This window comes from Gemmatimonas sp. (assembly GCF_027531815.1).
Lineage (GTDB): Bacteria > Gemmatimonadota > Gemmatimonadetes > Gemmatimonadales > Gemmatimonadaceae > Gemmatimonas.
The window spans coordinates 1-57,537 of the sequence record NZ_JAPZSK010000010.1 but is presented as its reverse complement, the minus strand read 5'-3'; the positions used below and the strand labels follow the sequence as shown (position 1 = coordinate 57,537).

The following is a 57,537-nucleotide window of genomic DNA, read 5'->3' as shown; positions in this document are numbered from 1 at the left end:
ACGGCGGCCGATGTGCCGGGCGCGCTGCTCGATACGCCGTTGGCGCGTCTGGCGCATGCCTGGGCGTTGCGCGATCTCTCGTTGCTCGGCGCCGATTCCACGGCGGGCACCCCATTGCTCGTGAGCTATCGCGACGTCCGTGAACGGGTGCGACGCATTGCGCCGGTGTTCGAGCAAAGCACCACGGTGCATGCAATCCGCGACGGGAACCGGCTGTATTGGGTGCTGCATCTGTACAGCGCGTCGGCCCGGTACCCCCTGAGTCAGCGGTGGCAGGTGGGCGACGGGGTGTATTCCTACTTCAAGTTGGCCGCTACCGCCATCGTGGATGCCGGTACCGGACGTGTGCGGCTCATGCCGGCGGAGAAGCCCGACGCGCTGGCACGCACGTGGATGACGCGACTCCCCGGACTTTTTTCGCGGCGTACCGAACTGCCGGCCTCGCTCGCCGTACAGCTGCCACCGCCAACGGATGGGGCGGAGTTGCAGGTGCGCACCTTCGCACGCTTCGGTTCCCGTCTCGAGGGACCGGTCCTTCGTCACCTGCCGGACAGCGCCTTCATCAATGGCCCCGCCGCACCGGTCATGCTGGAGCAGGAGGGCGGAGTCGTGGCGTCATGGAGTGTGCCTCTGCTCGACGCCCGGGAAGCGGTGGCTGGCGTGGTGACCGTGACGGGCGGGGCAGTGCCGGCGACCTATTGGTCGACGTCCCCACGTGCGGTGCTCTGGCCGGCGACCCTGGCGCGCATGGCGGCGGCTGTGGACAGCGTGCGTGCGCGCTCCCGCGCCGATTCTGCCGGGCCGGTCTCGAAGCCCCTGCTGTCGCGACCGGAAGCCATGGTCACCTCGCGTGGGGTGCTCTACGTGCAGGCGGCGCAGGGCGCGCGCAGCGACGGGCGATTGTCGATGGGCGAATCGGTGGTGAGCGACGGGGAGCAGATCGGTGTGGGGCCCACCCTCGCCGATGCGCTGGCCTCGCTCGGGGAGACGGTCGAACGGCCGCGCTCTGGAGGGCGCGCCGATGCCGGCGCTGCCACGCCGGATGCGGGCGCCCCGTCGCGATGGTACGACACCATGCGACAAGCCATGAAACAAGGTGATTGGAGTGCCTTCGGGGCGGCGTTCGACAGCCTCGGACGCGCGTTGGGCAGACCGCCGCAGTGATTGCGGCCGGACGCACCGCCGGCGGTTCACGGCGGTGGATCCGTCAGGACACACCGGTGGCGGGCAGGCTCGTATTGCCCTCCACCGGTGCGACCACCTAGCATTGAACCGCTGACATTCCCCAGTCCTTGGAGAGCGCGTGAACCTACACGAGTATCAGGCAAAAGAGCTGTTGCGGGCGGCCGGTGTGCCGATTCCGCCCGGCGAAGTCGCCACGACCGCCGATCAGGCGGAAGCCATCGCCACGAAGTACGGCACCGCGGTCATGGTGAAGGCCCAGGTGCATGCCGGTGGTCGCGGCAAGGCGGGTGGCGTGAAGTTCTGCCCCACCCCGGACGTGGCGAAGGAGAAGGCCACCGCCATTCTGGGCATGACGATCAAGGATCTCACGGTGGAGAAGGTGCTCGTCACCGTTGCCGCGGACATCGGGTCCGAGGCGTATGTGGGCATCATCGTCGACCGCGCCACCAAGAAGCCCGTCTTCATGGTGTCGGCCGCCGGCGGCATCGACATTGAGGAAGTGGCGGCGACCACGCCCGAGAAGATCCTCTACCACCCGGTGGACACGCGCTACGGGCTGCTGCCCTTCGAGGCCATGCGCATGGGCTTCTTCCTGTACAAGGATGTGAAGCTGGCCCGTCAGGCCGCGAAAATCATGCAGCAGCTGTACACGGCGTTCATGAACGCCGGCTGCTCGCTCGCCGAGATCAACCCGCTGGTCATGACGCCGCAGGGTGAGCTCATCGCGGTCGACGGCAAGATGGTGATCGACGACAACGAACTCGATCGTCGTCCCGAGATTGCCGCGCTGCGCGACGAAAGCAGCGAAGCGCCGAGTGAAGTGGAGGCGCGCAACGCGAACCTTACGTTCATCAAGCTTGACGGCAACGTGGGGTGCGTGGTGAACGGCGCTGGCCTCGCGATGGCCACGATGGACCTCGTGAAGTACTACGGCGGCGACCCCGCCAACTTCCTCGACATCGGCGGTTCGTCGAACCCCGAGAAGGTCGTGAACGCGCTGCGCATCATCACGTCGGATCCGAACGTGAAGTGCATCCTGTTCAACATCTTCGGCGGCATCACGCGCACCGACGACGTCGCCAACGGCATCGTGACCGCGACGAAGCAGAATCCGCTGAAGGTGCCCATTGTCATCCGTCTCACCGGCACCAACGAGGAGCTCGCGTTGCAGATCCTGAAGGAGAACGGCTTCTCGGCGTCGAGCGACATGGACTCGGCCGTGCAGCGCGCCGTGGAACTCGCCACCACGGGAGGTGCGGCGTGAGCATCTTCATCGACAAGAGCACCAAGCTGGTGGTGCAGGGCATCACGGGCCGCGACGGTTCGTTCCATGCCAAGCAGATGATCGAATACGGGACGCAGGTCGTGGCCGGCGTGACCCCGGGCAAGGGTGGCCAGACGTTCGAAGGCACCGCGCCCATTTTCGACACCGTGCACGATGCGGTGCAGGCGACCGGCGCCAACACCTCGGTGATCTACGTCCCGCCCATGTACGCGGCCGATGCGATCATGGAAGCCGCGGCGGCGGGCGTGAAGTTCATCGTCTGCATTACTGAAGGCGTGCCGGTCCTCGACATGACGAAGGTGTATCCCTTCGTGAAGGAGCATGGCGCGCGTCTGCTTGGCCCCAACTGCCCGGGGCTCATCACGCCGGGGGAAAGCAAGGTGGGGATCATCCCCGGCCGCATCTGCGCGCCCGGTCCGGTGGGTGTGGTCAGCCGCTCCGGCACGCTCACCTACGAAGTCGTGAACGCGCTCACCAAGGCTGGCATCGGCCAGAGCACGTGCGTTGGCATCGGTGGTGACCCGATCAACGGCACCAACTTCATCGACTGCCTTGCGGCGTTCGAGAAGGATCCGAAGACGAAGGCCGTCGCCATGATGGGCGAAATTGGTGGCACCGACGAACAGGAAGCCGCCGACTTCGTGAAGAACCACATGACCAAGCCGGTCGTGGGGTTCATCGCCGGTCAGACGGCCCCGCCGGGCCGCCGCATGGGTCACGCGGGCGCCATCATCTCGGGCTCGGCCGGTACGGCCGCCGAGAAGATCGACGCCTTCAAGGCCGCCGGAATGGGCGTGGCCCAGCGCCCGGTCGACTTCGTGGAGCTGATCCAGGCCCGTCTGGGGTGACGGTCTTGTGGCGGGCGCCGCTTTCTTCGGCGTCCGCTCTGGTTATCTTGCGCGCGGCGGGGGCTTTGGCTCCCGCCGCGCCGTGCTTCTGGCGCCTGTGTTCACCATTCGACCCCTCCCGGACCATGGCTGGTCGCCGCACTCTTACCATCGTCAAGCCCGACGCCTTTGCCGCCGGCAACGCGGGCAACATCATTGCGCTGCTCGAGCGTCAGGGCTTTCAGGTGAAGGCCGCTCGCGTCATGCACCTGACCACGGCGCAGGCAGGCGCCTTTTACGAAGTGCACGCGGCCCGTCCGTTTTACGGCGAACTGGTGGAGTTCATGACCAGTGGCCCGTGCATGCCCCTGATCCTCGAGAAGGACGACGCGGTGGCAGCCCTGCGCACTGCGATCGGTGCCACGGACCCGGCGGAAGCGGCGGAAGGGACGGTGCGGAAGCTGTACGCCGAATCGAAGGGGAAGAATGCCATCCACGCCTCCGACTCCGACGAGAACGCGGCGCGCGAAGCGCGGTTCTTCTTCGCCGAAGCCGACGTCATCGCCTGAAGAGGCGGGCGCCACCGGTCGGCGTGAGCCCACCGCGGTGGCTGCCAGCTAACTCCGCACGGTGGCGACACTTGTCTCCACCGGACGCGGAGCGAAAAGTAGCGCCAGCCCTTGTGTGTCGGGGGCTGGCGTTCTACGTTACACGGCTATGCTGTGCTTTGACATCCGCGGTCTGGAAGCCCGTGCAGAGGTCGTCGACGATTGGCTCGATGCCGGGGATTCCGTGTGGGAGGCAGGTGAGTCGCGTCCGGTCGATCCCGGGGTGCACGTGACAGGCCGTCTCTCCGCTGCGGGACACGGTCGTTTTTACTTCAGCGGCCATTTCGAAGGTACAGCACTCGCGGAGTGCCGGCGGTGTCTGGCCGAAGCGAGTGTATCGGTGTCCGACGACGTGCAGTTGATCTTCGCCGAGTCCGGTGTGGACGAGGCGGGGGAAGACGATGTGGTCGTGATTCCTGCAGGTGTGCGAGAACTCGATCTGCGTCCGGCGATGCGCGAGGAGTGGCTGCTGGCCGTTCCGTCATTCGCGCTGTGCCGTGACGATTGCCGCGGGCTCTGTCCGGCGTGCGGCGCTGATCGAAACGCGGGGGACTGCACCTGTCCTCCACCCTCTGATCCCCGGTGGGATGCGCTGCGCGATCTGCGCTGAGCGCCTGCCGGTCCTTACGTCTCGAAAAGTTCAGGTCAGCATCCCATGGCCGTACCGAAGCGCCGTACCTCGAAGCGGCGGAAGCGCGCCCGCAACACGCACAAGACCGCGCCCGCCATCGTGATCCAGTCGTGCCCGCAGTGCGGCACGGCGAAGCGCCCGCACCGCGTTTGCGCGGAATGCGGGTACTATGCGGGCGAGCAGCGGGTAACGGCGCAGGAAGCGTAAGCTTGGCGCGCATCGCCGTGGATGCCATGGGGGGCGACTTTGCCCCCCGGGCCCCCATCGCGGGCGCCGTGCAGGCGCTCGGCGCGCTCGCCCCCGAACACCACATCGACCTCGTCGGCCCCACCGCCGTTATCGAAGCGGAGCTCGACGCGCTCCTTGGCGGTGAGCTCGAGGGTCTGTCGCACGTCCGTGAGCGCCTTGCCATTGTCGAGGCGCCCGACGTGATCACCATGACCGACAAGCCCTCGGTCGCGTTGCGTGGCAAGACCAACAGCTCCATGGTGGTCGGCATCAAGCGCGTCGCCGAGGGGCATGCGCACGCGTTCGTCTCCGCCGGCAACACCGGGGCGCAGATGGCCGCGTCACTTGTGCTGCTCAAGCTGCACGCCGGGCTCACCCGGCCGGCCATCGGCACGATCTTCCCAACCGCCAAGGACCCTATCCTCGTGCTCGACGTTGGCGCCAATGTCGATTGCGCCGCTGAGGAGTTGGTCCAGTTTGCGCGCATTGGTACGGTCTACGCGCGTGCCCTGCTTGGGCGCAGTGAACCGGCCGTCGGCCTGCTGTCCATTGGCGAGGAGCCGGAAAAGGGCAACGTGGCGGTGAAAGAGGCCCATCAGCGCCTGCTGGGAGCCGGCCTCAACTTCCTCGGCAACGTCGAGGGGCGAGACCTGCCGCGCGGCGTCTGTGATCGCGGCCCCATCGACGTGGTCGTCTGCGATGGGTTCACCGGCAACATCCTGCTCAAGTTCTACGAGAGCATTGGCCCCATGCTCATTGGCATGGTATCCCACGTGGCCGGCCTGGACGCGCGCAAGGTGGCCGGCTCTCTCAAGCAGCTCGATGTCGATGAGTACGGCGGGGCGCCGCTGCTGGGCGTACGTGGGGTCTCGATCATTTCCCACGGCAAGAGCTCGCCCCGGGCCATCAGCAACGCCATCCTGGTGGCGTTGCGGGCGTACGAGTCGGGGATGACCGACGAGATCGGTCGCCGGCTTGCCGAGTCGATGCCGCAGGCGTCCCCCTCCGGAACTGCCTCATGAAGCGACCGTTTTCGTACATTGCCGGGACCGGGCACGCCGTGCCGGCCAAGGTGGTCACCAACGCCGATATCGCGGCGATGGGCATCGACACCAACGACGAATGGATCGTCGAGCGGACGGGCATTCGCCAGCGTCATATCTGCGAACCCAACGAGTCCCTCGCCTCGCTCTGCGCCAAGGCGTCGCAGCAGGCCATGGCCAAGGCGGGAGTAACCGCCGGCGAGATCGACGTGATCATCGTGGGGACCGCGTCGCCCGATCACTTGCTGCCGTCCCAGGCGGTCGAAGTCCAGACGGCGCTTGGCGCATCGCGCGCCGCGGCCTTCGATGTGGCCTCCGCCTGCTCGGGATGGCTGTATGGCGCCATCGTTGGTGACTCCATGATCGCGAGCGGTGCGGCCGACACGGTCCTGGTTATCGGCGCCGAGAAGTTGAGCGCGATCGTCGACTGGAGCGACCGGAACACGTGCATTCTCTTTGCTGACGGCGCAGGGGCCACCGTACTGCGCCGCGCGAAGGGGGAAAAGCGGGACAGGGGCATCCAGTCCACGTTCATGCGCTCGGATGGGGCTCTGGCCGAGCTGCTGTGGCGGCCGGCCGGTGGCGGCGCCGAACCGTACTCACCGGAAGCCGGGAGCCGCGCCTGCATCCAGATGGCGGGTCGTGAAGTCTTCAAGCATGCGGTGCGCTCCATGGCCGAGGCCACCGATCGTGCGCTCGACAGCGCGCGCATCACGGCCGCCGATGTGGACCTGCTCATTCCCCACCAGGCGAACATCCGCATCATTGAGGCAACGGCCAAGCACGCCGGCATCCCCATGGACAAGGTGTTCGTGAACGTCGATCGCTTCGGCAACACCTCCGCCGCGTCCATTCCCATTGCGCTGAACGACGCCATGGAGCAGGGGCGCATCCGGGAAGGCAGCACGGTGCTCTTTGCGGCCTTCGGTGCGGGATTCACGTGGGGCTCGGTCGTGGCCCGCTTCTAGACGCGTCAGGCGCGGACGCCTCGGCGCCGCTCCTCACTTCAGCCCTTTCGTATCGCGATGGCCATGGAATTCGTGTTCCTGCTCCCTGGACAGGGGTCGCAGAAAGTCGGCATGGGGAAGGATCTCTACGAGGCGTTCCCTGCGGCGCGTGACGCCTTTCATGCGGTCGACGATGCCGTGGGCGCGGCGCTGTCGACCCTCGCCTTCGAAGGACCCGCCGACGAGCTGACGCGAACCGTGAATGCGCAGCCCGCGCTGCTGGCGCACAGCGCGGCGGTTTGGGCCGTGGTCCGCGACGCCGTCGGTACGCGGGCCGTCGCGGCAGCGGGCCACTCCCTCGGTGAGTTCTCGGCGTATCACCTTGCGGGCACGCTCGACCTGGCGGCCGCCGCGCGCCTCGTACGGCGCCGCGGCTCGCTCATGTATGAGCAGGGCGTTGCGCGTCCCGGAGCCATGGCCGCCATTCTCGGGGTCCTGAGCATCCCCATCGATGACCTCTGCGCCCGGGCGACCGCGGAGCGCGGGCTGGTGGTGCCCGCCAACTACAACAGCGAAGAGCAGGTGGTCATCTCGGGGGAGGTGGCCGGCGTGGAGCGGGCCATGGAGCTGGCCAAGGAGTCCGGCGCCAAGCGGTGTCTTCCGCTGCCGGTCAGTGGTGCCTTCCACTCGCCGCTCATGGCCCCGGCCGTTGACGGTCTGGCTCGTGCGCTCGAGGCCGAAACGTGGCACGACCCGGTCATTCCGGTGGTCGCCAACGTCAACGCCTCGGCGGTCACCACGGCGGCCACGGCGCGTGAGCTGCTGCTGCTGCAGCTCACGGCGCCGGTGCAGTGGACCCGTGTCATGCGCACCCTGGCGGACCGGTATCCGTCCGCGCTGTTCGTGGAGGTCGGGACGGGGGCGGTACTCACCGGCCTGGCGCGTCGCATTGCGCCCGAGGTGCAGACCATGGCAGTCGGCACGGTCGCCGACGTGGAGAAGTTCGTTGCGCTCATTTCACAGAACTCCTGACAGGTCAATACGTTATGTCCACTGGTCGGAAGATTGACCTGAGCGGCCGCGTGGCGCTCGTGACGGGGTCCACCCGAGGCATCGGGCGCGCCATTGCCAGCACGCTTGCCGCCGCCGGTGCCCGGGTGGCGGTGACCGGACGCGATCTGGCGAAGGCCGAGGCGGCAGCGGCTGAGCTCGCGGCGGCCACGGGTGCCGAGGTTCGCGGCTATGCGGCTGATGTCGCCGATGTTGCCCAGGCCACGGCGCTGATCGAGGCGGTCGAACGGGACTTCGGGCAGCTCGACATTCTGGTGAACAATGCCGGGCTGACACGGGACAACCTGCTGATGCGTCTCAAGGACGACGACTGGAACGCGGTCATCGACGCGAATCTGCGCGGGGCCTTTGCCACCTGTCGGGCCGCAACGCGCGGGATGATGAAGCGGCGGTGGGGCCGGATCATCAACGTCGCCAGCGTCGTGGGGCTGATCGGCAACAAGGGGCAGACGAATTATGCGGCTAGCAAGGCAGGGCTCATCGGCCTCACCAAGTCGATCGCCAAGGAACTGGCGTCGCGGAACATCCTGGCCAACGTTGTGGCGCCCGGATTTATCGAGACGGACATGACGGCTGCCATGACCCCCGAGGCTCGGGCCGGCATGAGCGCCGGCATCCCCCTCGAACGCCTCGGCACCCCCGAGGACGTGGCGGGCATGGTACTCGTGCTCGCGTCGGACCTGACCGGCTATGTCACCGGGCAGGTATTCGTGGTGGACGGCGGCCTGGTGATGTAGTCGGGCGCATGGGTGGCTCCGTCCTGCGGGATTCTCCCGGGAGGGCCTCCCTGAGACGCCGTGCCATGGCTAAGTTCTCCATTCTCACTCCAACAACATCAGAGGAACCGTTCCCATGTCGGATAACGCGTCGAAGATCAAGGACATCATCGAGAAGGAACTCGGCGTTGAGCGCGAGAAGCTCACCCCCGAGGCGAGCTTCATCGAAGACCTCGGCGCGGACTCGCTCGACATCGTCGAACTGGTCATGGAGTTCGAGAAGGAGTTCAACATCGACATCCCCGACGAGGATGCCGAGAAGCTGCGTACCGTGGGCGACGCCATCGCGTACCTCGAGGCGAAGGTCGCGGGCTGATGCGGCGTCGGGTCGTCGTCACGGGTCTTGGGGCGATCACGCCCGTCGGCAACGACGTGGCGACGACCTGGCAGTCGCTGCTGGGCGGAGTATCGGGGGGCGCGCTCATCACCAAGTTCGATGCGTCGGACTTCAAGGTGAAGTTTGCCTGTGAGGTGAAGGGCTTCGATGTGGGGCTGTACATGGACCGCAAGGAAGCCAAGCGCGCCGACCTCTTCACCCAGTACGCCATGGCGGCGTCCGTGCAGGCCATGCGCGATGCGGGGTTAGAGGAGGGGGGCTACGTCCCCGAAGACTTCGGCGTGATCATCGGGAGCGGCATCGGTGGGCTGGCCACGATGGAGGACCAGCACTCGGTGCTCATGCAGTCGGGGAACCGGCGCATTTCGCCGTTCTTTATCCCCATGTATATCGCCGACATCGCGGCCGGTGTGGTGTCCATGCGCTTCAACGCCAAGGGCCCCAATTTCGCCACGATGTCCGCGTGTGCCACGAGCGCGCACGCCATTGGCGAGGCGTTCCGTACCATCTCCTACGGCGACGCCGACGTGATGCTGTGCGGCGGTACGGAGGCGTCGGTGTTGCCCATGGCCATCGGTGGCTTCGGCAATATGACGGCGCTCTCCGAGCGCAACGATTCGCCGGCCACCGCGTCACGTCCATTCGACGCCACGCGCGACGGCTTCGTGCTAGGGGAGGGCGCAGGCGTGGTGGTGCTCGAGGTGCTCGAGCATGCGCTCGCGCGCGGGGCGCGCATCTACGGCGAGGTGGTGGGGTACGGCGCCACCGGTGACGCGTACCACCTCACCGGCCAGCCGGAAGCGCACGAGGGGCTGCAGCGCGCCATGCGCAAGGCCATGGCCGACGGCAGGGTGCCACCCACCGAGGTGACGTACATCAATGCGCACGGCACCTCCACGCCGCTCAATGATCCGAACGAAATCCGGGCCATCAAGACGGTGTTCGGCGATCATGCGTCCGCGCTCTCCGTCAGTTCGACCAAGTCGGCCACCGGGCATATGCTCGGCGCGGCCGGTGGCGTGGAGTTCATAGCCTGCGCGCTGGCCGTGCGCGACAGTATGATTCCTCCCACGATCAACTACAGCACGCCCGATCCGGACTGCGATCTCGACATCACGCCGAACACGCCTAGGGCGCGTCCGGTGGAGGTCGCGCTCTCCAACAGCTCCGGCTTCGGCGGTCACAACGTCTCGATCGCGCTCCGACGCTGGCACGGGTAAGCCCGTCGGGGCGTATATCGAGATGACGCGCGGCGTGGTGCCGTGCCGACGCCTGGATATGTCCTGATGCCGCTCGCAGTACCGTTCGACCTCGACACGCTGCGCGATCCGGCGCTGCGCCCCATCGGCGAAAAGCTGGTGCGCGGCGAGCGCCTCACGATTGCCGACGGCCATACCCTGTACACCAGCCCCGACATCCTCGGGGTGGGGGCCATGGCCAATGCCGCCAACCGCGCGCGCCACGGCGACCGGGTGACCTTCGCGGCCAACCAGCACATCAACCCCACCAACATCTGCGTGCTGCGGAAGACGTGCGTCTTCTGTGGCTATGCGCGCCTGCCGAAAGAAGAGGGCGCCTACCGGTATTCCCTCGAGCAAGTCCTTGCGGAATCCGACCGCGCGGACGGCACGATCACGCGCGAGTTCCATATCGTCGGCGGCCTCGACATGCAGGCCGGGTTGGCGTACTACACCACGATGTTCCGCGCGCTCAAGGCGCGTCATCCGCAAGTGCACATCAAGGCGTTGACCGCCGTCGAGATTGCGCACATTGCGCGGATCGAGAAGATGGGCCGGGATGAGGTGCTCCTCGCCTTGCGCGAGGCAGGGCTCGACACGCTCCCCGGCGGCGGGGCGGAGACGTTCAGTGCAGCCGTGCGCGAGCAGATTGCCGACAAGAAGCTGGGCGGGGCCGAGTACATTGACGTGCACCGCACGGCGCATCGCCTCGGCATCCGGTCCAACTGCACGATGCTCTACGGTCACGTGGAGACGATTGACGATCGCATGCAGCACCTCGACATGTTGCGCACCCTGCAGGATGAGACCGGCGGCTTTCTCGCGTTCATCCCGCTGGCCTATCACCCCGACGACAACGAACTCGGGGTGACGCTGGGCCGGCAGGGGACCAGCACGACTGGCTTCGATGACCTTCGCAACTTGGCGGTGGGGCGTCTCTTTCTCGACAATTTCGAACACATCAAGACCCACTGGATCATGGTGGGCACCCCCGTTTCACAAATCGCGTTGCACTTCGGCGTGAACGACATCGAAGGCACCGTCGTGCGCGAGAAGATCTACCATGCCGTGGGAGCGAGCACGCCGCAGGGCATGACGCTGCCCCAGCTGCTGCAGCTCATTCGTGGCGCCGGCAAGCAGCCGGCGGAGCGGGATTCGTTCTACCGGGTCATCCGTGAGTTTGCGGTGGACGACGTGGGCGAGGACGTCACCGCTCCCGGCGACGCGCTCGTCCCCGCGGTGACCTGACGATGAGCGACACGGGGCGCGCCGCGCTGCGGGTAGGACGCATCCGGTACATCAACTGCTACCCGGTGTACGGGGCCATCGAGCGCGGCATCGTGCCACTCGATGGGACGTTGGTGGACGGGGTGCCGACGCAGCTCAACCGCCTCATGGCCACGGGTGACATCGACATCAGCGTGGTCTCGGCTGTGGAGTACGCGCGGGACGCGCACCAGTTCCTGCTGTTGCCGGAGCTGGGGATCACGAGTGACGGACCAGTCCGCAGCGTGATGCTCTTCAGCACGCGTGATGCACGCGATCTCGGTGGCCGCCGGGTGGTCGTGAGTCGCAGCAGCATGACGTCGGTGCACCTGCTCGAACTCCTGTTCGAGCATGTCTGGAAGTGCCGCCCCGAGTTCGTGCCTGGCGACGCCGAAATGGGTGACATTTCGCGTTTCGGCGACGAGGCACACGACGCGCGCCTTGTCATCGGCGACGCCGCCCTCACGTTGTTCGATGCTGCGCGTCGCGGGGGACTTTGGGCCGAGCGCTATCCGTTCATCGAGGACCTCGGGGCGGTGTGGAAGCGGTGGACGGGGCTCCCGTTCGTCTTTGCCGTCTGGGTGGCGCAGCGGCGCACTCCGGTGCACGCGGCGCTGGGGGCACACGCCTCGCTCATCGCTTCGCGCGACTGGGGACTGGCCCATCTCGACCAGCTGTCTGCCCAGGCCGCTCTGGCCAGCGGGGTGCCCGTGGAGACCTGCCGCGAGTACTTCGCCGGACTCGATTACCGTTTGTCGTATCCGCACCTCGCGGGACTCACCGAGTTCTTCCGTCGGCTCGTATTGGCGGGTCGTGTTCCTGATGGGACGTTGGCATTCCTGCCCGCTGCCTGACCGCATTCCCGCTCCATACTCGTGACCGTCATGCGTGATCTTCTCGATTTCTACACCAACGCGCCGCTGCTCGAACTGGGCCTCGAAGCCGATCGCATTCGCGAGCAGAAGCATCCGCTTGGCGTCGTGACGTACATCGTCGATCGGAACATCAACTATACGAACGTGTGTGTAGCCGATTGCGGCTTCTGCGCGTTTTATCGACGGCCGAAGCATGGGGAGGGGTATACCCTCTCATACGAGCAGATCGGCGAGAAGATCGAGGAAACGAAGGCGCTCGGCGGTGTGCAGATCCTGATTCAGGGCGGCCACAATCCGTACATCCCGTTCGAGTGGTACCTCGATCTGCTGCGCTACATCAAGATGTATCACCCGATTCACATCCACGGCTTCTCCCCGAGCGAGGTGGATTTCTTCGCCACGCGCTTCCGCATGGACGCCACCGATGTCATCCGCGAACTGAAGGCCGCGGGGCTCGACTCCATTCCCGGTGGCGGTGGCGAAATTCTCGTGCAGCGGGTGCGGGACATCGCGGCTCCCAAGAAGGCGGGTGCCGATCGCTGGCTCGAGATCATGGAACTGGCGCACAATGCCGGCATGAAGACATCGGTGACTATGATGTACGGCATTGGCGAGACGCTGGCCGAACGCATCGAGCACCTGCAGCGCGTGCGTGAACTGCAGGCGCGCACGCATGGCTTCACGGCGTTCATCACGTGGCCGTTGCAGCCGGAGAACACGCCCACGATGTCGCACATGCCCAAGACCGATGCCGTGACGTACCTGCGCACGGTTGCCATGTCCCGCATTGTGCTCGACAACATTCCCAACCTGCAGTCGAGCTGGGTTACCATGGGGATGAAGGTGGGACAGATGGCCCTGCGCTACGGCTGCAACGACTTCGGGTCGCTCATGATCGAGGAGAACGTGGTGTCGGCCGCGAACACGACGCATCGTACGACCACCGACGAGCTCGACCGGCTCATTGTCGACGCGGGCTTCACGCCGGCGCGGCGGCGGCAGGATTACTCCATCATCAGCAGCGACGACGGGGTGTCGATGGCTGCTCCCGTTGTGGCGGCCACGGCGGCGGCGTGACGACGTCGATGGGACTGCGCGTGGGGATCGGCTATGACTCCCATCGGTTCGGTGAGGGCGGGCCCATGCGACTGGGCGGCATCGACGTTCCAGCGTCCATGCACTGTGCGGGACATTCCGACGGCGATGCCGTGTGTCATGCCATCACCGATGCCGTGCTGGGCGCCGCCGGCCTGGGCGATATCGGCGAGATGTTCCCCGATACGGACGCCGCCAACAAGGGGAAGGACTCCGTCGTGATGCTCGCCGCGGCCGTCGCGCGCCTGCACCAGGCGGGATGGCGGGTGGGCAACGTGGATGTCACCGTGATCACGCAACAGCCCAAGATCGGCCCGCATCGGGCGGCGATGCGGGAACGGCTGGCCGCGGTGCTCGAGATCGAGGTGGCGGAGGTGTTCGTAAAGGGCAAGACGAACGAGGGCCTGGGCTGGATTGGTCGAGGTGAGGGATTGGCCGTCATGGCGACGGCGTCCGTCATCCGACGCGACTGATGATGTGCGGCGATCCCGCGCCGTGCACGCGCCGATCGCCCAGCCGTCCCCCCGGCACCGGGAGGCAACATGACTGAGCTCATGGCGTGGTTGACGTCGCTTCCCGAGGCCCTGTTGTACGGGGCCATCATCGCGGCGGCTTTTCTCGAGAATGTCTTTCCGCCGCTCCCTGCCGACACGGTGATTGCGCTCGGCGCGTTCGTGGCTGCGCGCGGCAACGGGACCGAATGGGGCGTGTGGCTGGCGACCATGGTGGGTAACGTGGGAGGCGCCATGCTCATGTATGGGTTGGGTCACCGCTACGGTCTCCCGTGGATGATGCGGCGCTTTCCTGCCATGGTCTCACCGTCCGCAGCCGACCGCTTTGCGGAGCGATTCCAGACGCAGGGGCTGTTCGCGGTGATGGCGAGTCGCTTCCTGCCGGGCGTGCGCGCGCTGGTGCCGCCCATGGCGGGAGCGTTGGGCATCGGCGCCGTGCGTGCCGCCATTGCCATGACACTGGCATCCGGCGTGTGGTACGGGATCGTGTGTGTCCTGGCGTTTCGGGCCGGCGCGAACGCAGATCAGTTGCTGGCGCGCATCGGGGAGCAGCAACGCCTGCTGGCGATCGGCGCCGGTGTGCTTGCCATGATGGTGGTGGCGATTGTCGCGTGGCGGATGCGCTCGTCGCGCGCGGGCGGCGGGCCCCACCAGTGACATCTCCGGCGTTGCCTGACCGTGGCGACGACTGGCGCCGTCTGCAGCAGGGGTTCGCCCTGCAGCTGTTCGAGGATGCCTTGGCGCTCGAGGCGGGGGCCTCACCCCGGACCATCGACGCGTATCGGCGCGATGTGCTGCGCTGTGCGGTGTTCATGCGCGCGCAGGGGATCACGACGGTCGGTGCCATCACCGCCGCGGCGCTCCGGGAGTTCATCTACCACCTCAAGGATCTCGGCCTGGCCGGCAGCTCGATCCGTCGCAACATCTCGGCGCTCCGCACATGGTATCGGATCCTGCTTGCCGAAGGGGTGGTCACGACCGATCCCACGGAGCGGCTCGACTCCCCTCAACGGTGGCGGACCTTGCCCGAGGTCCTGAGCGTGGAGGAAGTGACGCGACTGCTCGCGGCGCCGCAGCTCGAAGAACGTCTGGCGTTTCGTGACCGTGCCATGCTCGAACTGGCCTACGGCGCCGGACTCCGGGTGTCGGAATGGATCGGCCTGGCGGTCAAGGACGTGCTGCTTGAGGAGGGGCTCGTGCGCGTGTTCGGCAAGGGCAGCAAGGAACGCCTCGTCCCGATCGGGCGCTCGGCGATCGGCGCCGTCGCGGTCTATGTGCGCGAACTCCGGCCAGTGCTGGAGCGGGGGCAGGGGAAGGGGCTGCTGTTTCTCAACGGACGCGGCGCGCCGTTGACGCGCATGGGGGCCTGGAAAATTCTGCGCAAGTATGTGGAACAAGCGGGACTCGAGAAAGCCGTGTCCCCGCACACACTGCGCCACTCCTTTGCGACCCACCTGCTGGAGGGAGGCGCGGACCTGCGTGCGGTGCAGGAGATGCTGGGCCACGCCGACATTGCCACCACGCAGATCTACACGCACGTGGACCGCGAGTATCTTCGGAGTGTGCACAAGCAGTTCCACCCGCGCGCCTGACCTCTAGCTTCACCATGCTTCTCGTCATCGACAACTACGATTCGTTCACCTACAACCTCGTGCAGTACTTCGGCGAGCTCGGTGAGCGACTCGAAGTGCATCGCAACGACGCGCTGACCGTGGACGAGGTGGGCGCGATGGCCCCCGAGGCGATCGTGGTGTCACCGGGGCCCTGCTCACCGCGCGAGGCCGGCATTTCGGTAGACGTGATCCGCCGTTACGGCGCGCACATTCCACTGCTCGGGGTGTGTCTCGGCCATCAGGCCATCGGCGAAGCGTACGGCGGCAGCGTCGTTCGCGCGGATCGCGTGATGCATGGCAAGATGTCGCGCCTCGTGCACGACGGTACCAGGCTCTTCGCCGACATTCCGTCACCGTTTGGCGTGATGCGCTATCACTCGCTGGTCGTGGAGCGCGAATCGTTCCCGGCCGAGTTGCAGGTGACCGCCGTCGCCACCGACGACGCGGACGAGATCCACGCATTGCAGCACCGTGTGCATCCCGTGTTTGGCGTGCAGTTCCATCCCGAGTCGATTCTCACTGAACACGGGCGTACGATCCTGGTGAATTTTCTGCGCATGGCGCGCGAGTTCCGGCACACGACCGCCGGCGAGACGCGCTGACACGGAGTTCACCGAGTCAGGTGAGGGCACGGAGAAGAGCGCCAACTTGTACCGTTCTCCGCGCTCTCACCTTCCTCCGTGAACTCCGTGTTGACGCGTTTCCCAACCAGCTGCCGGACGGCGCATCAGTCGTCCGCTTTGCTTTCCTTGCGCGGCGGAATCACCAGCGACAGCAGCACGCTCCCCACCAGGACACCGGCCACCACACCCAGCGACACCCCGATGCCGATGGGGCGCACTTCACTGAGCAGCATCTTCACCCCCACGAATGCCAGCACGACCGACAAGCCGTACTTGAGCAGGTGGAACTTGCCGATGATGTTGGCGAGCACGAAATAGAGCGATCGGAGCCCGAGGATGGCGAACACGTTCGACGTGTACACGAGGAACGGGTTGCGCGTCACGCCGAAAATGGCAGGAATGGAGTCGACAGCGAACACCACGTCGGTGGTCTCCACGAGCACGAGCACGACGAAGAGGGGCGTGGCGACGCGGCGTAGCGCTCCCCCCGGCTCGATCGCCTCCCGTACGAAGAACTGCTCGCCGTGGAACTTGGTGGTGAGGGGAACGAACCGGCGCACCATCCGAATGACGGGGTTCTGCTCCGGCTCGATGTCGCTCCCCCCACCGAAGGCCATCTTGAAGCCGGTGTAGACGAGAAAGGCGCCGAACAGGTAGATGATCCAATGGAATTGCGCGAGCAGGATGGCGCCCGCGCCGATCATGGCGCCACGCATGAGCAGCGCGCCAAGAATGCCCCAGAAGAGCACCCGGTGCTGGAGTTCCTGCGGAACGCGGAAGTAGCCGAAGATCAGGATGAAGACGAACAGGTTGTCGACGGACAATGCCTGTTCCACCAGATAGCCGGCATAGAACTCGAGCATGGATTGGCGTCCCATGGACTGCCCGATCCAGAGGCCGAACCCGATCGCCAGCGACACCCAGAGGGCGCTCCAGCCGAGCGCTTCCTTGACCGAAACCGCGTGCGCCTTCCGGTTGAACACCCCGAGATCGAGGGCCAACAGGAACAGCACCATGACGTTGAAGCCGATCCACCAAGACGTGGGCATGACGGAAAGCTGGAGATGCAAATGGTGACGCGTCCGACGGGCAGGACACGTTTGCCTTGCCGAGCCGAACCGGGTATCTTAACTGGCGTGAATTTTGCTGCAACCACGCCCCAGCGCACTGGACCATGGCTGTCCTCGCGGTGATTCCGGCGCGCCTTGGCGCGACCCGGCTCCCCCGCAAACCGCTTCGCCTCCTGGGAGGCGAACCACTCGTCGTCCGGGTGCACCAGCGTGTCGAAGCCTTGCAGGTGGCGGACCGCGTGGTGGTGGCAACCGACCACCCGGACATTGCCGCCGTCTGCGCCGCCCATGGCATTCACGCAGTGATGACGCGAGCGGACCACCCGAGCGGCACGGATCGCGTGGCCGAGGTGGCGTCGCGTCCCGAGTTCTCGACCTGGCAGGTCGTGCTCAATGTACAGGGGGACGAGCCATTTGTGTCACGCGAGGCGCTCGAAGGAGCCGTCGGGATCGTCGCCAGCGGCCGCGCGCCCATCGGGACGGCAGCGGTCTCCGTGGCGGCTTCCGCACAGCAGCGTGCCGACGTGGTGAAGGTCGTGTGCACCGAGAGCGGTCGGGCCCTCTATTTTTCACGGGCACCCATTCCGTTTCTGCGTGACGCGTCTGACGAGCCGATCCTGGCGCCGCTCGTTCGCCAGCACGTGGGGGTGTACGCCTATACCCGCGAAGCGCTGCGGCAGTGGGTAACGTTGGCGCCGCATCCGCTCGAGCTCGTCGAGCGGCTGGAGCAGCTGCGGCCACTCGCGCACGATATCCCGATCGGCGTAGCACACGTGCCCTTCGCAGAGGGCGGCATCGACACCGAAGACGATTTGCTCCGCGCGAATCGGCGCTGGTCGGAGCCCACGCTCCGTGTCGCGCCATAGGGCGCGACTTTCCTGTATTTCGACCCGGTCCCCCACGGAACTCCGCTCATGTCCACTCCCATTGCGCCGACAGGCCAGACGTCCGCCCCGAAGTACATCTTCGTCACCGGTGGCGTCGTGTCCTCCCTCGGCAAGGGTATCGCAGCGGCCTCGCTCGGGCGGCTGCTCGTCGAGCGCGGTTTTCGCGTGACCATGATGAAGCTCGATCCGTATCTGAACGTCGATCCGGGTACCATGTCCCCGTTCCAGCACGGTGAGGTGTTCGTAACGGATGATGGGGCCGAGACCGATCTCGACCTCGGCCACTACGAGCGCTTCCTCGACCGACCGCTGTCGCAGGCCAACAACATCACGACGGGTCGGATCTATTCGAACGTCATCACCAAGGAGCGTCGGGGCGAGTACCTCGGCTCCACGGTGCAGGTCATTCCGCACATCACCGACGAGATCAAGAACGCCGTCAAGCGCATCGCCCCCGGCAACGACGTCGTGCTCGTCGAGATCGGCGGGACCGTCGGTGACATCGAATCGCTGCCCTTCCTGGAAGCCATCCGGCAGTTCCGCCGGGAAGTGGGGAAGGAGAATGCGATCTTCGTGCACCTCACGCTGGTGCCGTACATTGCCGCCGCCGGTGAGGTGAAGACCAAGCCCACGCAGCATTCGGTGCGTGAACTGATGGAAATCGGCATCCAGCCGGACTTCCTCATCTGTCGCAGCGAAAAGCCGCTGCAGGACGACGTAAAGCGCAAGATCGCGCTCTTCTGCAACGTGGACTTCGGCGCGGTGATCGAGAGCCCTGACGTGCCCACGATCTACCAGATTCCACTGGTGTTCGAGCAGCAGGGGTTCGCAGACCGCGTCATGGAGCGGCTCCGCCTCAGCGCCCCCACCCCCGATCTCTCGGCGTGGCGCACGATGGTGCAACGCATCACGCATCCGCGCGAAAAGGTCCGCATCTGCGTCGTGGGCAAGTACACCGACTACGTCGACAGCTACAAGAGTGTCCAGGAAGCACTCATTCACGGCGGCATCGCCAACGATGTGGGCGTCGAGCTGGCCTGGACCTCCAGCGACCTGTTCACCAGTCCGGAGCGCGCACGGGAGATCCTGTCGCAGCATCACGGTCTGCTGGTGCCGGGCGGCTTCGGCGTGCGTGGTGTGGAGGGGATGGTCGAGGCCATTCGTGCCGCCCGCGAAATGCAGCTGCCGTTCTTCGGCATCTGCCTTGGCATGCAGGTGGCCATCATCGAGTTCGCGCGGCACGCGCTTGGTCTCGACGACAGTCACTCCAGCGAGTTTGCCCCCGAGTGCAGCAACCCCGTCATTTCCCTCATGGATTCGCAACGCGAAGTGACGGATAAAGGGGGCACCATGCGCCTTGGGGCCTACCCGTGCCGCCTGCAGCGCGGCTCGCGGGCGGCGGAGATCTATGGCCAGCCCGAGGTCAGCGAGCGGCATCGGCATCGGTACGAGGTGTCCAACCGGTATCGTGAGCGGTTCATCGAGCACGGCATGCGCCTGAGCGGGCTCTCTCCCGACGATTCGCTGGTGGAGATGATCGAACTCCCCTCGCACCCGTGGTTCGTGGGCTGCCAGTTCCACCCCGAACTGCAGTCGCGCCCCCTGCGCCCGCACCCGTTGTTTGCCGGTTTCGTTGCGGCCGCGCACACGCGCCGCCTTGCCGAAGCGCCGGTCAGCGCGTCGCCCGCCCTCGCGCACGTGAACCAGTGAGCGACCGCCTCATGACGCGGTTCCCCGACCAGCGGCTGTTTCTCATTGCCGGTCCGTGCCAACTGGAAGACGACGCGCTGAATTTGCGCGTCGCCGACGCGCTGGCGCGGTTGGCCGAACGTGTGCCCGGTGGGGTGATCTTCAAGGCCAGCTTCGACAAGGCCAACCGGTCGAATGTGGACGGTGTTCGTGGCCCGGGGATCGAGGCCGGCCTTGCCGCACTCGATCGCGTGCGCACCGCCAGCGGATTGCCCATCCTGACCGATGTGCACGAGGCGGAGCAGTGTGCCGTGGCGGCGACCGTGGTGGATGTGCTGCAGATTCCGGCCTTCCTCTGCCGGCAAACCGACCTGCTGCTGGCTGCCGGTGCCACCGGCAGGGCGGTGAACGTCAAGAAGGGGCAGTGGATGCACCCGGAAGGAATGCTTGGCGCGGTCCGCAAGGTGGAAGGCGGCGCCGTGCGCGCCGGACGCACCGTGGGCGAGGTGGCCGTGACCGAACGTGGGACGTTCTTCGGGTATGGTGACCTCGTGGTCGACATGCGGGCGTTCGCCCGCATGCGCGCCGCGTGCAACGTGCCGGTCATCTTCGATGCCACGCACAGTGTGCAGCAGCCGGGGAAGGGGCAGGGGGGCGCCAGCGGCGGCGCGCGGGAGTTTATTCCGCCGCTCACGTTCGCGGCGGTGGCGGCGGGCGCCCAGGGGCTGTTCCTCGAAACGCACCCCACGCCGGCGACGGCCCCCAGCGACGGCCCCAACATGATTCCGCTCGATGACCTCCCCGCGCTGATCGATCGCGCCGTGGACATCTGGGATCGCACCGTTCGCCCGTGACCAGCCACGGTTCCTCGCTCCCGCCACTCGTGGTCCAGACGCCGCGCATCGAGGCGGCGCTGGCCCGTCGCGTGCGCCTGGTGGCGTTCGATGTCGATGGGGTGCTCACCGACGGCGGCCTTTACTTGGGGAGCGCGCTGCATGAGGGCGTGCCGGCCCCGTTTGAATTCAAGCGCTACGACGTGCAGGATGGGCTGGGAATGGCCATGCTGCGGGAGTGCGGCCTCAAGGTGGCCCTCGTGACCGGACGCGTCTCGGAAAGCGTGGCCGTGCGCGCGCGCGAATTGCGGGTCGATGCCTGCATTCAGGATCCGCAGGCCCGAAAACTCCCGGCGCTCAGCGAGCTGTGCAGCTCGCTGGGGATCAGCCTCGACGAGGTGGCCTTCGTGGGTGACGACCTTCCCGATCTTGCCGTTCTGCGCGTCGTGGGCCTGCCGGTCGCCGTGGCGAATGCCGTCCCGGAAGCGCGTCGGGCGGCGGTGCTGCAGCTGCAGGCGCGTGGCGGACATGGTGCGGTGCGCGAATTCGCCGAGGCCTTGCTCTACGCGCGCGGCGAATGGAGCGACGCGGTGGAGCGGTACGTGGCCTCCCGCAGTGAACTGGCGGTCGGCGCCGCAGGCCGGCCGCATGCAACCGAGGTGACGCAGTGACTCGCACGCAGACGACAGGGGCCGCGCTCGACTCGACGACGATCATTGAACGTGGGCGACGCGTGCTGGCCCTCGAAGCGGAGGCGCTTCAGCGGAGCGAACGGGCGTTGGGAGAACCCTTCGCCGAAGCGGTGCGGCTGCTGACCTCGTGCACCGGTCGCATCATCGTGGCCGGTGTCGGCAAGTCGGGGCTGGTGGGGCGGAAGATCGCGGCCACCTTCACAAGCACCGGCACCCCGGCAACGTTTCTCCATCCCGTCGAGAGTGTGCATGGCGACCTCGGCATCGTCGGCCCCGACGATGTCGCCATTCTCATCTCGAAGAGTGGGGAAAGCGACGAACTGCTCGGACTGATCGAGGCGCTGGCGCGCCTCGGTGTGAAGCGCATCGCCATGACCGCTGTGGCCGGATCGCGCCTCGGCCGTCTCTGCGATGTCACGCTCGACCTGCTGGTGAAGGAGGAGGCGTGCCCACACGACCTCGCCCCCACCACCAGTACAACGGTCACCCTGGCCCTTGGTGACGCGCTGGCCGTGGCCCTGCTGCAGGCCAAGGGGTTCCGCGCCGAGGATTTCGCCAGACTGCATCCGGGAGGTGCGCTCGGCCGGCGCCTGCTCACCCGTGTCGCCGACGTCATGGTACGAGAGCAGCTCCCCACGCTCCCACTCGGCGCCACGATGCGCGAGGCGGTGGTTCTGCTCGCCGCGCGACGCGGCATTGCCATCGTGGTGGAACAGGACCGGGTGTCCGGGGTCGTCACCGCAGGAGATCTCACTCGCCTGCTCGAGCGGCAGGACGATGTGCTGACCATTTCCGTGGCCTCGGTCATGACGACGGCGCCACGGATGGCGGAGGATACTGAACTGGGGAGTGCTGTCGTGCACCGCATGGAAACGCATGGGATCATGGCCATGCCTGTCGTCGATGGCGCGCAACGCCTGGTGGGTGTCGTGCACCTGCACGATCTCATGAGGGCGGGGGCGGTTTGATGCGCCCATGGAATGGAGCCGCGCCGAGCACCGGGCGGCTGGTGGTGGCGGCGGTCGCCGGGTGGGGCCTGCTGAGTGGCGCGGGATGCCCGAAGAAGCCGACGACCCCGGCCGTCAAGCGCGTGGCCACGTCCACCATGCCTGATTCGGCCGACCAGATGGGGTTCGGGGTTCGCCACGTCCTCACGAACAAGGGCGTGAACAACGGTGAGCTCCTCTCCGATACGGCGTACCTCTACGACGACGGCACCCGCATAGAAATGCGGCGTGTGAATCTCACGTTCTACACCGCGCAGGGTGTGAAGGACGGGGTGCTCACCTCCAAGACCGGCACCTACAACTCGCGCCTGCAGCGCCTCGAAGCGCGCGGCGACGTGGTGGTGGTGCGTGAGGACGGGAAGCGGTTCACCTCGCAGCAGTTGGTATTCGATCAGGTTCGCAACCAGTTCTTTTCCGATTCGGCGTTCGTATTGAACGAGCCGAAGCGTGAGCACTCGGGGATCGGCTTCGAGTCCGACCCCAAGCTGAATAACTTCCGATGCTTGCGCGGCTGCAAGATCATCGCGACGGTTCAGGTGCCCACGCGGTGACCATGCCGGCCGGCCGCCGTTGGCGCGTGCCCTCCTCCCGCGCCTTTTTCCTGCTGGCGGTGGTATCAACCGTCGTGAACGCAGGATGTCGCGGCGCCGGACGGGCGGCCCCCACACCGCCGGTCGTGTCACCGTCCGACTCAGCCGGTCGCCCGGTGACACCTGAGCGTGTCGCGGCGCGCCCACCGGTTGCGGTAGCCCCGGTGGACAGCGCGGCGCGCCCCGGGCGCGACACGGCCAAGGCGCCAACGCCGTCCGACAGTACGGGGCCCCGTCCCCCGAAGACCGACAGTGTGCCAAAGAAGCCCGCCAAGAAGGCGCCACCGCCGTCGCGCCCCTGCGTACTCGACATGACCGAGTCGCCGCCGGAGACGCGACTCCTGTACAGCCGCATGAGCGAGACGGTATCCAACACCTTTGTTGGCGGCGGCTTCGTGGGACGGTGCCAAGGGGAGAACAACCGGCTGCGGGCCGACAGCGCGGAGCAGTTTCAGGCGGCGGGGATCGTGAACCTGTACGGCAACGTGGTCTACGAAGAGCCCAACAAGGTGCAGATCACGGCCATGCATGCCACGTATTTCACACGCGAAGGGCGGTTGTATGCCGATGGCAACGTCGTAGCGACGCAGTTGGCCACCGGCAGCACCTTTGCGGGGCCGAGCATCGAGTACTTCCGGGCCACCCCGGAACGTCCCGCCTCTCGCCTCATTGCGCCCAGCCGGTCCACGGCACGGTTGATCGAAAAGGACAGTACGGGCCGGCTGCAGCCCCCCACCACGGTCATCGCGAATCGCTTCGAGGATGCGGGCGATTCACTGCTCATGGCGTGGGGCGACGTGCGGATCGATCGCGAGCAACTGAATGCCCAGGCGGACTCCGCCTCCTTCGACAAGATCACGGAGAAGTCGCGACTCGTGCGCGGCGCGCGTATCGTAAACCGGGACACCGCGCAGCAGTTCACGTTGGTCGGCGACACGATCGATATGTACAGTACCGCGCGCACACTCGATCGCGTGGTGGCCCGCCACAAATCCACGGCCACCAGCGATGACCTCGTACTGAATGCCGAGATCATCGACGTGCGGCTGAAGGCGCAGCAGCTGGAGGAGGCGTTTGCCTTCGGGGCGGGGCGGGCGAAAGCCACCACCCCGCAGCAGGATGTCATTGCCGATTCGCTTCGCATTCGTCTGGTGGACAAGCAGGTGCGCGAGGTACGCGCGGTCGGCAGTGCCGTGGCGGTGGGCACGCCGGATACGCTCAAGATCCGGACGACCGAGAAGGATCTGCTCCGCGGCGACAGCATCTTCGCCTTTTTCGACAGCATCGCCGTTCGCCTCCCGGTCGCCGCACCGGCTCCCGGCGCGACGGCGCCGCGCGATACGGGCAACCGGGTGAACATCAAGGAGATCCGTGCCCTGGGGAACGCCAGTTCCCTCTTTCACATGGCCACCTCCAAGGGGCCCACGGCACCGCCCGCCATCAACTATGTGCGCGGGCTCCGCATCTTCGTGAACTTCGATACGGGGACCGTGCGCGACGTGCGGGTGGACTCGGCGGCCTCCGGGGTGTATCTCGAACCGGCGTCGGACAGTCTAGCAGACACGGCGACGGCGCCGGGCACCCGCCCGCGCAGGCCTCCTGGGCGTCCGGGCGGCGCTCCGGGGGCGCCGCCGCGCCGTCCCCCAGGGGAAGACGACAGAGCTGCTCCCGCCGCATTGCCACCACTTGCTTCCGCTACCCGCCGCCGTCCATGAGCGATTCCTCACGTCCCCACACACCAACCTCCGCGACCGACATCGTGTCGGTCGTCGAGCGTGCCGTGCACGGAGACCGGTCACTGGCGATGGTGCTGGGCGCGATTGTCGACGGCGCGGACATGACGGGCCGGGTGCCGCTGCATGCCATCACGCGACGGTACATCGAGGAGCACCGGGAGGGCCGCGCCCTCGCCCCCGACGAAGTCCGCAGCCATCTGGTGGCAGCGCTGCTGCCCCGACTGGCTGCCAGTGGTGTCATCGAACCATTCGCCAGTGGGGTGGCCGAACCGGACGCCGAGGTGCGCGTGACGCCGGATCTCTGGGTGGCGGTGCAGGCGCATCGTGCCGAACTGGCACGTGTGCTGCGTGCCACCGGTGAGCATCGCGCTGCCGCGGGGACAACACCGGCGGCGACGGAACCGGACAGCGCTGCGGTGCTCTCGGCCGATGGACTGGTCAAGGTGTACCGCGGTCGGCGGGTCGTGAACGACGTGTCGGTGCGTGTTTCCCAGGGAGAGATCGTCGGTCTGCTGGGCCCCAACGGCGCCGGCAAGACCACCACGTTCTACATGCTGGTGGGCCTCATTGCCCCGCAGACGGGCGCGATCCGTCTTGACGGCACGGACATCACGCGCATGCCCATGTACGAGCGGGCGCGCCAGGGAATCGGTTATCTTTCGCAAGAGCCTTCCATCTTTCGAAAGCTCACCGTCGAACAGAACATTCTGGCCATCCTGGAAACGCTCGATCTCTCCGCCGGCGAACGGAAGGACCGATTGGAAATGCTGCTCGATGAGTTGAGCATCAAGCATTTGCGAAACAGCCGCGCGTTTCAGTTGTCCGGCGGGGAGCGGCGGCGGTTGGAGATCACGCGTGCGCTCGTGACTCAGCCCAAGTTCATGATGCTCGATGAGCCGTTTGCCGGCGTGGACCCGATCGCGGTGCACGACATTCAGCAGATCGTGGCGGGACTCCGCCATCGTGGCATAGGCGTACTCATCAGTGACCACAACGTCGAGCAGACCCTCGACATCGTCGATCGCGCCTACATCATGTACGACGGCGTGGTCAAAGTCTCCGGTACAGTTCGTGAACTCGTGTTCGATGACACGGTGGCGGAGATCTACCTCGGCCCGACGCTGTCGGCCCGACTCCGTGCACGCTTCGCCGAAGCCGATGAAGGAGTGCGGGCTTGATGAAAACGGGACTGCAACAGAACGCCGGACTCCGGCAGGAACTCAAGGTCAATCCACGCCTCTACCAGGCGATGGATCTGCTGTACATGCCGCTGCTCGATCTGCAGCAGCACCTCAAGCAGGAGTTGCTGACGAACCCCTTCCTCGAGCTCGTTGAGCCCGATGAGGAAGACGATGAGGCGCCCGACGCCGACGAACCGGCCACCGAAGCGCAGGATCTCACCGAACCGGAAGCGACGGCCGAACCGGAACCGGAAAAGACCGGTGACGACGATGTCGACTGGGAAGCGGTGCTGCTCGACGGGTTCGAGACCGGGGGGCAGCGCGAAGAGCACGAGCAGCGCGAATGGTACGAGCCGGTCACGGTCGACACGCGCGACCTGGCCGATCACCTCACGGAGCAACTGTCGCTGCTGGAACTCACGCCGCGGCAGGCGATTCTGGCCGAGGAGTTTGTCGGAAACATCAACGACGATGGGTGGCTGGCGTGTCCGCTGGAGGAAATCCAGCGCGGCGTCAACGAATGGCTGCTGAAGGAAGCCGAGGAGCGCGATATCGACGGCGAGGTGCCGGTCTTCACCGACACCGAAATGCTGCGGATGCTACAGATCATCCAGGATCTCGATCCCGCGGGAGTTGGCGCCCGCGACCTGCGTGAGTGTCTGCTGCTGCAACTGCGCGCCGCCGGCAGGCGGGATGCGCTCGCCTACCGCCTGGTCGAGGAGTCGTTCGAGGAGCTCATCGCGCACCGGTGGAGCGAACTGTCAAAGCGATTCGGCATCAGCGCGCAGGATGTGCAGGGGGCCGCTGATGAAATCGCCAAGCTGGACCCCAAGCCGGGGCTTCGGTTCAGTGCCGGTAACGACAACTACATCATTCCCGATCTGGTGGTCGAGAAGATCGATGGGCATTACCACATCTTCCTGAACGACGGCAACCTGCCGCGGCTCAAGCTGTCGCGTACGTACCAGGAGATCGCGCGCGACAAGAAGCGGTTCGATACCGAGAGCAAGGACTTCATTGCCAGCAAGCTGAATTCGGCGAACTGGATGATTCAGGCCATCGAGCAGCGCCGCCAGACGATGCTCAAGGTCATGCACTACATCGTCGACCGGCAGCGGGACTTCTTCGAGCGTGGCGTGCAGGCGCTCAAGCCGCTCACCCTGCGCGAGGTGGCCGAGGCCGTGGGCATGCACGAGTCGACGGTCAGCCGGGTGACCAACGAGAAGTTCGTGCAGACCCCTCGTGGGGTGCTCCCGCTGAAGTTCTTCTTCTCGTCCGGGTTGGCGACGGCCGACGGCGACGACGTCTCGGCGCGCGGGATCAAGGACCAGATCGAGAAACTGGTGGGTGGGGAGGATCCCAAGAATCCCCTGACCGACCAGGCGATCGTGGAAATCCTGCAGCAGACCGGGGTGCAGATTGCGCGACGCACGGTGGCCAAGTACCGTGACCAGCTGGGCGTGCTCCCCGCGCGCATGCGCAAGCGCGTCTAGCCCCCTCACCGTCCCGACCCCTCGTGCCGTCAGGCATGTTGATCCTTCCTCCTCTCGCATGGCTGTGAGTTTTCGCCCCCTCCGCACGATGCCGCCCCCGGCCACCAGGTCGGAGGTGGACGTGAGCGTACTCGTGCCGGCCAAGGACGAAGCCGCGAACCTGCCGCTGTTCCTGGAGCTCTGCGACGCGATGATCCGCGGCCAGCAGGCGCGGTATGAGGTCATCGTGGTGGACGACGGCTCGACCGACGGCAGCTGGGCGCTGCTGCAGGAGCTGCGCGAGCAGTACGGCTTCCTCCATCCAGTGCGCCATCGGGCCCAGCGGGGGATCGCAGAAGCGCTTCGCACGGGGTACCTGCACGCGCGGGGGCAGGTGCTGGTGTTCTATCCGGCCGACCTGCAGTTCAAGCCCGAGGACATCCCGAGCCTGGTGGGACCCATTCTCGCCAACGAAAGCGACATGGTGACGGGGTTCAAGCAGGGGAAGTACGAGAAGGCGTTCGTGTCGGGGATCTACAACAAGCTGAGCCGCACCCTGTTTCACGTCCCCGTGCGCGACCTCAACAACGTGAAGGCGTATCGGCGCGAGATCATGGCGGCGCTTCCCATGCGCCCCGACTTTCATCGGTACATGATCGTGATGGCGGCGGCGCAGGGCTTCACGGTCACCGAAGTGCCTATCCCGCTTTACCCTCGGCACGCGGGGCGCTCCAAGTTCGGCCTGTCCCGCATTCCCGTGGGCGTGCTCGACATGCTGGCGGTGTGGTTCGAGCTGCGCTTTGGCCAGAAGCCGCTGCTTGCCTTCGGCATGCTGGGCGCCGCGCTCTTTGCGCTCGGGGTCCTGGCCGGTTGCGCGGCGCTGGGCTGGCTGCTTGTCACGGGGCAGGGCCAGCGCTGGGCGTGGACCGTCATCCAGACATGCCTGGTGCTGGGCTCTGTCTTCTTCGCCACCGGCCTGCTGGGCGAGCAGATCGCTCAGCAGCGCAGCGAAGTGCGAGAAATGCGGCGGGAGCTCAGCGAGTTGGCGGCCAACCAATTCGAGCAGGACGATTCCGGCGCCGTGCGCGACGCCGCACGCGACGCCCGCTGAGCCCGACCCGCAGGCCGCGGCCGTGATTGGCCCCCGCCGGGTGCTCTTCGTCACGCACAATGCGCCGCGCTTTGCCGGTGACGCAGCGGGATCGTTCGTGCTGCGCCTGGCGACGGCGCTGCAGGCCCAAGGGACTCGCGTACATATCGTGGCGCCGGGGGCGGCGGGCCTTCCCCCCGAGACCACCCTCGAGGGCGTGGCCATCGATCGTGTTCGGTACGCCAGCGATGCGCGCATGACGCTGGCCTATACCGGGACCATGGCGGAAACGGTGCGCGGCTCCTGGGGAGGCAAGGTGGCCCTGCTGCAACTGCTCGCCAACATGCGCCGGCACGTGCAGCGCTGCCTCCAAGTCGCCAGACAGGCAGGTGATCCATTCGACATCGTTCATGCGCACTGGTGGTTTCCCGCGGGACTCGCGCTGTGGAAGGCGCTCGGTCCCGACGATCCGCCCCTGATGGTCACCATGCATGGCTCGGATGTCCGGCTCGCCAGCCAGAAACCGGCGGTACACCCCGTCATGCGCGCCGTCCTTGGACAGGCGGTGGTGTGCACGGCCGTCTCCTCCTGGCTGGCCAGTGAGGCCCGCGCAATCGCCCCATCCGCGAACATCACGGTGGCACCGATGCCCGTGGATACCCGCCGGTTCGCGCTGGCGGACGCGGCACCGGAGCGGCGCGGCGTGCTCTTTGTGGGTCGGCTCAACGCGCAAAAAGGGCTGCATGACCTGCTCGAGGCGCTGGCGCTGCCGGTGTTGGCGGGCACGTCGCTGCACGTCCTGGGGGACGGTCCGGATCGCGCCGCGCTGGCGGCGCGTGCGGTGTCGCTCGGGGTAGCCGACCGGGTCGTCTGGGGGGGCACGGTCTCACAGGACATGCTCGCGTCGTACTACGCCACGGCGCAGGCGGTGGCCGTTCCATCCCGCGGCGAAGGGCTGGGGCTGGTCGCGGTCGAGGCACAATTGTGCGGCACTCCGGTCATCGCCTATGCCGATGGCGGGCTGGTCGATGCGGTCCGCCCGGAGCACGGCGGGACCCTCGTTCCTGTGGGCAACATCGCGGAGCTCGCCAATGGCCTTGCCCGCGTGATCGGCTCCCACGAGACCCAACGACAGTTGGGGCAGCTGGCCCGCGCCGACATGCTCGCGCGATTCTCTCCGGAGGCCGTGGCCTCCACGTATCAGGCATTGTATCGACAGGCCCGTGGAGGCGCGCACGCGAGCGCTTTGGCGGCCCCGTCGTCTGCCGCCGGGACCCGAGGCCCGTCCGCGTGACCATCGCGCCGTATCTGCGATCGCCGCGGCTGCGATCGCTGCTGCTGCTCATCACGTTCGGGTGCATCGCCTGGGTGCTATCCCGCCAGTGGGCGGAGGTCGAGCGCGCCGCCCGCAGCATCGAGGTGAAGTGGGGGTGGATCATCGCGGCGAGTGTGCTCGTGCTGCTCACCTACGCCATGCTCATTCAGAGCTGGCGCATGCTCCTCCGCGGATGGGGGGGCACGCTGCCGTACGCCAAGGCCGCCCAAATCTGGACCGTGGCCAATCTGGGTCGCTACATCCCCGGCAAGCTCTGGTCGGTGGGCGCACTCGGTGTGCTCGCGGCCCGCGAGGGCGTCTCGGGGGTGGCCGCGGCCGGCGCTGCCGTGCTGGGCACCGTCCTCAATCTGGGCGCTGGCTTCGGCGTGGCGGCCATTTTCGGTGCCGATCTACTCGACGCCATATCCCCTGGTCTCAGCCGCGTGTCCATCGTCGCGGGCTTGCTGTTCGTCGTGGCGGTCGCGCTACTGCCGGCCGTGCTGCCGCTCCTCCTCCGTCGGGTCGCACGCTGGCGAGGCGTGGCCGCCGCCGAGCGGCAGCTTTCCAAGCGCGACCTCTGGACGGCGGCGGTTATCAATACGGGCTCATGGCTCGGGTACGGGCTGGCGTTCGCCTGTTTCGCCCGCGGGGTGACTCCGGTCATTTCCGCCTCAGCGCCGCTCTTCATTGCCGTCTTCGCCGCGTCCTATCTGGTGGGCTTTCTGGTGCTCTTTGCGCCGGGCGGGATAGGCTTTCGCGAGGTGGCGCTGAGTGCCCTGCTCGTGGCAGGAGGCGCGGCGGGGCAGGGGGACGCGGCGCTGCTCGGCGCGACATCGCGCGTCTGGCTGACCGTGCTCGAGATCCTGCCGGGGGTCATCGGGCTCTTCTGCATGTCGCCGCAGGAGCGAGGCACATTGCGGTCGCCACAGGCCAGTTCGCCTCCGTTCCACTAGTTTTGCTCCAGCATCCACGGTGCAGGCTCGGCGGCCGTGCCGTCCCTCCCCGTGCCTTTCTTCCCATTCTCGGAGTTGAACGGACACCACGCGAGTCGCCGTGCCTGCACGGTGACTCGCCGCCAGTCCGCTTTACCTCTGCCGCAAGATGACCCGTATCAAGACTCCGGCACGTGGCGTGCTCCGCATCGATGAGCGAGGCGTCGTGATCGTGCCGACCTACAACGAAAGTGAGAACGTCACGCGCATCGTCCCGCGGATTCTCGAACAGGATCCGCGGCTCGACGTGCTGATCGTCGACGACAACTCCCCGGATGGTACCGGTCGGCTTGCCGATGAACTGGCCGCGGCGGACCCCCGGGTCCACGTGCTCCACCGGCCGGGGAAGGAGGGACTGGGGCGGGCGTATCTGGCAGGGTTCCGCTGGGCCCTGGCTCGCGACTACGGCTATGTCTTCGAAATGGACGCCGATTTCTCGCATGACCCGGCGCACCTCCCCGAGTTCCTTGCCAGCGTCCGCGATGCCGACCTGGTGCTCGGCTCCCGGTACCGTGACGGCAAGGTCACGGTGGTCAACTGGCCGATCACGCGCCTCATGTTGTCCTACGGCGCCAACATCTATGCGCGTGCCATTACTGGACTTCGGCTCGGCGATGCGACGGGAGGCTTCAAGTGCTTTCGCCGCGAGGTCCTGGAAGCCATTCCGCTCGACGCCGTGCGCTCGAACGGGTATGCCTTCCAGATCGAGATGAGCTTCCGCGCGTGGAAGCGCGGCTTCCGCATTGCCGAAATCCCCATCGTGTTCCACGACCGCACCGAAGGGGAATCCAAGATGTCCAAGCGGATCGTACGCGAAGCCATCTGGATGGTGTGGCGCCTCCGTTGGTGGGGCATGACTGGCAAGTACTGATGGGCTCCCAAGCAGTGGAGCCAACGCCCCCCGTACCACCGGTCGATCTCACCTCGCTGGCCGGCCTCCCGTTCACCAAGATGACCGGGTCGGGGAACGACTTCGTGTTCTTCGACGGTCGCCTTACTCCATTGGCACGTGTCACATCACCTGAGGTGATACGTCGCATCTGCAACAGGAACAATGGGATAGGCGCAGACGGCCTTGTCGTACTCGAGCCAGCAGGCGATGGCGCCGCTGTCACGATCCATTACTTCAACAGCGATGGGTCGCCGGCGGATCTCTGCGGCAATGCCACGTTGTGCTCAACCGCGCTGGCCGCGCAGTTGGATATGGCATCGCCAGCGGGTATGCGGCTGACCACCGGGGCGGGTGTCATTTCGAGCCGCCTCACCGGACACGGCCCCGGCCAATTGCCGGAGATCGACCTGCAGCCGGTCATGGACGTGCGTCCAACGGTGGACATCGAACGGGCGCCCGGTGAGCAGGCGGTCGGTTTCGCCATGGCAGGCATTCCGCATCTCGTGGTACTCTGCGATGACGCCGAAGCGGTCCCGCTGCGCGAGCGCGGACCAGTCCTCCGCCATCACCCAAGCCTGGGTGCCGCGGGCGCCAATGTGAACTGGGTGAGCCGGCAACTCGACGGCCGCTGGCGCTACCGCACCTTCGAGCGCGGGGTGGAGGGAGAGACGCTGGCGTGCGGCACGGGGGCAGTGGCCACGGCCGTCTTGCTCTCGGCCTGGGGGCTGGCCGCTGGCCCGGTGGTCACCATCCTGACCAGTTCCGGCCGAGAGCTGCAGGTCCGGCTTCCCACCGCTGGTGGGGAAAACGCGGAGGAACAAGGCCGCGGACAGCCTTCGCTGCGAGGTGAAGGGCGCGTGGTATTCCGAGGGGTTATTGCCGCGCTCTAAGCGATTGTCATTCGTGCGGTTCCACGATGTGGACAGGTGGACAGTTCAGGTGTTCGTGACGCGCCCGGCACGAAGGAACGCCGCGGCGACATTTCATCTGCTTGTACAGCAACGGCTTACGCAATCTTCCCACAGCACAGGGGATTTCCACGCGCGGATTTTCCCACACTTATCCACCGACTCTAGTTTACATAACATGTATTATACGCACTAATAACCCTCAAAAAACGAGGCGGGCGACCACCCCGTCGCCCGCCTGATTCCCCTGCTGACTGACCGAGGACTGTTGGGTTGGCTCAGCCCTTCGCCGCCAACTCACCGAGGCGGACCGTCGCCTCCTGCTGCACCGGCTCCCCCTCCAGCTTCGAGAGCTCCTCCCAGATCTTCTTGGCGTCGGCGTTCTTTCCGGCGGCCATGAGGCTGCGGGCCTGGCTGGCCTGATGGTTGTACTTCTCCGACTTGTACGGGGCCAGCGCCGCCGCCTTACCGTAATGCTCGGCGGCCTTGACCATCTCGTTCTTCTGCTCGTAGCCGGCGGCGATCAGCGATTCGATATTCGACTTGAACTCGGGCGACGCGCTGCCAAGCGCCTTCTCCAGCGACTTGATGCCTTCGTCCACCTTGTTCTGCCCGTACAGCGCCTGCCCGAGCAGGATCGCTGCCTGCTGACCGGAGGCTGTGCCGCCGAACCGCGTGGCCACCTTTTCGAGCTCGCGCTGCGCTTCGGGCAACTTGCCCTGAACGAACGGCGCCTGCGCCTCGTACAGCGCGATGGATGCCTTTTCGCGCGTCGACGCCGCACTGCTCCGGTAGATCAGGACCGCGGCGGCGGCAACGGCCGCCCCGCCCACCGCCAGCAGGATCGGCTTGCTGTTGAGCTGGAGCCAAGTGGTCGCCGACTCGATCGGGTCGTCGCTCAACGGAGCCGAAGCCCCGGTCGAGGTGCGTGGGTTACGGGTCGCCTGCGCCATGCGAATATGCCAACGGTAAAGGGATGGGGCCCGGAATCAGCAGCCGGGGGTCAGCCTCGTAACATAGCGCATTTGCGCGCAGCAAGGCACCCGCCAGTCCTCGGCCGCCCCAGCCAAGAGTGCCCCCGAGAGGATTCGAACCTCCGACCAACAGTTTAGGAAACTGCTGCTCTATCCAACTGAGCTACGGGGGCGAAACGCGCGGCGCCCTGTACGACGGCGCGCGCCTAATGATAATCGGGTCGGTTCAGAACGTCAGCACGCTGTACACGGGACGCTCCGCAAGGCGCTCACGGCCGCCGAGGAACGCGAGCTCGACCAGGACGGACACGCCGACCACCGTACCGCCAAGTCGTTCAACAATGCGGCTCGCCGCAGCGGCCGTGCCGCCCGTAGCCAACACATCGTCAACGACCAGCACCCGAGGCGTTGGACGCGTGTCGCCCCCCGCCCCGCCCACGGACAGCGCATCGTCGTGCATTTCGAGTACATCACTGCGGTACTCCAGCACGTACTCCTCGCGCGTCGTCCGCCACGGAAGCTTCCCGGGCTTTCGGGCCGGCGCGAACGCGGCGCCCAATTGCAGAGCCATGGGCATGCCGAACAGGAATCCGCGGCTCTCGACCGCCACGACATGCGTGATGCCGGCCGCGGCATGCGGCGCGCACATGGCTGCCACGGCATCCTGCATGAGCAGCGGATCGGCGAGAACCGGCGTGATGTCCTTGAACAGGATGCCCGGCTTCGGAAAGTCGGGCACATCACGCAGCGCACGCGTCAGGCGCGCGTGCAGTTCAGGAAGGTCGAGGGTGGTCGGCATGCTGCCAAGTTATCGTACCCGGCAGCAATGCTCACCCCTCGGCGGTCAGCGGAGCCGGACCCCGAGCACCGCCGCCAGCGCCGCCACCAGTGCGGCCGGTTCGCCCATGCGCGGATCGTAGCCGGGGAGCAGCAGCTCACCAGCTCTCACCCGTTGGGCGAGCAGTTCGAGGGCATGCGCCGCCTGCTCGGCCGTGGCCTCTTCAGCCAACGGCAGTTCCTCACGTGCGGCCCCCGCCAGACCAGAGGGGGGGGTTGCGCCGAATGACAGGGCATCCTCCTGCGCCTTGAGCGCCCGCTCGGCCCACAGCTCGCCATCGGCAGGCAACGCGGCACCGGAAAGCGGCGTGCGCCCGGAGTGACGGATGGGCATGATGTCGAGCAGGTCGTCATCGCTCCAGGCAGACATGGGCGGTGACATCGACGATCCGTCGGCGTCGCCGCTGCCAGCGGTGACGTGCGGGTCGCTGAATGCCGTGCTGTCCGTCTCGTCGCCCACCGGCGACGGCAGCGGTTCCAATCGGGCTCCAAGGCTGCGGAACTCCGCGACCGCTTCGTCCAGCGGCCACCCGTCTTCCATCTGCACCGCGTCCAGCGCGGTTGCCCCCTCCTGCTCGATGCTCACCTCGTCCGCGCCGAAATCGGCGGTCGCGTCATCGGCGGAGACGGCGAGCGCTTCCGCGAGCAACTCCTCCGCCGTTGCGGACTCCATGCCCCACGCCTCCCCCAGGGGAGCCGGCTCCTCTACAGCACCCATCGGGAGCGGTGGGGTCGCCGCAAGGAAAGCGTCAATCCACGGCAGCGGCGCCTCATCACTGGCAGCCGGTTCCTCGACGTCTGCCGCGGCGCTCTCCTGGGGGGCCACAGCCGGGGTGTCCAGCGGTGTCAGGGATTGCCACGTGCCCGAGGGAATCGGGAACTCCGCCGTGTCGACCAACATGGGGTCGATGATCCCTTCGTCCTCCACCGCCGCCTCGACCGATGGGGTGGGAATGGGCGGGATGTACAATGGAGTGCGAATCGCCGGTGAGACGATGGGGGTGGGGCGCAGCGGCCGATACGGCGGAATGCCCGCCGGAACGAGCGGGGCCGCAAGCGCAGGCACTTCGGCGCCTGTCGATGCGGTTATCGGGGTTGCCGCGGCGGTCCCCTGCTCTACGTCGGACAGCTGGTACATGGCCGCGGTGTTCTGCGGAGGCGTTGCGTCCGCCACGGCCTTCATCCCCTCGCTTCGCCACTCGGCGGGTACGAATGGGCGAACCCGGCCAGCACGCCCCTGTTCGCCGGCGCTTGCCACTGGCGCCGCATACGGGGGCACGAGCGTGCGAGGCCGGTCATGCCCAGCCAACGGGGTGTGAGGCGAGAGGAATGCGGACATGGTGGTTGGGACGGTGTGCGCGGGGCGCCGCCCGAGGCAGCCGTGCCTCGAGGAGCGAAATTGAACGACCGCCAGACGGAAGGCAAACCCGGCCGGTGGAAATCAGCTCGGCCAGCCCTGCGCTCCAATCAAGGGGACGAAGCGGACCGGGGTGATGTCACGGCGCTCGAGTCGCCCGCCCCGCTTGATGAACAGCGTGAGCATCTGTTCGTCCTTGTCCCCGACCGGAATGAGCAACCGTCCTCCCTCGGCCAGTTGCTCCTCGAGGGCGGCCGGGACATGCGGGGCCCCAGCGCTCACCACGATACCGTCGTACGGGGCATACTCCCGCCATCCCAGCGAGCCATCCCCAAGCGAGAGCGACACATTGCGCACGCCCGCCTGCTGCAGCACGCCACGGGCGCGATCGAGCAGTTCGCGGTATCGCTCGACGGAGAACACCTGGGCAGCCAGCTCGGAGAGCAGCGCCGTCTGGTACGCCGAGCCCGTGCCGATCTCCAGCACGCGCTCCTTCCCCGTGAGCATCAGCTGCTCGACCGCTCGGGCATGCACGTACGGTTGGGAGATCGTCTGCCCGTTACCAATGGGCAAGGCCGAGTCTTCGTAGGCCCGATGCCGCACCGTTGGCGGTACGAAGAGGTGACGCGGCACGGCGTCGATGGCGCGCAAGAGGGCCAGATCCTTGATGCCCTTGTCCTGCAACGCTTCAACCAGCCGGCGGCGTGCGCCGCGGAACTCCGGCTCTATGGCGCCTGCCACCAGTCCGTCGCCGTCTCGAGGATATCCCGGTGCGTGAGGTCGAGGTGCAGCGGGGTGACCGAGATGAACCCGTCGTGCACGGCACGGAAGTCTGAATCGTCTGGACCGCTCCATTCCACGCTGCCGCCGCCGATCCAGAGGATCTCGCGTCCCCATGGATCCTTCATACGCGTGATGGAGTCGCTGAATACCCGCCTCCCCAGTCGCGTCAGCCGTACCCCCTTGATCTCCTCGCCGGGCACGGCGGGCAGGTTCACGTTGAGCAGGGTGTGCGGAGGGAAACTCGGCAGGCGCATGAGGTGGTCAACGAGCGACCGGATCTGGGCGATCTGGGTGTCGAGCAGCGCGTCGGCGCGCAGGACGCTGCCGGCGAACGACAGCGCGATGGCGGGGATGCCCAGTGCAAGGCCCTCCATGGCCGCGGCGACGGTGCCGCTGTAGAGCACATCCTCGCCCATGTTCGGCCCGTGATTGATTCCGCTCAGCACGAAATCGGGGCGCGCATCGAGCAGCGCCTCGCACGCCAGCATGACGCAGTCGGTGGGCGTCCCATCGACCTGCCACCGATGCTCGCCCAGCCGTACGGGACGCAGCGGGTGATGCAACGTGAGCGAGTGGCTGGTGGCACTCTGCTCACGATCGGGAGCGACGACGTGAATGTCGCCGAGCGGCGCCACCGCCTGCTCGAGAACGCCAAGTCCCTTGGCGAGAATACCGTCGTCGTTACTGAGGAGAATGCGCATGGCGTGAGTTGAAGTCAGCGCGGGCCGTCGTCGAGCAGGGCCTGCAGTTCGGCGAGTTCGCGTTCGATGCTTTCCAGCGCCTCCACCTCAAGGGCCGCGCGGGCGGCCGGGCGCAGCGAGCCGCCCTTGCGATGCTCGTCGAGCTTCTGGCGTGCCCCATCGATGGTGTACTTCTCGGTGTACAACAGATGCTTCACGAGCAGGATCAGTTCCACCTCGCGACGCGAGTACACCCGATTGCCACTCCGGTTTTTCGCCGGGTTGAGCAACTTGAACTGGCTCTCCCAATAGCGCAGCACGTGTGGTTTGAGCTCGGTGAGCGTGCACACGTCGCCAATGGAGTAGAACTCCTGCACGAGTTCGCCGCGCGGCGCCGCCATGGTCAGTCGCGCTCCGGGCGCAGTTCGCGCGCCATGAGTTCGGCGACCGCGTCCCGAGGTGCGCACCCCTCGAACAGGATCCGATGCGTGGCCTCGATGATCGGCATCTCCACGCCGGTCTTCGCCGCGAGCGCGCGTGCGCTCTGCGTATTGAGCACCCCTTCGGCCACGCTGTCCTTGCCGGCCAGCGCCTGGTCGAGCGTCTGTCCTTGGCCAATGGCGACACCGACGGCACGATTCCGCGACAGGGCGCCCGTGCAGGTGAGCACGAGATCGCCGAGTCCGGCCAATCCGGCAAACGTGTCCGGCTTTGCGCCCAACGCCACGCCGAGGCGGGTCATTTCGGCGAGGCCGCGCGTCATCAGCGCCGCGCGCGGGTTGAACCCCAGCCCCAGTCCGTCGAGGATGCCTGTCGCGACCGCCATGACGTTCTTGAGGGCCCCACCCAATTCGACCCCCACCACATCGTCGCTCGTGTACACCCGGAACGCGGCGGCGCTCAAGGCCCCCTGCACCAGCGTCGCCGCCGCATGATCGGCGCTCGCGGCCACCACCGCGGTCGGCTGCCCCATGGCCACCTCGGCAGCAAAGCTCGGACCGCTCACCGCCACCACCGGATGCCCCGGCGACGCCTCGGCCACCACGTCGGTCATGAGGGCGAGCGTCTCCCGCTCGATCCCCTTGGTGGCCACCGAGAGCACGGCATGCCGTGGTGTATGCGCCGCGCAGTTCGCTACCACCACGCGCAGCACATGCGAGGGTGCCGCATAAACCACGAGGTCCGCGTCACACAGCGCCTCGTCGAGGGCACCACGCGCCACGAGCGACGGCGCCAGTGGAATACCGGCCAGAAACCGCGGGTTTTCGTGTCGGCTATTCACCGCGGTCACGACGTCGTCCTCACGCGCCCACAGTACCGTGTGGTGTCCATTGCGGGCGAGTCGGTCGGCGATCGCGGTGCCCCACGCCCCGCCTCCAATGACCGCACAGCGGCGCGGCGTGATGAGTCGCTCGCCTGGCGCCGGCATGGGCAGTGGGGTGAATGGCCCGGCGGCAGGCATTACGCCGAGCCTCCCGCCGTGGCGGCCTTGCCATTGCGAATGCGCGGCTCCTCTCCCCGCAGAAGCCGGCGGATGTTGTCGCGGTGCGTCCAAAAGACAAACGCGCCAATGGTCACCGCCACCATGGTCAGCGGCGTTACCGCGCGCGCCTGCAGCAGCATGGTGAGTGGAAGCACGACGGCGCCGACCAGTGAGCCGAGGGAGACGTACCGCGTGAATGCCACGGTGACCACGAACGCCCCCAGCGCCCACGCGCCGGCCACCGGGGCCAGCGCAAAGAAGACGCCGCTCGCCGTCGCCACCCCCTTCCCGCCTCCGCGCCCCAACAGGAAGATGGGTTTCACATGCCCGACGATGGTGAGCACGCCAATGAGCACGCCCCACGGCCACCCCGCAGCCACCCCGACCGCCGCGGGCAACAGCAACGTGGGAAGCAGACCCTTCAAGCCATCGACCACGTAGACCAGGGCCCCCCACTTCCATCCAAGCGTACGAAAGACGTTCGTCGCCCCGAGGTTGCCGGAGCCGACGGTTCGCAGATCCACACCGTTGGCCTTGCCCACGAGGTACGCCGTGGGAAACGATCCGGCGAGATACGCCGCCCCGAGCGCCCAGAGCGGCATGGCGACGCCGGTCAACTGTTCTTTCTCCGCATGATGATGCGCAGCGGTGAGCCCGTGAATCCCCACTTCTCACGGAAGCCGTTGTGCAGAAACCGGATGTAATGTTCGGGGATGAGTTCGGGATGATTGCCGAACACCGCGATGGTGGGCGGTTCGACTTCCACCTGCGTTGCGTAGTTCAGCTTGACTTCACGGCCCGCCGCCTGCGGCGGCTGGCGCCGTGCAATCATCTCACCGAGCGCATCGTTGACCTGCGAGGTGCTGATGCGGCGCGTGCGCTGCGTCTGCACCTCGAGCACCAGATCGAGCGCCTTGGTGACGCGTTGGCCGGTGAGGGCACTCGTAAAGAGAAACGGCACGAAGCCCAGATAGGGCGCCTTCTCGATGCACTCCTTGCGGAACTTGTCGGCGCTCTTGTCGGTCTTGTCCTCGTAGAGGTCCCACTTGTTGAGCACCAGGATGAGGCCACGTCCCGCCTCCCACGCCATGGTGGCGATCTTGAGATCCTGGTTCTGCAATCCCTCGGTGCTGTCGATCATGAGCACGCACACATCGGCCGAGTCGATGGCGCGGCGCGTACGCAACGACGAATAGAACTCCACGCCATCGTCGATTCGCGCCTGACGACGCAGACCGGCCGTGTCCACGAAGATGAGATCGGTCTCCTTGTAGCGCATGGGAGCATCGATGGCATCGCGGGTCGTCCCGGACTCATCGCTCACCACCAGCCGTTCTTCACCAAGGAGGCGGTTCACGAAGCTCGACTTCCCCACATTCGGCCGTCCGATGACCGCCACACGAATGGCCTCGGGGCGTTCTTCGCTGGTTTCGGGAATGGCATTGACCACGGCATCGAGCAGATCGCCCGAGCCCTTGCCGTTCGATGCGGAGACCGGGTACACATCGGGCACCCCGAGTCGATAGAACTCGTAGAAGTCGGTGCTCTCGGGGTTGTCGACCTTGTTGGCCACCAGCAGCCACGGCTTCTGCGCATTCCGCAGCAGGTCCATGATGCGGGCATCACTGGGGTGCACCCCCACCTTGGCGTCGCACACGAAGAGCATGAGGTCCGCCTCTTCAATCGCCTCCATGACCTGGTGACGAATGGCGAGATCCATGGGCAGATCGGAATCCTCGACGAGCCCGCCGGTATCGACGAGCCAGAAGTGGTGCCCCGCCCATTCGGCCTCGCCGAAGTGCCGATCGCGCGTGGTGCCCGCCTCGTCACTGACGATGGCGGTGGCCTCACCGATGATGCGGTTGAAGAGATGCGACTTGCCCACGTTGGGGCGACCGACAATGGCAACGACAGGGAGACTCATGCGTGAGATCGGGCAGCGGGAACGACCGCCGCATCCCCTTCGGGCACGAGCGCGTCAATGAAGTCGTACGAGGGAAACACCGGCATGGGCAACGACTCGCGCACGGCAATGAACTGCTCCTCGTCGAGGAACAGGCCGTTGTCGTTGATGCATTCGGCGGGAATGAGCGCCAGGTCGAGATCGGTCCGGTCGGCGAGCGCCCGGCGGATATCGGCCCCCACGAGGAGCCCCGCCGTGGTGGTGGTGGGCCCGAACAGCGAATTCTCGGTGGGAATGAGGACGAAGGCCGCCCCGGTCACGTCGGCAAGCTGCTCGAGCAGTTCCGGCATGAGCGGTGCCATGGAGGTGCCGGTCACCACGCCGATGCGCTTGCCGTCGAGACGGGGCAGCTGCGACAGACCGTCGCGCACGCGCGCGCGCAGCGACGTCACGGCCCCCACGCCGTTCTCGATCTGTGAGAACTCGCCGTAATGCTCGACCCCCGGCAGATCGACCCCCGCCAGCAGGTACAGCTCGTCCGAGCCGAACACCCAGCGATCGTCGCGCTCCGACAACGCCCGTTCTTCCCACCGATGCACCGCGTCGAGCAGCACGACGGCCTGTCGCGCGTCCATGGACTTGCCGGTGTACAGATGCGAGAACTGGGTGACCCCCACCGGCACCAGCGCCACGGAGAGCACGGCCTCCTCGAGCGCCCAGAGGTCGGCCAGCGACTGCTCGAGCACGTCGCCGTCATTGAGCCCCGGCACGATGACCATCTGGCAATGGAACTGAATACCTCCCTCCGCCAGACGCGTCAGCTGCTCGAGAATGTTGGGCACGCGCGGGTTGTTGAGCAGCACCTTGCGTGCCTCCCAGGGCGTCGCATGCACCGACACGTACAAGGGCGAGAGGCGGTACTCCAGAATGCGCGCGATGTCGCGCTCCTTCACGTTGGAGAGCGTCGCGAAGTTGCCGTATGCGAAGGACAGCCGATAATCGTCGTCGCGAATGTAGAGCCCCTTGCGGAGCCCCTTCGGGAGCCCTTCGATGAAACAGAACTCGCACCGGTTCGCGCAGCGACGCACGGTGGGCGGCGCCAGCTCCACCCCCATCGAGTCGCCATCTTCCCGCTCGATCTCGTACTCGACCGGGGCACCATCCGGGAGACGAGCCGACACCACGAACGCCTCGTCGGCCGTCAGGAACTCCCAATCGAGGAAGTCCTCCAGCGGCCGTTCGTTGATGGCAAGGAGTTCAGTGCCGGGAACGATGCCGACCTGATCGGCAATACTCCCCGGCTCGACGTGCGTAACGCGAACCATAGCCCGGGACGAAACCGGGGAAGCAGCCCGATGGCCCTCCCCCAGAAATCAGGTCGGCGGCAACGGAAGGGTTGCCGCCGACTTGAGAAATAATACGAGGCGTGAGGCCCGAAGTCAATCAATTCCATGGACTTCGGTCGCTTGAGCACCGGCCGACACGGCGTGCGGTTCACGCCCGATAGGAGGCCCCGCTGCCCGTATTGAACACCACGACCTCGGCATCGCGCTGAATGCGGCCGGCGTTGACACCGTCGCGCAGGACCGACAAGGCGCATCCGTCCTCCGGTGCCGCGTCGATGCCCGTGGCGGTGGCCAGGACCCGCGTCCATTCGCGGATCGCCTCTTCGGTGGCCGTGGCGGCAAACCCGCCGGTTTCCCGCATGATGCGCAGCACCAGCCGATCGCCGAGTGGCGACGGCACCCGCAAACCGCTCGCGTGGGTGACCGGGTCTACCCACGGTTCCGCCTTGTCGGCACCAGCGTCGAACGCCCGTGCAATGGGCGCACACCCTGCGGCCTGCGCCACCACGTACTGGGGCTGCACGCGATCAGCGGCGATCCAGCCACCGGCGGCCAGCTCCTGCAGCGCCTTCCAGATTCCTACCGTCCCCTCACCGCCACCGGTGGGATAGACCACCACGTCGGGCACACGCCAGCCCAACTGTTCGGCCAGCTCGAACCCCATCGTCTTCATCCCTTCCACCCGATACGGCTCACGCAGCGTGGAGATGGCGAAGTAGCCGGACTCGGCGGCGTAGGCCAGCGCCATCTTGCCGGCGTCACCGATATGCCCATCGATGCGAACGAGCTCGGCGCCCATGGCGTCGATGGTATCGAGAATGGGGCGCGGCGTGGTGCGTGGGGCAATCACCCGCACCTTCATTTCGGCCGCGGCAGCGTACGCGGCGAGGGCGGCGCCAGCGTTCCCGGCGGTCGGCACCACCAGCCCCGGCACCCCGGCCGCGCGGGCGCGGGTAACGGCGGCGCTCATACCGCGCGCCTTGAACGATCCGGTAGGGTTCTGCGCCTCGTCCTTGATCCACAGTTTCCGCACGCCCACCGCCTGGGCGAGTGCCGGCGCGTCGATCAGGGGCGTCAGCCCCTCACCGAGTGTGACCGGCGATTCCCCTGCCAGCAGGGGCATGAAGGGGGCGTACCGCCACATGTCCCAGCGATCGGCCAGCGGCGTGTGTCGGGCCACTGGGGCGTACCGGGCGAAGAGCGGCTGTCCGCAGCTGCCACACAGGGAGGCGCGCTCGAGCGGCGCGGGCGTGTCACATGCCGAACAGCGCAGTGTCCAGGAGGCGGTGGTCATGCACGAGGGGGTGGAGGGGAGTAGACGTCGGGTGACGCATCGCCCGGATCGCCCGCGGGAGGGGCCGACTCCGACAATGCAGAATCGTTGGCGGTGGCGTTGGAGGACAGCTCGATTGGAAGCGGCACGCCCAACGCCTGCAACACCTTGCGCGCCGATGCGACTCCGAACCCGGGGACCCGGGCGATGTCCTCCACCGCCGCGTCCTTCACGCCCTGCACGCTGCCGAAGACGTGAAGCAGGGCGCGCCGCTTGTTTGGTCCGATACCGGGAATCCTGAGCAGCTCCGATGTGATCGTACGCGCAGCCCGCTTCTGCCGCTGGAAGGTCACCGCGAATCGGTGCGCCTCGTCGCGAGCCTGCTGCAGCATGCGCAGCGCCGGCGAGCGACGCGGCAGGCGCACCGAATCACTGCGGCCAGGCAGGAAGATTTCCTCGTCCTTCTTGGCCAGGCTGATGAGCCCCGGCTGCTGCACCCCAAGCGCCTCCAGCGCCTCCCTGGCGGCGCCCAGCTGCCCCTTGCCGCCATCGATCACCACGAGGTCGGGCAACGGTTTCTCTTCGTCGATGCGTCGACGGAAGAACCGCGTCACCACTTCGTGCATCGAGCGGAAGTCGTCGTTGCCTTCGAATCCCTGAATCTTGAATTTGCGGTACTCGCTGCGCTTTGCGCGGGCATTCTCGAACCAGACCGCACTGGCCACCACGTCGGTCCCCTGGGCATGCGAGATATCGAAACAGACGAGCGAGCGCGGCAACCGCGCCAGCCCGAGCTCCCGCTGCAGTTCGTAGACCGGGTCGGCGGCGCGCTCCTCGGCTTCGAGTGCGGCCAGCTTGAACTCCTCGAGCAGGTGCTGGGCGTTCTTGTCGGCAAGGTCGACGAGAGCCCGCCGGGGACCGCGCTGCGGAATGCGGATGCGCGTGCCGCCCAGCGAGGCCTCGAGCGTCTCCCGATCGTCAAAATCGAATGGGACGAGGAGGTCGGCGGCACGGGCATCGGCCGTACGGTACCACTGGGCGAGCGAGGCACCCAGTACGGCGCCGTCCTCTTCGCCTTCGGCCTGCTCGAGCAGGCGGTGGTCACGCGCCAGCAGCTTGCCACCGCGTATGCGCATGATCACCACACAGGCGTCCTCGCCATCGCGCGCATAGCCCACCACATCCCGATCGCCGCCCTCCACCTCGAGCACGACCGTGGGCTCCTCCATCTTCTCGAGATGTCGCAGCGCATCGCGCAACTCGCCGGCACGCTCGAAGTCGAGTCGTTCCGAGGCCTCGAGCATGCGTTCGCGCACGTGCCGCACCACGTCGCTGGTACGCCCCTCGAGAAACCAGACGACTTCGTCGATCATCGCGCGGTATTCGGCGGTATCCTGATAGCCGACGCACGGCGCCTTGCAGCGCTTGATGAAGTAGTCGAGGCAGGGGCGCTCCGGCGCCTCGCCAGGCAGCGCGTAGTGACATGAGCGCACGGTGAAGATGCGCTTCACGACGTTCAACGCCCGGCGCATCGATCCAACGTCGGTGTACGGTCCGAAGTAGCGCGCCCCGTCGTCCTGCAACCGCCGGGTGACGATGACCCGAGGAAACGGCTCCTGTACCGTGACCTTGATGTACGGATACGACTTGTCGTCGCGCAGGGCGATGTTGAACCGCGGACGATACTCCTTGATCAGCGTGGCTTCGAGGATGAGCGAGTGCGCCTCGCTCGGCACCACGATCGTGTCCAGGTCGCGTACCTTGCGCAGCAGCCCGCGGGTCTTGGGGCTCGCCTCGTGCTCCTGCGCCCAGTAGCTGCGCACCCGGGACCGAAGCCGCTTGGCCTTGCCCACATACAGCACGCCACCCTGTTCGTCCTTCCAGAGATACACGCCCGGTGATTCCGGCAGGTGCGGCAACCGACGCGCGACCGCCAGCGGCATGCCACGGGCCAGTGCCGCCCTGGTCCAGTCGTCGTCGGGAACAGGCAGCTGCTCCAGCGACGATCCGCTTCGATCGTCGTCGTGCATGGCAGACGCGCTCATGCTCCCGCCGAGGGTGAGTCCGCGTGCCGCGGGCGACGACGCAACCATCGCGCGGCTTCGGCCGATCCCATCCACCATGCGGCGAGGAGATAGGACGCGCCGAATACACCGAGTACCGGGAACGCGGCCACGCGCACATGCCACTCGGGCGCGAAGTGCTGATGCAGCAGCCGTGCCCCACTACCGGCCACGACTGCCACGAGGGAAGCCAGCATGATGCGCCGGGTACCCTTCCACATGGCCGGGGTGTACAGCGGGCCCAGGCGGCGCCGCAACCCGCGCGCCAGCAGCCCGAGGTTCACGTACGATCCGAGCGCCGATCCCACGGCAATGCCGGCCGCGGCGAGCGACGAACTGCGCAGCGGAAGCGTCATGCTGATGGCGGCAATCGCCGACACCACGATGCTGATCACCGACGCCCGTAACGGTGTCCGATAGTCCTGCAGCGCATAGTACGCCGAGCCGAACAGCTTGACGGAGCCAAAGCTCACCAGCCCCAGCGCGTAGCCAGCGAGGACGGCATACACCGCCTGTTGCTCGGCCGCACCAAAGCGCCCGGCGCGGTACAGCACCCCCACGCAATAGTCACCCAGGGCAAGGAACAGCGCGGCGCTGGGGACCACGTAGAAGAGGATGCGCTGCCACCCGCCCCGGAGTCGTTCGCGGAGTGCCTCCTGCGCCGCGCTCGCGGTGTCACGGGAGAACTCCGGTAGGGAGGCAGCGGCCACGGACACGCCGAAGAGGGAGACAGGCAGCAGGGCGAGCGTGTTGGCGTAGGTGATGGTGGTCGTGGCGCCGGTTGGCAGGAAGGAGGCGATCTGCAGATCGACGAACCCCGAGATCTGCACGACTCCCAGCGCCGTTATCACGGGCACCAGATTGCGCAGCACCTGACGGACGCTCGCGTTGGTCGCATCGAGCGACGGCCGCACGGCTCCCATCAGACGCAGGACCTCCGGCATTTGCACCGCCACCTGCAGCAGCGCACCAGCGAGCGTTGCCCACGCCAGCCACACCGCCAGTTGGGCCGCATCGGCCGCACGCGGCCCTCCCACGAGCAGCAGCGCGATCTGTGCCACGGACCACATGGCGGCACTCGCGTAGCTCCAGAAGAACCGCCGATGCGAATTCTGGATGCCGAGGCACCACCCGCTGAGCACCATGACTCCGGTCATTGGGAACAACACACGGGTCAGCTGCGTGGCGAGTTGCCGCGTAGGCTCGTCGAAACCCGCTGCCAGCGCGGCGGTAAGCCATGGTGCGGCGGCCACACCGATGAGGGTGAGGGCACTGACGGCAACGAAGAGCAGACCGAGCACGGCGTTGGCCAGTGCGCGAGCAGCCGCCTCATCACCGGAGCCGAGCAGCCTGCTGTAGACAGGGACGAAGGCCGCCGACAGGGTCCCTTCGCCCAGCAGATTGCGCACCGCATTCGGTATGCGGAACGCGGCGTTGTAGGCGTCGGACGCGGCGCCCGCTCCGAAGAAATAGGCAAACGCCGTATTGCGCAGGAGACCGACGACGCGGCTGATGAGGATGCCGGCCCCGACGACGAACGCTGCGCGTCCGCCCGTGCCCTCGCTCATGCCCGCGTGCTCACGACGACGCGGGGGCGCCCGTGACGAGCGAGCGCGCGTACGGGCGCGCCGCGTCGGCAATGTCAGCCAGGAGCGCCGGACCGTACCGGGCAAGCATCGGCATCAGGTTGAGCACCCGTTCGGGGGACCGACCCTGCGGTCGCAAGGCGGCGCGAAGAGCCGCGACCTCCAATTGCGCGTCCTGCTCCACGCGTTTCATGCCGGCAAGAACGCGACGCTCGAAACGGTCGATCCGGTGCGTCACGTCGCGCGCCAGTCCTTGCACCACCTCGTCAGCCACGGGCCCGCCCTGCCCGGCCAGCGTCTCCTGCAGGCCACGCACCTGCGTTTCCAGCGCCAGTCGCAACCGCTCCATGGAGTCGGCCAGCGCCTCGGGCAGCTGCGCGCGCGCGCGATGCGTTTCTGCCGCATGCGGATCGCGCAGCATGGCATCGTCGATACCCAGCGCCTCCTGACGCGCCAACCGTTCGCGTTCGACAAGCTCGCAGGCGAACCGTGGTGTCACCACCGGAACCTCTGCCTGCAGCGCAGCCGCGACCGGCGCCACCTGCGCGAAATACGCGTATTCCCCAGGCCCCGCCATATAGGTGAGCGTGGGAAGCAGTGCGCGCTCCAATACCGGACGCAGCAGGACATTGGCCCCCAGCGTCCCCGGTTCGGCCTCGCGCGCCACGGCAGCAGCGTGCGCCAGCGGCACGCGTTCGCGCACCGGGCGCATCTGGCCGCCATGATCTTCGAGGCGCAAGCGAAACACCAGTGACAGGCCGTCCACCACATCGACCTGCGCGCGATAGCCGTGCGATTCGATCTCGTGAGTGCGCCGCTGCAGCGCCTCCTGCACGGGCGCCGCCTGCTTCAGTGCCAGACGCAGGAAGGGGTCGGCCGCCACACGGAGCGCGGGGTGGGCCGCATCCAGCACGGCAATGCCAAGCGGCTCAAGGAGCGCGCGCAGCAACTGGACGTACGCCGCGCCGATGGTCGCGTGCGGCACGTAGGCCGCATCGAGTGCGGCAAGCACCGACTGGTGCGCCGCCGACCCTGCGGCCGTAGACAGCGCCTGTCGGGCCTCGCGGAGATCGCCCAGCGGGACATCGGCCATGGCCACACCCTCGGTGGCTGGTCCGGGAAGCGACACCGACAGCAGGCCGCGGGCTGTCGCAAAATGGGTGACGGCGGCTTCCAGCCAGTCGGCGTCATCGCTGGCAGCCCAGAACACCGGTGCCACGGGCATGCCCGTGGCTGACTCCAACTCGTCGGCGAGTGCGAGCGCTCCGAGCGCCTTGGTCCACGTGTACGTGGGCCCGCCAAAGAGTCCCGGCTGCTGCCCTGTCGTGATCACGACGCCCGACGCGGCGGCGCGGCTGAGGCGCTCCCCGGCAGCCCCCGTCGCGGCAAAGGCGGGAGCCAGCGGTGCCAGCCAATCCCGCCCCTGCAGGCTGGTGCGCACGGCCTGCGCGCGTGCACGCCAACCGTCGGCGGTCTCCGGGGGTGCAGCCAGCCATTCGCGCCCCGTTTCGGCGCGCTGCAGCGCTTGCGACAGCGCACTCCCTCCGAGCGGCACAGGCCGAATGAGCACGGCAGCGGTTTCGGCCGCGGGGGCGGTTTCGGAAGCCACGGGGCTGCTGGTCACGGACAGCTCATCGCGAGGGGACACAGGGTGTGAACGTCAGGGCCATCATTTGTGATATGGCTCGCCGCGCGCAATGGTGCCAGCACGATAGAGCTGCTCGGCCAGCACCAGGCGTGCAACCTCATGCGGAAGCGTCCATGGCGCCAGTGAGAGCCGCCGATTGGCCCGGCGACGGACCGGCTCGCCCAGTCCGTGGGCCCCGCCCACCACGAAGCAGACGCTGCGGGCCGCGTCGCGCTGCTCCTGCAGCCAGCGGGCAAAGGGCTCGGACTCCATGACCGCGCCCCCTGGATCACAGGCGACCACGATGGCATCACCGGGGAGGCGCTCCGCCTGACGCTCACCTTCGCGGTCACGAACGAGCTCGGCGGACAGCCCGCGCCCGGGCTCCTCCTTGACCTCGACCACCTCCAGCGGCCAGTAGCGGCCCGCCCGAGTCTCGTAGTCACGAATGGCATCGGCCAGCCCCGCATGACGAGGCCGGCCGATGACCACCACCGACACGCGCACAGCGCGGTCCGTTCAGGCGTAGATGCCGCGCAGGCGATGCACCGTGGCGACGCGGCTGATGGAGAGCATGTACGCGGCCGTGCGCATGTTGACCCGGTGCTGCTTGGAGAGCTGCAGTACGTCGGCGAAGCTGCGGGTCATGATGTCACCCAACCGCTCGTTGACCACGGCCTCGCTCCAGAAGTAGCCCATGCGGTCCTGCACCCACTCGAAATAGGACACCGTCACGCCACCTGCGTTGGCGAGAATGTCGGGAATCACGAAGATCCCCTTCTCCTCGAGAATGGGATCGGCCGCGGCGGTCGTCGGCCCGTTGGCCCCCTCGCAAATCACCTTCGCGCGAATCCGGGGCGCGTTCTTGGTGGTAATGACATTCTCGAGCGCTGCCGGTACGAGCACATCCACATCGAGCGTGAGCAGGTCGTCGGCGTCGATCGCGTCCCCCCCGGTGAACCCCTCGAGTGAGCGGTGCTGCTGCACGTGCCGGATGGCCGCGTCGACATCGATGCCCTGGGCGTTGTGAAAGGCCCCCGCGCGATCGCTGATGGCGACGATCCGTGCCCCCTGCTCCGCCATGAGCTTCGCGGCGATGGACCCGACGTTGCCGAAGCCCTGCACGGCCACCCTGGCGCCCTTGATGTCCATGCCGAGGTGCTGGAGCGCCTCCTTCGTCACGAGCATGCACCCGCGACCCGTGGCTTCCTTGCGCCCCAGCGACCCGCCCATTTCCACGGGCTTGCCGGTCGTGACGGCATTCTCCGTGCGACCGACGTGCATGGAGTACGTATCCATGAGCCACGCCATGACGCGCTCGTTCGTGTTCACGTCGGGTGCCGGAACGTCGGTATCGGGGCCGAGCAGCGAGATGATGCCCTTGGTGTAGCGGCGAGTCACCCTCTCCAGTTCACCCACGCTCATGGACAGCGGATCGCAGATGACGCCACCCTTGGCACCGCCGAAGGGCAAGTTCACCACGGCGCACTTCCAGGTCATCCAGGCGGCGAGCGCCTTCACTTCCTCGAGCGTGACGTTGAGATCGAAGCGGATGCCGCCCTTGGCGGGGCCGCGGGAAGTGTTGTAGAGCACGCGATAGCCCGTGAACACTTCGACGTCCCCATTGTCGAGCATGACGGGAACGGAGACGATGAGCTGCTTCTCGGGATTGCGGAGGATCTTGTAGATGCCGGGCTCGAGGTCGAGCAACTCGGCGGCGCGGTCGAAGCGCGACATCATCGCTTCGAACGGATTCTCTTCGTTGAGGAACCGATCCTTGTCCGGACGAACGATGCTGTCCGTCGGCAGTCGCAGGAGGTCGATGGCCATTTCGCGGGGAGTTTGGTGTGCCGGCGTCAGCCGACGGTGGGAACCGTGGCGTCGCGCGCCGCCAGAACCCGGTCGCATTCGCGCTCCAGGACCTCGGCGCCTCGATCCACCACGAGTGTCTGAGAAACATACCAAAGCGGCGGCGCTTCGCGAGGCCAACGTGGCCCCAGCTTCACCGCGTCCTTGAGTGTGCAGAGCGCCCCGTCGCCCCGTCGCGCCTCCTCCACCAACCGCGCGATCTCCGCGTCAGTGAACGCATGATGATCCGGAAAGCGCACGTGACGGACGAGCCGCATCCCGGTGGCGATCAGTTGGCGCTCGAACGCATCCGGATCGGCAATGGCCGACGTGAGCAGCAGACGGCGATCGCGAAGCCAACTGAGCGGCTCCGCGGTGTGCGCATTTTCAGAAACGGGGATTGCCTCACCGGCAGCAGACGGCACACGCTGCACGCCCTGCGGCAGCAGGCGAACGATGGCGACGGCTGCCTCCGGCGTCTGCTCGCGAATCACCGCCTCGACGCGCGCCACGGCTTCGTCATCGGCCGCCTTTCGCGTAAGGACCACGGCGGTGGCGCGGCGCAGCGCCGACAGCCGCTCGCGATACGGCCCCGCAGGCAGCAGGCGGGCGGGCGCGCAAAAGCGATCCACGTTCACGAGAACGACATCAGCCACCCGGTGCGCGCGGCGATGCTGAAAGGCATCGTCCAGCACCGCACAATCGGCGCCCTGCTGCTGCGCTTCGGCCATGGCGTGTAGCCGATCCGCACCGACCACGACCGGTACGCGCGGCGTGAGCAGCTGGTGAACGCGCCACTCGTCATCCCCGTAACCGCGCAGGATGATTGCCGGACGTGCGCCGCGGGCCGCCAGCTGCCTGGCGAACCAGGAGGCAACGGGGGTCTTGCCGGTTCCCCCAACCGTGAGATTCCCGACCGACAGCGCCGGGAGAACGGTCGCCGCCGGCACACCGTCGAACTGCCGGTTCCGGCGGGCTACGGCCGCTCCGAAGAGCGCGGATGCCGGTGCCAGGGTGGCGCGGGCAAGCGCCGCCAGCGTACTGGTGCCATACCACACCCACTCCGCCACGGCGCGCCCATTCACGGCGCCGGTGCCTCGCCGCGCGGTGGTACCTGGCTTGTCTCGCCGCGCGCCAGGGCTTCGACCAAGGCGAGATCCTGCTGCATGTACTCGGCAAACTCCGGCGCCCGCTCGGCAACGGCGCGGATGTCTTCGCCCTCAACCGCGCGGGGAGTGCCGTAGAGCACCGTCACCCGCGCAAACGGTTTGGGAATCTCGAAACCGTCCCAGCTGCGGAGTTGCCACTTGCGATCGACATGTCCGGTAATCGTGACGAGCGGCACCTGTGCCCGACTCGCCAGCATCAGCGCCCCGGGGGCAAACGAATGCCGCGGCCCACGCGGACCGTCGGGAGTAAACGCCATGTCGGTACCGCGCCGCACCACCTGCACGGACTCGAGCAGGGCGCGCGTTCCACCACGGGAGCTGGAGCCGCGCACGCCAAACAGGCCGAACAGCGCAATGATGCGCGCGATGATTTCGCCGTCGCGATGCTCGCTCACGATCACGCCGGTCGGCGCCTTGTGCGCCCACAGGAGCGGCAGCATCTGTCCGTGCCAGAGGGCATACACCACGGGTGTCTCCCCCGCTGGGCGGGCGAGAAGCCATTCGCGACCGTGTACCCGAACGCGCCACGTGACGCCGAGCAGGCGCAGCAACCATCCGCCCAGCACAATCGCAGCACGTGTACGCCCGTCGAGTGCGACGGGGCGACGTTCGGCAGCAGGCGCCACCGGTGCGGTGCTCATGCGACCAGCAGCTGCGCAATCATCTCGGCTACCCGGCGCGAGGCACCCGGCGTGCCCAGACGCGCGCGGACTTCGGCGAGTCCCGCCAGCGCCGCGGAACGCGCGGGGGATTCCGCCTCGAGCAGCGGCAGCAGTGTCGCGGCCACACGTTCCGGAACGAATCGCTCCTGCACGAACTCGGGCGAGACCTCTCGCCCGGCCACGACGTTGACGAGGCCGATATGGGGAATCGTCACCACCCGCTTCGCAATCGCGTACGTGATCCCACTCGTGCGATACCCGATCACATGCGGCAGCCCGGCCACGGCCGCCTCCAGCGTGTTGGTGCCACTCTTGAGCAGCCCTGCCGTGGCAGCGCGCTGCACCACGAACGAGGCGCCCTGCACCAGTGGAAACGGACAGTCGGCGGCATTGATGGACACCGTGGGGGCCACCCCCACCACCACCTGCACTTGAGGTCGGCGACGCTGGACGGCCTGGGCGGTCGCCACGAAGAGATCGAGATGCCGCGCGATCTCCGCGCGACGGCTCCCGGGGAAGAGGGCAAGCACCGGCCGGTGTACATCGAGCCCAAGCTCGGCGCGTGCCTCCATCGTGGACGGCAGGTCCTGGGCGCGATCGAGCAGCGGATGCCCCACGAACGTGGCGTCCACCCCATGCTGCCGCAGCAGCGCTTCCTCGAAGGGGAGGATCGACGCGGCCTTGGTGACCAGACGCGCGATCTTCGGCAGGCGCTTGGCCCCCCACGCCCACACCTGTGGCGTGATGTAGTAGAGCACTGGAATACCGGCCGCGCGGGCCGCTTCGGCCACCTTGAGATTGAATCCGGGATAATCGAGCAGCACCACCAGCCCGACCCGGCCGCTTGCCATGCGCGCGCGCAGCCGCCGCAGCAGGGCCCAGTGCCTTGGGATGTGCTGCAGCACCTCCACGAACCCCATTACGGCGAGCTGCTCGACGTCCTCGATGATCTCCACCCCGGCGCGTCGCATATGCCCGCCCCCCACACCAACGAGCGGCACGGCAGGTGCCACCTGGCGCAGCACCTCGGCGACCTTGCCTGCATGCAGATCGCCGGACGCTTCGCCGACGACGAACAGCACCTCACGCACGCGTTGCCCCGTCATGCGCCGCCGCGGACGCGACCGCCGCCTCGTCGACCTGCATCCTCGCGTGCGCCCGTTCGATGGCGGAGACGATGCGGAGCGCCGCTTCGAGCGCCTCGCGCCCTTCCGCGCCGGTCACCGCCACCGGGTTGCGGCCCGCAATGGCCCCGAGAAACTGCGACAGCTCCAGCACCAGCGGTTCACCTTCCGGCGCCTCCAGCACCACACGTTCGACGAACTCCTCCAGCGCGCGCGGAGCACGGGCAAGCTGCATGGGATCGAAGTCGCCCCGAAGACGGAAGAATTCTCCTGTCCCGGCCGCCAGGTCGAGCGACAGGTAGCCGCTTCGCTGGAAAATGCGCAACTTGCGCAGCCGCTCCCGCGACACGCGACTGGCCGTGATGTTCGCCACGGCGCCGTTGGCAAAGGTGAGCCGCGCGTTGGCGATGTCGAGCTGCGGCGTCAGCACCGGAATGCCCATAGCCTGTACATCGGCCACGGGCGATCCGACCAGCGTGTGCACGAGATCCAGATCGTGGATCATGAGATCCAGCACCACCGCGACATCCGACCCGCGCGGGTTGAACGGGGCGAGACGGTCGCTCTCGATGAAGCGCGGCCCGTCGACGAACGGCACGGCCGCGCGCACCGCCCGATTGAAGCGCTCGACGTGACCAACCTGCAGCATCACCCCCGCGCGCGCGGCCTGTTGCAGCAGGTCGTCGGCTTCGACCAGGGTTACCGTGAACGGCTTCTCCACGAAGACATGCTTGCCGCGGGACAGTGCGGCCGACGCCACGGCGTGGTGCGCCGTGGTGGGCACGACGATTGAAACGGCTTCGACGTCGTCGAGCAGCCGGTCGAGCGATGGATACGCCGTGACGTGATACTGCGCGGCCACCTGCGCCGCCCGCGCGGGATTTTCGTCGACAAAGCCGGCGAAACGGTCGCCGCACAGGTCACGCAGGATGCGGACATGATGCACCCCCAGTCCGCCCGCCCCCACGACGCCCACCCGCGGAGCGTTGGCACGGCTGAACCACTGCTGGTCGGCAAGCGCCGTCATGCGATGCTCCGGAAGGTCACGAGCTCAGAAGCCGACGCCACGCTGGCTCGCTTCGATGAACTCGAGGAAGTGCTGCACCTCGGGAATGAGCTCAAGCTCGCCGCGGGCCTTCTCCACCCCCTGCGACAAGTTGAGATCGGAACGGAAGCAGTGGCGATAAGCCTTCTTGAGCTCGCGTACCACCGGCTCGTCAAAGCCGCTGCGCTGCAGCCCCACGGAGTTGAGCCCGAACAGCTTGATGGGGTTGCCGACGGCGCGCACGTAGGGCGGTACGTCCTGCGCGACGCGGGAGCAGCCGCCAATGAAGGCATGCCGTCCGATGCGCGCAAACTGATGCACGGCGCACAACCCGGAGATGATTGCGCGATCCTCGACCTGCACATGGCCGGCGAGCTGCGTCCCGTTCGAGATGATGATGTGATCGCCCAGCTGGCAGTCGTGCGCCAGGTGCACGTAGCTCATGAGAAAGCAGTGCTTCCCCACGCGGGTCGTGATGGAGTGCGCCGTGCCTCGGTTGATCGTGGCATACTCGCGCACGGTGGTGTCATCACCGATCTCGACCCACGTTTCTTCCCCGCGGAACTTGAGGTCCTGGGGATCTCCGCCGAGCACGGAGCCCACGCCGATCACGACGCGTTCGCCCAGCGTCACGTTGCGTTCGAGCGTGGCGCGCGCGCCCACGCGCGACCCGTTGCCAATGGTGCAATGCGGCCCCACGATGGCCCACGGGCCGATCTCGACATCCAGGCCGATCTGCGCCGTCGGATCGATGAGCGCACTCGGATGGATGCGGGCCCCTCCAATCGTCTCCGGTATGGTGCTCATCGATCGCGAACCATGGCCGCCATGTCTGCTTCGGTCACGACCTGTCCATCGACGTAGGCCGTGCCCTTCATCTTGCACATCGTGCCACGCATCTGAACGACATCGAGCTCGAGGCGCAGCTGATCCCCGGGCTTCACAGGGCGCCGGAACTTCACGTTGTCGAGCGACAGGAAGTACACCACCTTCGACGAAGGATCCTCGATGGTGCGCATAAGCAGCATGCCTCCCACCTGCGCCATCGCCTCGATGATGAGAACTCCCGGCATGATCGGATGCCCTGGAAAGTGCCCCTGGAAGAACGGCTCGTTGATGGTGACGTTCTTGAGGCCTACGATGCGCTTGCCTTCTTCAAGCTCGAGGATGCGATCGACGAGCAGAAACGGGTAGCGATGCGGCAGTACCTGCAGAATGTCTTCGACGGTGTACACGGACGGTTCCCGGGTGGCGTGTTGAACGAGCGCTCGCACCAACGCCACCGTGCCGCGGTGGCTGGGCTTGTGAGCAACGATGCGGGCGCGCACGCGCGCGCCTGCCAGGACGAGGTCCCCGACACAGTCGAGGGCCTTGTGCCGAACGAATTCGTCCGGCCAGCGCAGGGCCGTGTCCACCAGCCCGTTGGCGTCCAACACGATCGCATTGGCCGTGGACGCCCCCTGAATGAGTCCCTTCGCCCGCAGCGCCTCGACTTCGTGCACGAAGCCGAAGGTGCGCGCCCCCGCCAGCGCCTCGCGAAAGGTGGTCGGGGTGACCATGTAGGTGCCCCGCTGCGCGCCGATCAGCGGATGCGGGAAGTCGATGGAGACATCGAGCGACAGCCCGAAACACGGATGTGCCTCGTAGACACTCTCTCCATCAACCACGCGAATGCTCTTGCGCAGCACGAGCCAATCCGGGCGCCCGTCGGTGAGGACCAGCCCGGCGCCGGTGAGTGCCTCCAGGAACGGCGTCGCGCTGCCGTCCATGATGGGAGGCTCCGGGCCATCCATCTCGATGATCAGATCATCGATGGCCAGCCCGCCAACGGCTGCCAGCACGTGTTCCACCGTGTGCAGCGCCGCCTCCCCCTCGCCCAGCTGGGTCCGGCGTTCCGCTTCCACGGCCAGATCGACGCGCGCCGGAATGGAGTCGCTCCCCGGCAGGTCAACACGGCGGAACACGATACCTGTGCCTGACGAGGCCGGCCTGAACACCAGCCGGCACGGTCGGCCAAGGTGCAGCCCCACGCCCTCGACCCTGGCGTCCGCCCCGATCGTGCGACGCCCGAGACGACCGACGTTCGCCGATACCGAGTCGGCCGACGGGGCCTTCGATCCAGCGCGCGCGATCATGTGCCCGCTCCTTCAACCGAGGCGTCCGAGCGACCGAGCAACCGCTCGAGCGGCCTCACGAGGCGCGCCAGGCGCACCAGGGCCGCCTGCGTCCGCATCTGTTCCTTGTGCGGACGGGCCGGATAGCCCGACCAGACCTCACCAGCGGGAACATCCCCGAACACCCCCGACTGCGCCGCAACGGACGCCTTGACGCCGATGGTCAGGTGCCCGCCAAGCCCCGCCTGCCCGCCAACCTGCGCGCCATCTTCAATGCGTGTCGAGCCGGCCATGCCGACCTGCGACGCAATGAAGCAGAAGCGCCCAATGCGTACGTTGTGCCCGATCTGGACCAGATTGTCGATCTTCGTACCGGCGCCGATGATCGTATCGTCGACGCTCCCGCGGTCGACACAGCTGTTGGCCCCCACCTCGACGTCGTGCTCGAGCACGCAGCGTCCCACATGGGGAATGCGCACAACGCCTGTGGGTCGCGGAACGAAACCGAACCCTTCACGCCCCACCTGCGCACCGGCGTGCAGCACGACGCGGTCGCCAAGCTCGGTGAAGGGATAGACCACGGCATGCGGATGCAGGCGTACGTCAGCGCCCAGCGAACTCCCCGCCCCCACCGTGGCGCCCGCGCCAATCCAGCACCGATCGCCAATCACCACCCCGTCGCCAACCACGGCGTGGGGATCGACGGTCACTCCTGCCCCCAGGCGCGCCGTGGCCGCGATGACCGCGGTCGGGTGGACTCCAGCGGCACGCGGTTCGGTCCGTTGAAAGTGCCCCAGCAGCCCGATCAGCGCATCCATTGGGCGCTCGACCACGATGCGAGTCGTGGGGCGCCCGGGCTGGTCAGCCAGCTCGAGCGCCACCAGCACCACACCGGCACGCGACTGGGCGAACCAGCCGCTGTACCGGCGGTGCGACAAGATGCTCAGATCGTGCGGGCCGGCCCGGTCGAGCGGCGCGATCCCGCGCACCAGCACGGTCGGGTCGCCCATGAGGCGTCCGCCCACCTGTGCCGCAACGTCAGCGGCGGTGATGGGCGTCTGCCCATCACCGCCGCCACTGCGCGGAGCGTGCGTCTCGCCGCTCACGCGGCGCTTACTCCGTGGGCGGCTTCTTCGTGATGCCAGCCGG

General features: G+C 67.0%; 57 protein-coding genes and 1 tRNA gene (1 of these 58 only partly in view). 33 read left to right on the top strand and 25 right to left on the bottom strand.

The features are described 5' to 3' along the window. The 19 genes from O9271_RS12825 to O9271_RS12735 all read left to right on the top strand — a co-directional run. Nucleotides 1-1,164: the 3' portion of a UPF0182 family protein gene (locus tag O9271_RS12825; protein ID WP_298270335.1), read on the top strand. Its footprint begins 1,434 nt before the window's first position; the window shows 1,164 of its 2,598 coding nt (coding positions 1,435-2,598); the start codon falls outside the window, past its left edge; the stop codon is at nt 1,162-1,164. Nucleotides 1,165-1,303: 139 nt separating this feature from the next. Beyond that, nucleotides 1,304-2,449, top strand: a complete 1,146-nt coding sequence (sucC, locus tag O9271_RS12820) for an ADP-forming succinate--CoA ligase subunit beta (protein WP_298270333.1) — start codon at nt 1,304-1,306, stop codon at nt 2,447-2,449. Beyond that, the gene (sucD, locus tag O9271_RS12815; RefSeq protein WP_298270330.1) at nt 2,446-3,318 is read left to right on the top strand and encodes a succinate--CoA ligase subunit alpha; all 873 of its coding nucleotides are present in this window, start codon (nt 2,446-2,448) and stop codon (nt 3,316-3,318) included. Before sucC ends, sucD begins: the two co-directional genes overlap by 4 nt. Nucleotides 3,319-3,443: 125 nt before the next feature. Further along, nucleotides 3,444-3,866, top strand: a complete 423-nt coding sequence (gene ndk / locus O9271_RS12810) for a nucleoside-diphosphate kinase (RefSeq protein ID WP_298270328.1) — start codon at nt 3,444-3,446, stop codon at nt 3,864-3,866. A 148-nt stretch (nt 3,867-4,014) separates the two neighbouring features. Continuing rightward, on the top strand, nt 4,015-4,515 hold the full coding sequence (locus O9271_RS12805) for a DUF177 domain-containing protein (protein ID WP_298270884.1): 501 nt from the start codon (nt 4,015-4,017) through the stop codon (nt 4,513-4,515). A gap of 45 nt (nt 4,516-4,560) precedes the next feature. Beyond that, nucleotides 4,561-4,743, top strand: coding sequence for a 50S ribosomal protein L32 (gene rpmF / locus O9271_RS12800; RefSeq protein WP_291263349.1), 183 nt, complete (start codon nt 4,561-4,563; stop codon nt 4,741-4,743). A 2-nt stretch (nt 4,744-4,745) separates the two neighbouring features. Then, entirely contained in the window at nt 4,746-5,786 is a 1,041-nt protein-coding gene (gene plsX / locus O9271_RS12795; protein ID WP_298270325.1) for a phosphate acyltransferase PlsX, read from the top strand. Further along, nucleotides 5,783-6,775 carry a beta-ketoacyl-ACP synthase III gene (locus tag O9271_RS12790; protein ID WP_298270323.1) on the top strand — a complete coding sequence of 331 codons (993 nt, stop codon included), beginning with the start codon at nt 5,783-5,785 and terminating at the stop codon, nt 6,773-6,775. The genes plsX and O9271_RS12790 overlap by 4 nt, the downstream gene beginning before the upstream one ends. 57 nt (nt 6,776-6,832) lie before the next feature. Beyond that, nucleotides 6,833-7,786 (top strand): ACP S-malonyltransferase, encoded by a 954-nt coding sequence (fabD, locus tag O9271_RS12785; protein ID WP_298270321.1) that lies wholly within the window; start codon nt 6,833-6,835, stop codon nt 7,784-7,786. Nucleotides 7,787-7,800: 14 nt separating this feature from the next. Then, complete coding sequence (fabG, locus tag O9271_RS12780; protein WP_298270318.1) at nt 7,801-8,562, top strand: 3-oxoacyl-[acyl-carrier-protein] reductase; 762 nt, start codon at nt 7,801-7,803, stop codon at nt 8,560-8,562. Between the two features lie 115 nt (nt 8,563-8,677). Continuing rightward, a complete protein-coding gene (locus tag O9271_RS12775) occupies nt 8,678-8,917 on the top strand; it encodes an acyl carrier protein (RefSeq protein WP_291164872.1) in 240 nt (79 codons plus the stop codon). Then, nucleotides 8,917-10,158, top strand: a complete 1,242-nt coding sequence (fabF, locus tag O9271_RS12770) for a beta-ketoacyl-ACP synthase II (RefSeq protein ID WP_298270315.1) — start codon at nt 8,917-8,919, stop codon at nt 10,156-10,158. Before O9271_RS12775 ends, fabF begins: the two co-directional genes overlap by 1 nt. 66 nt (nt 10,159-10,224) lie before the next feature. Continuing rightward, nucleotides 10,225-11,424: a CofH family radical SAM protein gene (locus O9271_RS12765; protein ID WP_298270314.1), complete on the top strand. Its 1,200-nt coding sequence runs from the start codon at nt 10,225-10,227 to the stop codon at nt 11,422-11,424. Between the two features lie 2 nt (nt 11,425-11,426). Further along, nucleotides 11,427-12,296, top strand: coding sequence for a menaquinone biosynthesis protein (locus O9271_RS12760; RefSeq protein ID WP_298270312.1), 870 nt, complete (start codon nt 11,427-11,429; stop codon nt 12,294-12,296). A gap of 30 nt (nt 12,297-12,326) precedes the next feature. Beyond that, entirely contained in the window at nt 12,327-13,394 is a 1,068-nt protein-coding gene (gene mqnC, locus O9271_RS12755; RefSeq protein WP_298270309.1) for a cyclic dehypoxanthinyl futalosine synthase, read from the top strand. An 8-nt stretch (nt 13,395-13,402) separates the two neighbouring features. Continuing rightward, nucleotides 13,403-13,885: a 2-C-methyl-D-erythritol 2,4-cyclodiphosphate synthase gene (gene ispF / locus O9271_RS12750; protein WP_343213911.1), complete on the top strand. Its 483-nt coding sequence runs from the start codon at nt 13,403-13,405 to the stop codon at nt 13,883-13,885. Nucleotides 13,886-13,954: 69 nt separating this feature from the next. Continuing rightward, nucleotides 13,955-14,581 (top strand): DedA family protein, encoded by a 627-nt coding sequence (locus tag O9271_RS12745; protein ID WP_298270305.1) that lies wholly within the window; start codon nt 13,955-13,957, stop codon nt 14,579-14,581. Nucleotides 14,582-14,592: 11 nt separating this feature from the next. Beyond that, nucleotides 14,593-15,516, top strand: a complete 924-nt coding sequence (xerD, locus tag O9271_RS12740) for a site-specific tyrosine recombinase XerD (RefSeq protein ID WP_298270302.1) — start codon at nt 14,593-14,595, stop codon at nt 15,514-15,516. A 14-nt stretch (nt 15,517-15,530) separates the two neighbouring features. Further along, nucleotides 15,531-16,139 (top strand): aminodeoxychorismate/anthranilate synthase component II, encoded by a 609-nt coding sequence (locus tag O9271_RS12735; RefSeq protein WP_298270299.1) that lies wholly within the window; start codon nt 15,531-15,533, stop codon nt 16,137-16,139. Between the two features lie 125 nt (nt 16,140-16,264). On the opposite strand, the gene O9271_RS12730 is transcribed toward O9271_RS12735, so the two are convergent. Continuing rightward, complete coding sequence (locus O9271_RS12730) at nt 16,265-17,209, bottom strand: TerC family protein (RefSeq protein WP_298270297.1); 945 nt, start codon at nt 17,207-17,209, stop codon at nt 16,265-16,267. Between the two features lie 125 nt (nt 17,210-17,334). Here O9271_RS12730 and kdsB point away from each other — a divergent pair, with 125 nt between their 5' ends. The 14 genes from kdsB to dapF all read left to right on the top strand — a co-directional run bounded on the left by kdsB (nt 17,335) and on the right by dapF (nt 32,496). Further along, nucleotides 17,335-18,096, top strand: coding sequence for a 3-deoxy-manno-octulosonate cytidylyltransferase (gene kdsB, locus O9271_RS12725; RefSeq protein WP_298270295.1), 762 nt, complete (start codon nt 17,335-17,337; stop codon nt 18,094-18,096). A 48-nt stretch (nt 18,097-18,144) separates the two neighbouring features. Further along, nucleotides 18,145-19,827, top strand: coding sequence for a CTP synthase (locus tag O9271_RS12720; RefSeq protein WP_298270293.1), 1,683 nt, complete (start codon nt 18,145-18,147; stop codon nt 19,825-19,827). An 11-nt stretch (nt 19,828-19,838) separates the two neighbouring features. Then, nucleotides 19,839-20,660, top strand: a complete 822-nt coding sequence (kdsA, locus tag O9271_RS12715) for a 3-deoxy-8-phosphooctulonate synthase (protein WP_298270290.1) — start codon at nt 19,839-19,841, stop codon at nt 20,658-20,660. Further along, nucleotides 20,657-21,310, top strand: a complete 654-nt coding sequence (locus tag O9271_RS12710) for an HAD-IIIA family hydrolase (RefSeq protein WP_298270287.1) — start codon at nt 20,657-20,659, stop codon at nt 21,308-21,310. Before kdsA ends, O9271_RS12710 begins: the two co-directional genes overlap by 4 nt. Then, entirely contained in the window at nt 21,307-22,299 is a 993-nt protein-coding gene (locus O9271_RS12705) for a KpsF/GutQ family sugar-phosphate isomerase (RefSeq protein WP_298270284.1), read from the top strand. The genes O9271_RS12710 and O9271_RS12705 overlap by 4 nt, the downstream gene beginning before the upstream one ends. Next, the gene (gene lptC, locus O9271_RS12700; protein WP_298270282.1) at nt 22,299-22,889 is read left to right on the top strand and encodes an LPS export ABC transporter periplasmic protein LptC; all 591 of its coding nucleotides are present in this window, start codon (nt 22,299-22,301) and stop codon (nt 22,887-22,889) included. The genes O9271_RS12705 and lptC overlap by 1 nt, the downstream gene beginning before the upstream one ends. Nucleotides 22,890-22,915: 26 nt before the next feature. Then, nucleotides 22,916-24,643, top strand: coding sequence for a hypothetical protein (locus O9271_RS12695; RefSeq protein WP_298270279.1), 1,728 nt, complete (start codon nt 22,916-22,918; stop codon nt 24,641-24,643). Nucleotides 24,644-25,080: 437 nt separating this feature from the next. Then, entirely contained in the window at nt 25,081-25,842 is a 762-nt protein-coding gene (gene lptB / locus O9271_RS12690; protein ID WP_298270881.1) for an LPS export ABC transporter ATP-binding protein, read from the top strand. Continuing rightward, a complete protein-coding gene (rpoN, locus tag O9271_RS12685; RefSeq protein WP_298270276.1) occupies nt 25,842-27,338 on the top strand; it encodes an RNA polymerase factor sigma-54 in 1,497 nt (498 codons plus the stop codon). The genes lptB and rpoN overlap by 1 nt, the downstream gene beginning before the upstream one ends. Before the next feature lie 121 nt (nt 27,339-27,459). After that, entirely contained in the window at nt 27,460-28,428 is a 969-nt protein-coding gene (locus tag O9271_RS12680) for a glycosyltransferase family 2 protein (RefSeq protein WP_298270274.1), read from the top strand. 22 nt (nt 28,429-28,450) lie between these two features. Beyond that, on the top strand, nt 28,451-29,701 hold the full coding sequence (locus tag O9271_RS12675; protein WP_298270272.1) for a glycosyltransferase: 1,251 nt from the start codon (nt 28,451-28,453) through the stop codon (nt 29,699-29,701). Next, nucleotides 29,698-30,675 carry a lysylphosphatidylglycerol synthase domain-containing protein gene (locus tag O9271_RS12670; protein ID WP_298270269.1) on the top strand — a complete coding sequence of 326 codons (978 nt, stop codon included), beginning with the start codon at nt 29,698-29,700 and terminating at the stop codon, nt 30,673-30,675. The genes O9271_RS12675 and O9271_RS12670 overlap by 4 nt, the downstream gene beginning before the upstream one ends. Nucleotides 30,676-30,823: 148 nt before the next feature. Next, complete coding sequence (locus tag O9271_RS12665; RefSeq protein WP_298270265.1) at nt 30,824-31,585, top strand: polyprenol monophosphomannose synthase; 762 nt, start codon at nt 30,824-30,826, stop codon at nt 31,583-31,585. Then, nucleotides 31,585-32,496 carry a diaminopimelate epimerase gene (gene dapF, locus O9271_RS12660; protein ID WP_298270262.1) on the top strand — a complete coding sequence of 304 codons (912 nt, stop codon included), beginning with the start codon at nt 31,585-31,587 and terminating at the stop codon, nt 32,494-32,496. Before O9271_RS12665 ends, dapF begins: the two co-directional genes overlap by 1 nt. 296 nt (nt 32,497-32,792) lie before the next feature. Here the strand turns inward: dapF and O9271_RS12655 are convergent, their stop codons facing one another. The 24 genes from O9271_RS12655 to lpxD all read right to left on the bottom strand — a co-directional run bounded on the left by O9271_RS12655 (nt 32,793) and on the right by lpxD (nt 57,494). After that, nucleotides 32,793-33,467: a tetratricopeptide repeat protein gene (locus O9271_RS12655; RefSeq protein WP_298270259.1), complete on the bottom strand. Its 675-nt coding sequence runs from the start codon at nt 33,465-33,467 to the stop codon at nt 32,793-32,795. Nucleotides 33,468-33,587: 120 nt separating this feature from the next. Then, nucleotides 33,588-33,661, bottom strand: a tRNA-Arg gene (locus O9271_RS12650). A 53-nt stretch (nt 33,662-33,714) separates the two neighbouring features. Then, complete coding sequence (locus O9271_RS12645; RefSeq protein ID WP_298270256.1) at nt 33,715-34,287, bottom strand: adenine phosphoribosyltransferase; 573 nt, start codon at nt 34,285-34,287, stop codon at nt 33,715-33,717. Nucleotides 34,288-34,332: 45 nt separating this feature from the next. Further along, nucleotides 34,333-35,499 carry a hypothetical protein gene (locus tag O9271_RS12640; RefSeq protein WP_298270253.1) on the bottom strand — a complete coding sequence of 389 codons (1,167 nt, stop codon included), beginning with the start codon at nt 35,497-35,499 and terminating at the stop codon, nt 34,333-34,335. Nucleotides 35,500-35,766: 267 nt separating this feature from the next. Further along, entirely contained in the window at nt 35,767-36,426 is a 660-nt protein-coding gene (locus tag O9271_RS12635) for a protein-L-isoaspartate(D-aspartate) O-methyltransferase (RefSeq protein ID WP_343213910.1), read from the bottom strand. After that, the gene (gene surE, locus O9271_RS12630) at nt 36,408-37,166 is read right to left on the bottom strand and encodes a 5'/3'-nucleotidase SurE (RefSeq protein ID WP_298270247.1); all 759 of its coding nucleotides are present in this window, start codon (nt 37,164-37,166) and stop codon (nt 36,408-36,410) included. Before surE ends, O9271_RS12635 begins: the two co-directional genes overlap by 19 nt. 14 nt (nt 37,167-37,180) lie before the next feature. Then, a complete protein-coding gene (locus tag O9271_RS12625) occupies nt 37,181-37,546 on the bottom strand; it encodes a MerR family transcriptional regulator (RefSeq protein WP_298270244.1) in 366 nt (121 codons plus the stop codon). Nucleotides 37,547-37,548: 2 nt separating this feature from the next. Continuing rightward, nucleotides 37,549-38,574, bottom strand: coding sequence for an NAD(P)H-dependent glycerol-3-phosphate dehydrogenase (locus O9271_RS12620; protein ID WP_343213909.1), 1,026 nt, complete (start codon nt 38,572-38,574; stop codon nt 37,549-37,551). A 32-nt stretch (nt 38,575-38,606) separates the two neighbouring features. Next, entirely contained in the window at nt 38,607-39,245 is a 639-nt protein-coding gene (gene plsY, locus O9271_RS12615) for a glycerol-3-phosphate 1-O-acyltransferase PlsY (protein ID WP_298270240.1), read from the bottom strand. Further along, complete coding sequence (der, locus tag O9271_RS12610; RefSeq protein ID WP_298270237.1) at nt 39,242-40,552, bottom strand: ribosome biogenesis GTPase Der; 1,311 nt, start codon at nt 40,550-40,552, stop codon at nt 39,242-39,244. Before der ends, plsY begins: the two co-directional genes overlap by 4 nt. After that, nucleotides 40,549-41,856 carry a DUF512 domain-containing protein gene (locus tag O9271_RS12605; protein ID WP_298270235.1) on the bottom strand — a complete coding sequence of 436 codons (1,308 nt, stop codon included), beginning with the start codon at nt 41,854-41,856 and terminating at the stop codon, nt 40,549-40,551. Before O9271_RS12605 ends, der begins: the two co-directional genes overlap by 4 nt. A 169-nt stretch (nt 41,857-42,025) precedes the next feature. Further along, entirely contained in the window at nt 42,026-43,171 is a 1,146-nt protein-coding gene (locus O9271_RS12600; protein WP_298270232.1) for a threonine synthase, read from the bottom strand. Beyond that, nucleotides 43,168-45,195, bottom strand: coding sequence for an excinuclease ABC subunit UvrC (uvrC, locus tag O9271_RS12595; protein ID WP_298270229.1), 2,028 nt, complete (start codon nt 45,193-45,195; stop codon nt 43,168-43,170). Before uvrC ends, O9271_RS12600 begins: the two co-directional genes overlap by 4 nt. Beyond that, nucleotides 45,192-46,781 (bottom strand): murein biosynthesis integral membrane protein MurJ, encoded by a 1,590-nt coding sequence (gene murJ, locus O9271_RS12590; RefSeq protein WP_298270226.1) that lies wholly within the window; start codon nt 46,779-46,781, stop codon nt 45,192-45,194. Before murJ ends, uvrC begins: the two co-directional genes overlap by 4 nt. Nucleotides 46,782-46,791: 10 nt before the next feature. Continuing rightward, on the bottom strand, nt 46,792-48,423 hold the full coding sequence (gene bshC / locus O9271_RS12585; protein WP_298270223.1) for a bacillithiol biosynthesis BshC: 1,632 nt from the start codon (nt 48,421-48,423) through the stop codon (nt 46,792-46,794). Between the two features lie 45 nt (nt 48,424-48,468). Further along, complete coding sequence (locus O9271_RS12580; RefSeq protein WP_298270221.1) at nt 48,469-48,933, bottom strand: 23S rRNA (pseudouridine(1915)-N(3))-methyltransferase RlmH; 465 nt, start codon at nt 48,931-48,933, stop codon at nt 48,469-48,471. A 12-nt stretch (nt 48,934-48,945) separates the two neighbouring features. Beyond that, complete coding sequence (locus tag O9271_RS12575; RefSeq protein WP_298270219.1) at nt 48,946-50,256, bottom strand: Glu/Leu/Phe/Val dehydrogenase; 1,311 nt, start codon at nt 50,254-50,256, stop codon at nt 48,946-48,948. A gap of 26 nt (nt 50,257-50,282) precedes the next feature. Further along, nucleotides 50,283-51,359 (bottom strand): tetraacyldisaccharide 4'-kinase, encoded by a 1,077-nt coding sequence (locus tag O9271_RS12570; RefSeq protein WP_298270217.1) that lies wholly within the window; start codon nt 51,357-51,359, stop codon nt 50,283-50,285. Continuing rightward, entirely contained in the window at nt 51,356-52,084 is a 729-nt protein-coding gene (locus tag O9271_RS12565) for a lysophospholipid acyltransferase family protein (protein ID WP_298270214.1), read from the bottom strand. The genes O9271_RS12570 and O9271_RS12565 overlap by 4 nt, the downstream gene beginning before the upstream one ends. Then, entirely contained in the window at nt 52,081-53,211 is a 1,131-nt protein-coding gene (lpxB, locus tag O9271_RS12560) for a lipid-A-disaccharide synthase (RefSeq protein WP_298270211.1), read from the bottom strand. Before lpxB ends, O9271_RS12565 begins: the two co-directional genes overlap by 4 nt. Then, nucleotides 53,189-54,256, bottom strand: coding sequence for a Gfo/Idh/MocA family oxidoreductase (locus O9271_RS12555; protein WP_298270208.1), 1,068 nt, complete (start codon nt 54,254-54,256; stop codon nt 53,189-53,191). Before O9271_RS12555 ends, lpxB begins: the two co-directional genes overlap by 23 nt. Before the next feature lie 24 nt (nt 54,257-54,280). Further along, nucleotides 54,281-55,081, bottom strand: coding sequence for an acyl-ACP--UDP-N-acetylglucosamine O-acyltransferase (gene lpxA / locus O9271_RS12550; protein WP_298270206.1), 801 nt, complete (start codon nt 55,079-55,081; stop codon nt 54,281-54,283). After that, nucleotides 55,078-56,409, bottom strand: a complete 1,332-nt coding sequence (gene lpxC, locus O9271_RS12545; RefSeq protein ID WP_298270204.1) for a UDP-3-O-acyl-N-acetylglucosamine deacetylase — start codon at nt 56,407-56,409, stop codon at nt 55,078-55,080. The genes lpxA and lpxC overlap by 4 nt, the downstream gene beginning before the upstream one ends. Then, nucleotides 56,406-57,494 (bottom strand): UDP-3-O-(3-hydroxymyristoyl)glucosamine N-acyltransferase, encoded by a 1,089-nt coding sequence (lpxD, locus tag O9271_RS12540; protein WP_298270201.1) that lies wholly within the window; start codon nt 57,492-57,494, stop codon nt 56,406-56,408. The genes lpxC and lpxD overlap by 4 nt, the downstream gene beginning before the upstream one ends. Between the last annotated feature and the right edge of the window lie 43 nt (nt 57,495-57,537).

Excerpts from the sequence above, each read along its gene's own strand:
- ndk (WP_298270328.1), top strand. The coding sequence starts at position 3,444 with ATGGCTGGTCGCCGCACTCTTACCATCGTCAAGCCCGACGCCTTTGCC.
- O9271_RS12805 (WP_298270884.1), top strand. The coding sequence starts at position 4,015 with ATGCTGTGCTTTGACATCCGCGGTCTGGAAGCCCGTGCAGAGGTCGTC.
- rpmF (WP_291263349.1), top strand. The coding sequence starts at position 4,561 with ATGGCCGTACCGAAGCGCCGTACCTCGAAGCGGCGGAAGCGCGCCCGC.
- O9271_RS12790 (WP_298270323.1), top strand. The coding sequence starts at position 5,783 with ATGAAGCGACCGTTTTCGTACATTGCCGGGACCGGGCACGCCGTGCCG.
- fabD (WP_298270321.1), top strand. The coding sequence starts at position 6,833 with ATGGCCATGGAATTCGTGTTCCTGCTCCCTGGACAGGGGTCGCAGAAA.
- fabG (WP_298270318.1), top strand. The coding sequence starts at position 7,801 with ATGTCCACTGGTCGGAAGATTGACCTGAGCGGCCGCGTGGCGCTCGTG.
- O9271_RS12775 (WP_291164872.1), top strand. The coding sequence starts at position 8,678 with ATGTCGGATAACGCGTCGAAGATCAAGGACATCATCGAGAAGGAACTC.
- fabF (WP_298270315.1), top strand. The coding sequence starts at position 8,917 with ATGCGGCGTCGGGTCGTCGTCACGGGTCTTGGGGCGATCACGCCCGTC.
- O9271_RS12765 (WP_298270314.1), top strand. The coding sequence starts at position 10,225 with ATGCCGCTCGCAGTACCGTTCGACCTCGACACGCTGCGCGATCCGGCG.
- O9271_RS12760 (WP_298270312.1), top strand. The coding sequence starts at position 11,427 with ATGAGCGACACGGGGCGCGCCGCGCTGCGGGTAGGACGCATCCGGTAC.
- mqnC (WP_298270309.1), top strand. The coding sequence starts at position 12,327 with ATGCGTGATCTTCTCGATTTCTACACCAACGCGCCGCTGCTCGAACTG.
- ispF (WP_343213911.1), top strand. The coding sequence starts at position 13,403 with ATGGGACTGCGCGTGGGGATCGGCTATGACTCCCATCGGTTCGGTGAG.
- O9271_RS12745 (WP_298270305.1), top strand. The coding sequence starts at position 13,955 with ATGACTGAGCTCATGGCGTGGTTGACGTCGCTTCCCGAGGCCCTGTTG.
- O9271_RS12735 (WP_298270299.1), top strand. The coding sequence starts at position 15,531 with ATGCTTCTCGTCATCGACAACTACGATTCGTTCACCTACAACCTCGTG.
- O9271_RS12730 (WP_298270297.1), bottom strand. The coding sequence starts at position 17,209 with ATGCCCACGTCTTGGTGGATCGGCTTCAACGTCATGGTGCTGTTCCTG.
- kdsB (WP_298270295.1), top strand. The coding sequence starts at position 17,335 with ATGGCTGTCCTCGCGGTGATTCCGGCGCGCCTTGGCGCGACCCGGCTC.
- O9271_RS12720 (WP_298270293.1), top strand. The coding sequence starts at position 18,145 with ATGTCCACTCCCATTGCGCCGACAGGCCAGACGTCCGCCCCGAAGTAC.
- kdsA (WP_298270290.1), top strand. The coding sequence starts at position 19,839 with ATGACGCGGTTCCCCGACCAGCGGCTGTTTCTCATTGCCGGTCCGTGC.
- lptC (WP_298270282.1), top strand. The coding sequence starts at position 22,299 with ATGCGCCCATGGAATGGAGCCGCGCCGAGCACCGGGCGGCTGGTGGTG.
- rpoN (WP_298270276.1), top strand. The coding sequence starts at position 25,842 with ATGAAAACGGGACTGCAACAGAACGCCGGACTCCGGCAGGAACTCAAG.
- O9271_RS12665 (WP_298270265.1), top strand. The coding sequence starts at position 30,824 with ATGACCCGTATCAAGACTCCGGCACGTGGCGTGCTCCGCATCGATGAG.
- dapF (WP_298270262.1), top strand. The coding sequence starts at position 31,585 with ATGGGCTCCCAAGCAGTGGAGCCAACGCCCCCCGTACCACCGGTCGAT.
- O9271_RS12655 (WP_298270259.1), bottom strand. The coding sequence starts at position 33,467 with ATGGCGCAGGCGACCCGTAACCCACGCACCTCGACCGGGGCTTCGGCT.
- O9271_RS12645 (WP_298270256.1), bottom strand. The coding sequence starts at position 34,287 with ATGCCGACCACCCTCGACCTTCCTGAACTGCACGCGCGCCTGACGCGT.
- surE (WP_298270247.1), bottom strand. The coding sequence starts at position 37,166 with ATGCGCATTCTCCTCAGTAACGACGACGGTATTCTCGCCAAGGGACTT.
- O9271_RS12625 (WP_298270244.1), bottom strand. The coding sequence starts at position 37,546 with ATGGCGGCGCCGCGCGGCGAACTCGTGCAGGAGTTCTACTCCATTGGC.
- O9271_RS12620 (WP_343213909.1), bottom strand. The coding sequence starts at position 38,574 with ATGCCGGCGCCAGGCGAGCGACTCATCACGCCGCGCCGCTGTGCGGTC.
- der (WP_298270237.1), bottom strand. The coding sequence starts at position 40,552 with ATGAGTCTCCCTGTCGTTGCCATTGTCGGTCGCCCCAACGTGGGCAAG.
- O9271_RS12605 (WP_298270235.1), bottom strand. The coding sequence starts at position 41,856 with ATGGTTCGCGTTACGCACGTCGAGCCGGGGAGTATTGCCGATCAGGTC.
- O9271_RS12600 (WP_298270232.1), bottom strand. The coding sequence starts at position 43,171 with ATGACCACCGCCTCCTGGACACTGCGCTGTTCGGCATGTGACACGCCC.
- uvrC (WP_298270229.1), bottom strand. The coding sequence starts at position 45,195 with ATGAGCGCGTCTGCCATGCACGACGACGATCGAAGCGGATCGTCGCTG.
- murJ (WP_298270226.1), bottom strand. The coding sequence starts at position 46,781 with ATGAGCGAGGGCACGGGCGGACGCGCAGCGTTCGTCGTCGGGGCCGGC.
- O9271_RS12575 (WP_298270219.1), bottom strand. The coding sequence starts at position 50,256 with ATGGCCATCGACCTCCTGCGACTGCCGACGGACAGCATCGTTCGTCCG.
- O9271_RS12565 (WP_298270214.1), bottom strand. The coding sequence starts at position 52,084 with ATGAGCACCGCACCGGTGGCGCCTGCTGCCGAACGTCGCCCCGTCGCA.
- lpxB (WP_298270211.1), bottom strand. The coding sequence starts at position 53,211 with ATGACGGGGCAACGCGTGCGTGAGGTGCTGTTCGTCGTCGGCGAAGCG.
- O9271_RS12555 (WP_298270208.1), bottom strand. The coding sequence starts at position 54,256 with ATGACGGCGCTTGCCGACCAGCAGTGGTTCAGCCGTGCCAACGCTCCG.
- lpxA (WP_298270206.1), bottom strand. The coding sequence starts at position 55,081 with ATGAGCACCATACCGGAGACGATTGGAGGGGCCCGCATCCATCCGAGT.
- lpxC (WP_298270204.1), bottom strand. The coding sequence starts at position 56,409 with ATGATCGCGCGCGCTGGATCGAAGGCCCCGTCGGCCGACTCGGTATCG.